This window comes from Pseudoalteromonas fenneropenaei (assembly GCF_042643375.1).
GTDB classification, from domain to species: Bacteria; Pseudomonadota; Gammaproteobacteria; order Enterobacterales; family Alteromonadaceae; genus Pseudoalteromonas; species Pseudoalteromonas fenneropenaei.
Map to the genome: position 1 here is coordinate 1 of NZ_JBHRSD010000028.1, position 57,671 is coordinate 57,671.

The 57,671-nt window shown below is 45.2% G+C and carries 47 protein-coding genes (1 of these 47 running past the window's edge); 19 read left to right on the forward strand and 28 right to left on the reverse strand.

Going from position 1 to position 57,671, the window contains the following annotated elements; translation table 11 throughout:
• Positions 1-103: 103 nt before the first annotated feature.
• On the reverse strand, positions 104-1,891 hold the full coding sequence (locus tag ACFOEE_RS14805) for a M61 family metallopeptidase (protein WP_377125847.1): 1,788 nt from the start codon (positions 1,889-1,891) through the stop codon (positions 104-106).
• A 357-nt stretch (positions 1,892-2,248) separates the two neighbouring features.
• On the opposite strand from ACFOEE_RS14805, the gene ACFOEE_RS14810 reads away from it, so the two are divergent.
• The 8 genes from ACFOEE_RS14810 (at position 2,249) to ilvN (ending at position 11,946) form a co-directional block, all read left to right on the forward strand.
• Positions 2,249-3,790: a GGDEF domain-containing protein gene (locus ACFOEE_RS14810; RefSeq protein WP_377125850.1), complete on the forward strand. Its 1,542-nt coding sequence runs from the start codon at positions 2,249-2,251 to the stop codon at positions 3,788-3,790.
• A 15-nt stretch (positions 3,791-3,805) separates the two neighbouring features.
• Positions 3,806-5,149: a nucleotide 5'-monophosphate nucleosidase PpnN gene (gene ppnN, locus ACFOEE_RS14815; RefSeq protein WP_377125853.1), complete on the forward strand. Its 1,344-nt coding sequence runs from the start codon at positions 3,806-3,808 to the stop codon at positions 5,147-5,149.
• Complete coding sequence (xni, locus tag ACFOEE_RS14820) at positions 5,142-5,933, forward strand: flap endonuclease Xni (RefSeq protein ID WP_377125856.1); 792 nt, start codon at positions 5,142-5,144, stop codon at positions 5,931-5,933. Before ppnN ends, xni begins: the two co-directional genes overlap by 8 nt.
• Positions 5,934-6,023: 90 nt before the next feature.
• Positions 6,024-6,416 (forward strand): DUF3192 domain-containing protein, encoded by a 393-nt coding sequence (locus tag ACFOEE_RS14825; protein ID WP_377125859.1) that lies wholly within the window; start codon positions 6,024-6,026, stop codon positions 6,414-6,416.
• Positions 6,413-8,104, forward strand: coding sequence for a hypothetical protein (locus ACFOEE_RS14830; protein WP_377125862.1), 1,692 nt, complete (start codon positions 6,413-6,415; stop codon positions 8,102-8,104). Before ACFOEE_RS14825 ends, ACFOEE_RS14830 begins: the two co-directional genes overlap by 4 nt.
• 255 nt (positions 8,105-8,359) lie before the next feature.
• The gene (locus tag ACFOEE_RS14835; protein ID WP_377125865.1) at positions 8,360-9,367 is read left to right on the forward strand and encodes an isocitrate dehydrogenase; all 1,008 of its coding nucleotides are present in this window, start codon (positions 8,360-8,362) and stop codon (positions 9,365-9,367) included.
• 360 nt (positions 9,368-9,727) lie between these two features.
• Positions 9,728-11,449, forward strand: coding sequence for an acetolactate synthase 3 large subunit (locus tag ACFOEE_RS14840; protein ID WP_377125868.1), 1,722 nt, complete (start codon positions 9,728-9,730; stop codon positions 11,447-11,449).
• Positions 11,449-11,946 (forward strand): acetolactate synthase small subunit, encoded by a 498-nt coding sequence (gene ilvN, locus ACFOEE_RS14845; RefSeq protein ID WP_377125871.1) that lies wholly within the window; start codon positions 11,449-11,451, stop codon positions 11,944-11,946. Before ACFOEE_RS14840 ends, ilvN begins: the two co-directional genes overlap by 1 nt.
• A gap of 48 nt (positions 11,947-11,994) precedes the next feature.
• Here the strand turns inward: ilvN and ACFOEE_RS14850 are convergent, their stop codons facing one another.
• From ACFOEE_RS14850 to ACFOEE_RS14910, 13 genes are all read right to left on the reverse strand, one after another.
• The gene (locus ACFOEE_RS14850) at positions 11,995-12,270 is read right to left on the reverse strand and encodes an HU family DNA-binding protein (protein ID WP_377125874.1); all 276 of its coding nucleotides are present in this window, start codon (positions 12,268-12,270) and stop codon (positions 11,995-11,997) included.
• 224 nt (positions 12,271-12,494) lie between these two features.
• A complete protein-coding gene (locus tag ACFOEE_RS14855) occupies positions 12,495-13,766 on the reverse strand; it encodes a class I SAM-dependent methyltransferase (protein WP_377125877.1) in 1,272 nt (423 codons plus the stop codon).
• 1 nt (position 13,767) lies between these two features.
• Complete coding sequence (locus ACFOEE_RS14860; RefSeq protein ID WP_377125880.1) at positions 13,768-14,490, reverse strand: DUF1365 domain-containing protein; 723 nt, start codon at positions 14,488-14,490, stop codon at positions 13,768-13,770.
• Positions 14,483-15,739, reverse strand: a complete 1,257-nt coding sequence (locus ACFOEE_RS14865) for an NAD(P)/FAD-dependent oxidoreductase (RefSeq protein WP_377125883.1) — start codon at positions 15,737-15,739, stop codon at positions 14,483-14,485. The genes ACFOEE_RS14860 and ACFOEE_RS14865 overlap by 8 nt, the downstream gene beginning before the upstream one ends.
• Complete coding sequence (locus tag ACFOEE_RS14870) at positions 15,736-16,434, reverse strand: SDR family NAD(P)-dependent oxidoreductase (RefSeq protein WP_377125886.1); 699 nt, start codon at positions 16,432-16,434, stop codon at positions 15,736-15,738. Before ACFOEE_RS14870 ends, ACFOEE_RS14865 begins: the two co-directional genes overlap by 4 nt.
• Positions 16,431-16,856 carry a nuclear transport factor 2 family protein gene (locus ACFOEE_RS14875; RefSeq protein ID WP_377125889.1) on the reverse strand — a complete coding sequence of 142 codons (426 nt, stop codon included), beginning with the start codon at positions 16,854-16,856 and terminating at the stop codon, positions 16,431-16,433. The genes ACFOEE_RS14870 and ACFOEE_RS14875 overlap by 4 nt, the downstream gene beginning before the upstream one ends.
• Positions 16,853-18,247 carry a deoxyribodipyrimidine photo-lyase gene (phrB, locus tag ACFOEE_RS14880; RefSeq protein WP_377125892.1) on the reverse strand — a complete coding sequence of 465 codons (1,395 nt, stop codon included), beginning with the start codon at positions 18,245-18,247 and terminating at the stop codon, positions 16,853-16,855. The genes ACFOEE_RS14875 and phrB overlap by 4 nt, the downstream gene beginning before the upstream one ends.
• Positions 18,248-19,192, reverse strand: coding sequence for a YbgA family protein (locus tag ACFOEE_RS14885; protein ID WP_377125895.1), 945 nt, complete (start codon positions 19,190-19,192; stop codon positions 18,248-18,250).
• A 162-nt stretch (positions 19,193-19,354) separates the two neighbouring features.
• Positions 19,355-20,023 (reverse strand): ChrR family anti-sigma-E factor, encoded by a 669-nt coding sequence (locus tag ACFOEE_RS14890; protein ID WP_377125898.1) that lies wholly within the window; start codon positions 20,021-20,023, stop codon positions 19,355-19,357.
• The gene (locus tag ACFOEE_RS14895; RefSeq protein ID WP_377126061.1) at positions 20,016-20,588 is read right to left on the reverse strand and encodes a sigma-70 family RNA polymerase sigma factor; all 573 of its coding nucleotides are present in this window, start codon (positions 20,586-20,588) and stop codon (positions 20,016-20,018) included. The genes ACFOEE_RS14890 and ACFOEE_RS14895 overlap by 8 nt, the downstream gene beginning before the upstream one ends.
• 106 nt (positions 20,589-20,694) lie before the next feature.
• Positions 20,695-21,282 carry an LON peptidase substrate-binding domain-containing protein gene (locus ACFOEE_RS14900; RefSeq protein ID WP_377125901.1) on the reverse strand — a complete coding sequence of 196 codons (588 nt, stop codon included), beginning with the start codon at positions 21,280-21,282 and terminating at the stop codon, positions 20,695-20,697.
• A 63-nt stretch (positions 21,283-21,345) separates the two neighbouring features.
• Positions 21,346-21,648, reverse strand: coding sequence for an MGMT family protein (locus ACFOEE_RS14905; RefSeq protein WP_377125904.1), 303 nt, complete (start codon positions 21,646-21,648; stop codon positions 21,346-21,348).
• Positions 21,632-22,528 (reverse strand): LysR family transcriptional regulator, encoded by an 897-nt coding sequence (locus ACFOEE_RS14910; protein WP_377125907.1) that lies wholly within the window; start codon positions 22,526-22,528, stop codon positions 21,632-21,634. Before ACFOEE_RS14910 ends, ACFOEE_RS14905 begins: the two co-directional genes overlap by 17 nt.
• Before the next feature lie 94 nt (positions 22,529-22,622).
• Between ACFOEE_RS14910 and ACFOEE_RS14915 the strand changes: the two genes are divergently transcribed.
• Together ACFOEE_RS14915 and ACFOEE_RS14920 are read left to right on the forward strand one after the other, a co-directional pair.
• Positions 22,623-23,705, forward strand: coding sequence for an efflux RND transporter periplasmic adaptor subunit (locus tag ACFOEE_RS14915; protein ID WP_377125910.1), 1,083 nt, complete (start codon positions 22,623-22,625; stop codon positions 23,703-23,705).
• Position 23,706: 1 nt separating this feature from the next.
• Positions 23,707-26,760, forward strand: a complete 3,054-nt coding sequence (locus tag ACFOEE_RS14920; protein ID WP_377125913.1) for an efflux RND transporter permease subunit — start codon at positions 23,707-23,709, stop codon at positions 26,758-26,760.
• A 752-nt stretch (positions 26,761-27,512) separates the two neighbouring features.
• On the opposite strand, the gene rluF is transcribed toward ACFOEE_RS14920, so the two are convergent.
• The 10 genes from rluF to ACFOEE_RS14970 form a co-directional block, all read right to left on the reverse strand.
• On the reverse strand, positions 27,513-28,658 hold the full coding sequence (gene rluF / locus ACFOEE_RS14925; protein ID WP_377125916.1) for a 23S rRNA pseudouridine(2604) synthase RluF: 1,146 nt from the start codon (positions 28,656-28,658) through the stop codon (positions 27,513-27,515).
• A 67-nt stretch (positions 28,659-28,725) separates the two neighbouring features.
• Entirely contained in the window at positions 28,726-29,829 is a 1,104-nt protein-coding gene (locus tag ACFOEE_RS14930) for a DUF418 domain-containing protein (RefSeq protein WP_377125919.1), read from the reverse strand.
• A gap of 6 nt (positions 29,830-29,835) precedes the next feature.
• Positions 29,836-31,050 (reverse strand): EAL and HDOD domain-containing protein, encoded by a 1,215-nt coding sequence (locus ACFOEE_RS14935; protein ID WP_377125921.1) that lies wholly within the window; start codon positions 31,048-31,050, stop codon positions 29,836-29,838.
• Positions 31,051-31,327: 277 nt separating this feature from the next.
• On the reverse strand, positions 31,328-32,866 hold the full coding sequence (locus ACFOEE_RS14940; protein WP_377125924.1) for a glycogen synthase: 1,539 nt from the start codon (positions 32,864-32,866) through the stop codon (positions 31,328-31,330).
• 162 nt (positions 32,867-33,028) lie between these two features.
• The gene (gene glgC, locus ACFOEE_RS14945) at positions 33,029-34,300 is read right to left on the reverse strand and encodes a glucose-1-phosphate adenylyltransferase (RefSeq protein WP_377125927.1); all 1,272 of its coding nucleotides are present in this window, start codon (positions 34,298-34,300) and stop codon (positions 33,029-33,031) included.
• Between the two features lie 33 nt (positions 34,301-34,333).
• Positions 34,334-36,841: a glycogen/starch/alpha-glucan phosphorylase gene (locus ACFOEE_RS14950; protein ID WP_377125930.1), complete on the reverse strand. Its 2,508-nt coding sequence runs from the start codon at positions 36,839-36,841 to the stop codon at positions 34,334-34,336.
• The gene (gene glgX, locus ACFOEE_RS14955) at positions 36,838-38,898 is read right to left on the reverse strand and encodes a glycogen debranching protein GlgX (RefSeq protein WP_377125933.1); all 2,061 of its coding nucleotides are present in this window, start codon (positions 38,896-38,898) and stop codon (positions 36,838-36,840) included. The genes ACFOEE_RS14950 and glgX overlap by 4 nt, the downstream gene beginning before the upstream one ends.
• A gap of 4 nt (positions 38,899-38,902) precedes the next feature.
• Positions 38,903-41,134 (reverse strand): 1,4-alpha-glucan branching protein GlgB, encoded by a 2,232-nt coding sequence (gene glgB / locus ACFOEE_RS14960; protein WP_377125936.1) that lies wholly within the window; start codon positions 41,132-41,134, stop codon positions 38,903-38,905.
• Positions 41,127-43,121 (reverse strand): 4-alpha-glucanotransferase, encoded by a 1,995-nt coding sequence (malQ, locus tag ACFOEE_RS14965; RefSeq protein ID WP_377125939.1) that lies wholly within the window; start codon positions 43,119-43,121, stop codon positions 41,127-41,129. The genes glgB and malQ overlap by 8 nt, the downstream gene beginning before the upstream one ends.
• Positions 43,122-43,132: 11 nt before the next feature.
• The gene (locus ACFOEE_RS14970; RefSeq protein ID WP_377125942.1) at positions 43,133-43,435 is read right to left on the reverse strand and encodes an isoamylase early set domain-containing protein; all 303 of its coding nucleotides are present in this window, start codon (positions 43,433-43,435) and stop codon (positions 43,133-43,135) included.
• Positions 43,436-44,146: 711 nt separating this feature from the next.
• Here ACFOEE_RS14970 and ACFOEE_RS14975 point away from each other — a divergent pair.
• Complete coding sequence (locus tag ACFOEE_RS14975) at positions 44,147-46,066, forward strand: putative bifunctional diguanylate cyclase/phosphodiesterase (protein WP_377125945.1); 1,920 nt, start codon at positions 44,147-44,149, stop codon at positions 46,064-46,066.
• On the opposite strand, the gene ACFOEE_RS14980 is transcribed toward ACFOEE_RS14975, so the two are convergent.
• Positions 46,063-46,491 carry an Lrp/AsnC family transcriptional regulator gene (locus tag ACFOEE_RS14980; protein ID WP_377125948.1) on the reverse strand — a complete coding sequence of 143 codons (429 nt, stop codon included), beginning with the start codon at positions 46,489-46,491 and terminating at the stop codon, positions 46,063-46,065. The two genes, ACFOEE_RS14975 and ACFOEE_RS14980, sit on opposite strands and share 4 nt — an antisense overlap.
• A 154-nt stretch (positions 46,492-46,645) precedes the next feature.
• Between ACFOEE_RS14980 and ACFOEE_RS14985 the strand changes: the two genes are divergently transcribed.
• The 5 genes from ACFOEE_RS14985 to ACFOEE_RS15005 all read left to right on the forward strand — a co-directional run bounded on the left by ACFOEE_RS14985 (position 46,646) and on the right by ACFOEE_RS15005 (position 52,137).
• Entirely contained in the window at positions 46,646-47,851 is a 1,206-nt protein-coding gene (locus ACFOEE_RS14985; protein WP_377125951.1) for an aspartate aminotransferase family protein, read from the forward strand.
• A gap of 48 nt (positions 47,852-47,899) precedes the next feature.
• Positions 47,900-48,922 (forward strand): arginine N-succinyltransferase, encoded by a 1,023-nt coding sequence (gene astA, locus ACFOEE_RS14990; protein WP_377126064.1) that lies wholly within the window; start codon positions 47,900-47,902, stop codon positions 48,920-48,922.
• Between the two features lie 74 nt (positions 48,923-48,996).
• Positions 48,997-49,800 (forward strand): DUF1338 domain-containing protein, encoded by an 804-nt coding sequence (locus ACFOEE_RS14995; protein ID WP_377125955.1) that lies wholly within the window; start codon positions 48,997-48,999, stop codon positions 49,798-49,800.
• Between the two features lie 193 nt (positions 49,801-49,993).
• On the forward strand, positions 49,994-50,818 hold the full coding sequence (locus ACFOEE_RS15000; protein ID WP_377126067.1) for a polyphosphate kinase 2 family protein: 825 nt from the start codon (positions 49,994-49,996) through the stop codon (positions 50,816-50,818).
• Positions 50,815-52,137: a DUF2252 family protein gene (locus ACFOEE_RS15005; protein WP_377125958.1), complete on the forward strand. Its 1,323-nt coding sequence runs from the start codon at positions 50,815-50,817 to the stop codon at positions 52,135-52,137. The genes ACFOEE_RS15000 and ACFOEE_RS15005 overlap by 4 nt, the downstream gene beginning before the upstream one ends.
• Here ACFOEE_RS15005 and ACFOEE_RS15010 read toward each other — a convergent pair.
• Positions 52,102-53,040 carry a ribonuclease Z gene (locus ACFOEE_RS15010; protein WP_377125961.1) on the reverse strand — a complete coding sequence of 313 codons (939 nt, stop codon included), beginning with the start codon at positions 53,038-53,040 and terminating at the stop codon, positions 52,102-52,104. The two genes, ACFOEE_RS15005 and ACFOEE_RS15010, sit on opposite strands and share 36 nt — an antisense overlap.
• A gap of 93 nt (positions 53,041-53,133) precedes the next feature.
• Between ACFOEE_RS15010 and ACFOEE_RS15015 the strand changes: the two genes are divergently transcribed.
• Both ACFOEE_RS15015 and ACFOEE_RS15020 read left to right on the forward strand, forming a co-directional pair.
• Positions 53,134-53,397 carry a DUF3081 family protein gene (locus ACFOEE_RS15015; protein WP_377125964.1) on the forward strand — a complete coding sequence of 88 codons (264 nt, stop codon included), beginning with the start codon at positions 53,134-53,136 and terminating at the stop codon, positions 53,395-53,397.
• A gap of 168 nt (positions 53,398-53,565) precedes the next feature.
• Positions 53,566-55,161 (forward strand): AbgT family transporter, encoded by a 1,596-nt coding sequence (locus ACFOEE_RS15020; protein WP_377125967.1) that lies wholly within the window; start codon positions 53,566-53,568, stop codon positions 55,159-55,161.
• A 41-nt stretch (positions 55,162-55,202) separates the two neighbouring features.
• On the opposite strand, the gene ACFOEE_RS15025 is transcribed toward ACFOEE_RS15020, so the two are convergent.
• Both ACFOEE_RS15025 and ACFOEE_RS15030 read right to left on the reverse strand, forming a co-directional pair.
• Entirely contained in the window at positions 55,203-55,622 is a 420-nt protein-coding gene (locus ACFOEE_RS15025; RefSeq protein ID WP_377125969.1) for a phosphate ABC transporter substrate-binding protein, read from the reverse strand.
• A 12-nt stretch (positions 55,623-55,634) separates the two neighbouring features.
• Entirely contained in the window at positions 55,635-56,708 is a 1,074-nt protein-coding gene (locus tag ACFOEE_RS15030) for a porin (protein WP_377125971.1), read from the reverse strand.
• A 223-nt stretch (positions 56,709-56,931) separates the two neighbouring features.
• Between ACFOEE_RS15030 and ACFOEE_RS15035 the strand changes: the two genes are divergently transcribed.
• On the forward strand, positions 56,932-57,671 hold the start of the coding sequence (locus ACFOEE_RS15035) for a methyl-accepting chemotaxis protein (protein ID WP_377125973.1). Its footprint extends 886 nt past the window's final position; only the first 740 of its 1,626 coding nucleotides appear in the window; it begins with the start codon at positions 56,932-56,934; the stop codon falls past the right edge of the window.

A 57,671-nucleotide genomic window follows, 5' to 3' on the forward strand; every position in this document is an offset into this window, starting at 1 on the left:
AGAAAAAACGACCTAACTATCGAAAAAATAAACCCCGCTTAAAAAAGCAGGGTTTATCATCAATCTGAGGCGACCTAAGTCGCCTTATCATTATCTATTAGCACTACTGTGCTTTGGCATTCGGGTGGGCAACGCCCATCCAAGCTTGATACAACATCGCCTGACGCTCGCTGGGCTGTTGCAGTGCTTTAACTTGTTTGTCTTTATCAAAGCCTGTAGCAAGAACCACCTTAGTGCTCATCAACGTATCGCGGCGAATAAAATCGATTACAACTTCTTGCCCTGCTTTAAAGCCTTCAAGACTGTTCGCTAGACTATCGCGCACGTGTTGCTTGTTGATTGCCACCAATTTATCGCCACTTGTGAGACCTGCTTGCCAAGCTTCACTGTCTTTAGCAACAAAGCTTAGCTCCAATAATTGCCCATTGGCTTTTGCCTCAACGTTAAGTTTTGCTACTGACTTGGCTTTATCTGGGTATACATATTCTAAGCCCACTTTATTAAGCAGGGTGTCAAAATCAAGTAACGCAGGTTCATCAACGTAAGTTTGCCACCACTGGCTGTAATCTTTGCCACTGAGTGACTTTAGAATGCCTTTTACATCCTCAGCATTAAAGCCTTTTGGCAATTTGAAATCACGATAAAGCGCTTTGTGCACATCGCGGTAACTGACTTTACCATCGCTCTCATCCAGTAACGTGATATCAAGGGCCATCGACACCAATTGTCCTTCTGAATAAATGTTGGTGGAGTAATTACGGCCATGATCACCGCCTTGGTTTATCCACTTATCAAAGCTGGTTTCAGCCACCGATTGGACCGCTCTGCCCGGCGTGTTCAAATGGCGGTTTAACGATTTGGTTAGGCCTTTGAAATATTCTTCATTGGTGCTAATACCAGCACTTAACAATAAAAAGTCTTCAAAATAGCTGGTAGAACCCTCGGAGATCCAAAGCAGATCTGAGTAGTTTGGATTGAGGTAGTCGTAGGGCACTAAGCCGTCGGGACGATAATTTTTCACATTCCAAGTATGAATAAACTCATGTGCAGCGGTGGCGATAAACGCGAGATAATCTTCACGACTCGCAAATTTATAACGTGGGCGCTGAATAATAGTCGAATTCAAATGTTCCGTAGCACCGCCCGCCCCACTGGTTGCATGCACCATAAATACGTAGCGCTCAAAAGGATAATCATGCCAAATTAGTGAACCTGTTTTCACTAATTTTTGTAGGTCTTGTAACATCAGCGCTTCGTCGTAGTTACCTTCACCCCAAATCACCAGTTCGTATTGCTTACCGTCAACGGCAAAACTATGTTGCTTATTTATTCCTGTTTCTATCGGTGAATCAATAAGTACATCATAATTGGGCGCCACAAACTGGTGCTTAGCAGTGCTTTCCATACCAGAAACCGAGCGCCAGCCTTTCGGCACATCGAGCTTAACTGTTACAGGTTCATCACGAAATTCGTCGCTAAACATAAAGAAACCAGATGCGTCAATAAAAGCATGAGAATCGTCAATGTGGCGAGCACGCAAAGCAAGCTCATTAGCATAAACTTGATAATTAACCGTAACTTGAGTCGGCTCAGTTAAGTTTACACGCCAAGTGCTTTTATCAATTTTTTGCCAAGTAAGCGCTTTACCTTGGCCGTCTTTAGCTTCAAAAAACCGCACACCGTTGGCTAAATCGAGGATTTCATAGCGACCTGTACGCCAGTCTGGAAATTTAACATCTATGCTGGCGTTGTTAATTCTTGGCAGGGTTACCGCAACGTCAGCAAGATGATGTGCAGGTTCTTTAATTTGTATGCTGTAGTTAACGTCGGCAAAAGCACTAAATTGAGCAGCTAACGCCATAAAAAGGCTGGTGTATTTTAAAGTTTTCATAATTTAAATGGCTGTCTTTTTCTTAAAGATAACAGAAAATTGTCGTTAGTCCGGAAATTTTCGGTGAAACGCTGATTTTTACGTTCATTTACGTTTGAGAAATGATGCGGGTTAACGATGTATCAGAACGTGCTGCGCGGCCATGATTTACGGCTAACTTGTAGAGATAAAAAGAAAAAGTGTTTAATAAAAAGTATATAAATTATGTTGTTCAATCAATGTATTAGGTACAATTTTAAGCAGTATCTTGCTGAATAATTTGTGATACCTCAAGTTCGCGATAAATTCTGCTACATCGCCATTTAAATTGTTGTAAACTTAAGCACAGAATGTAAAACCCAACTATGGTCGTTGTTAGTGTCTGAACCCCTATCGCAGTTAGAGAAAAAGTTAACTCAAGCAATCGCAGCCCGCATGTCGCTTGAAGATGCCAGAAAACAACAAGTTGATGTGCTCACACAATTTGCTGCTCGGCTCTCTGTTGGTTGCAAAGGACTAGATGTTTCTCTAGATAATTTGTTGGCAAAATTTCGCAGTAGCCTTGCCAAAGGTGTAGATTTTGAAACGTTATTACCGCTTATTGAGCAAATCACCGCCGCGATTAAATTGCAAGAAGTGGCAGTTGTTAATGCCGAGCGGGAATTAACCAGTAACATCATTGATGCTGGCAGGCAATTACAAAAAACCCGTGGTATGCCAGATGACGCGCGGCGTAAACTGCGCTTTTTACTCGACAGCGAAGTTGAAAGTGTTACAACAATTCGCGGTTTTATTCCAGTTATCAATAAGTTAGTAGAGATTTACCATCAAGCGCTGCAAGCCAAACTGACCCTTGCTGACGATTTAGCCGATGCCAAACAGCAACAGCCTGAAATTGCTAAGGAGTTATTAGCCCTTGCGAATGAACTGTTGTTCGACGAAGACGTTGCGGACGAAATAAAAGCGGTTAAGCATGGCTTGACGGAAACTGCGCATACAGATACTTTGCTTGATGCATCGGTTTCCATTATTCGCATTGTCGTTAAAAGTATCGCTCGCGAGCGCCAAACAGCGCAAAGTTTTCTGGTTTCGCTCAACCAGACCTTAGATGAGTTAAACCAGTCGATTGTTTCCACCAATGCCCAATCAAAGAATATTAATCAGGCACTTTGTTCACTAAACCAGCAAATAGAGAACAAAATAAAGAACTTAAACCTTGCAACTCAGTCTGCAACGTCTATTGTTGAATTAAAAGCGCTGGTTGATGAAGAGCTGCAATCGTTAAGTAAAGATCTCGTTGCACGTGAGCGTCTTGAACAAGAAGAAAAGGCCGCATTAATTGCCAGTTTCGAATATATCAATGACAGAGTAAGCCAGCTTGAATCCAAGGTTAACAGTTATAAAAAGCGTTTGACTGAGCAACGATTCCGCAGTTTGTTAGATGGCCTTACCAAACTACCCAATCGCAGTGCATTTGATGATAAGTACAATCACGAATTCCAGCAGTTCAATCTCAATAAAGCAGCTGTTACGCTTGTGGTCGTTGATGTTGACCATTTTAAGTCTATTAACGACAAATACGGTCACAGTGCCGGAGATAAAACGTTACAAGTGATTGCTCGTGCACTTAAAAAGTCGATACGCAAGACAGATTTTATTGCTCGATATGGCGGTGAAGAATTTGTCATTTTAATGCCGGGAATGCCGATTAAGGATGCCAGCGGACCACTTGAGAAGCTGCGCAAGACCATCAAGAGTATTCCGTTTAAGTTTAAGGATGAAGAGGTGGTGATCACCATTTCATTAGGGGCAACCCAATTTAAGGAGGGAGATACGCCACTGAGTGCTTTTGACAGAGCGGATGACGCTTTGTATGAAGCTAAAAACAGTGGTCGTGATCGTCTGTGCTTACGTGAATAGCTAAGGAGAATGCCTATGCATGTACAATTAAATCCAACAGGGGTGCTGAATCTACTTTCGCAATTAGAAGTAGATTTGTTACAGCAATCTTCTACCAGTGAACGTTATCGGCTATTTCGTAACTGTGCTTTGGCTGTCCTCAATGTGGGCAGCCATACTGACTCTAGCTCAGAAATTTACAATAAATATCAAGATTTTGATATCAAACTCATTGCGCGCGAGCGGGGCTTAAAAATTGAGCTCACCAACCCACCAGAAACCGCTTTTGTTGACGGACAGATTATCTTAGGTATTCACGAACATATTTTTTCGGTTATTCGCGATATTCTGTTTATTTGCCAAAAGTACGAACGTGAACTGACCGAAGCCAAAGAAATAACCCACATGGTGTTTGATATGCTGCGTAACGCCAACGCGCTACGAGTAAACTCAGACCCAAATATGGTGGTGTGCTGGGGTGGTCATTCTATTAACGAAATCGAATACAAATACACTAAACAAGTTGGTTACGAATTAGGTTTGCGTGGTTTAAACATTTGTACTGGTTGTGGTCCTGGCGCAATGAAAGGACCAATGAAAGGCGCAACCATAGGTCATGCTAAGCAACGTATTACCAATAACCGTTATTTAGGCCTTACTGAGCCGAGTATTATTGCAGCCGAGCCACCCAACCCTATCGTCAATGAATTGGTGATTTTACCTGACATTGAAAAACGACTAGAAGCTTTTGTGCGCACTGCCCATGCCATTATCATTTTCCCTGGTGGTGCAGGCACGGCTGAAGAGCTACTTTATCTTCTTGGGATTTTGTTACACCCAGAAAATGCTAAACAAGTGCTACCTGTCATTCTCACCGGCCCGAAAGAATCGCGTGCCTATTTTGACGAACTCGCTGCATTTGTTGAGAAAATCTTAGGTAAAGAAGCGCTTGATAAGTTTGAGATTATTGTCGATGACCCAAAGCGCGTTGCGCAAACATTAAAACAAGCGATGCCAAAAGTACGCGAATACCGTAAGCAGCAAGGCGATGCCTATTACTTCAACTGGACACTGCATGTTGATCATGATTTTCAGATGCCATTTGCACCCACACATGAAAATATGGCGGGGTTGGATCTACATCTAAATCAACCAAAACAAGCTTTAGCGGCAAACCTCAGACGGGCATTTTCAGGCATAGTTGCAGGTAATGTTAAAGATGAAGGGATCACTGCCATTAAACAATTCGGCGCGTATCAACTCAGTGGCGACTCAGATTTAATGCAGGAAATGGACAAGCTGCTACAAGCATTTGTTGCCCAAGGGCGGATGAAGTTACCAGGTAGCACCTATATCCCATGTTATAAGATCAATGCTTGAACACTCTCCCACCTTTAATGTACTTATCATAGATGCGCTGAATTTAATTCGGCGCATCTATGCCGTTGAAGAGAAACAACATTCACAAGCTGATGCGCTGATAGTCGCTTGTCGTGCTAGAATCAGCAATGCAGTAAAACGCTTGATGAAACTGCATGCATTTAGCCATGCGGTTGCGGTATTTGATGGCCGAGCTAGTTGGCGTTATGAATATTACCCGCTTTATAAAGCCACTCGCGCGCCAATGCCAGAATTACTACAACACAGGTTACACGAAGTAGCTGAAGGGTTTACGCAAGCGGGTGTATTCTGTTATCACCCCGAACAAGATGAGGCTGATGATATTATCGCCACCTTTGCGAGCAAAATTGTTGCCGCCAAAGGACATGCAGTGATTGTGTCTACAGACAAAGGCTTTTTACCGCTTATTTCAGCTGATTGCCAAATATATGATTATTTTCAGCAAAAATGGTTGGACGTTGATTTTGTGGTCGGTAAATTTCAAGTGGAACTTGCTCAACTACATGATTACTGGGCGCTTGTCGGTGACAAAAGCAATGATATCCCCGGCGTCAAAGGTATAGGAAAACAGACTGCAATTCAATTACTTAAAGACTATCCTGATGTACAAAGTGCGCTTAACAGTGCGACTTTAGCGCCAAATACACTGCAAAAGCTGCTGGCAGATTTAGATAGTTTTGTCCTAAGTAAAGTACTCGTTAGCCTACGTCAGGATATCTCGCTCGGTTTAAAACTAAGGGAAATACGCATAAATCCACATTAAAGCACATTCCACAATAGCTTAGTCGCAGATTTATGTGCACAATAAAGGTTAGTGATAATATATCCGTCCGGCTGTCATGCGAAACGTGCAATGATTAAAAAAGTTCTACAATACATAATTTTAGGTCTAGCTGTTTATGCAGCTATGGTTATGTTGGTCGTCAACTTTTACAAAGACGACCCCAGTGCGATGATCTGGCAAGACCGCGAAGCATTCAATAAGCGCTTTATTGAGAAACTCTCTGTCGACAGCGACGTTGAACTTGAAGAAGTGCTAGAGACGTTAGGTAGTCCAGATCTAACCTATGTTAAAAAGTCAGACGACGATGTGCTGCAAATTGTGTTTTATCGCACTCAACTGGTTAAACCTGATGGCATTACCACTCAAGACGAATGCACGGGGCTGCTGTTTGAAAACGGTAAATTGGTGATCTGGGGGCCAAGTGCCATTGTTGCGTATGAAAAAGGTAAAGGCTCATTATGAAGGCATTGGGCCAAGCCAATGCTTTACAAAAACTGATTGAACGTACCCATCAGTTGCTCCAGCTATATTACCACAAACAAAAGTGGCCTCATATTATTCCACTTATCAGTCAGCTTAGTGAAGCTTATTGGAAGCTGTATCAAAATGCACCTCACAGCTTACAAGCCCAACTCCAGCTCTATATTAAAAGCCACGGATACACCACTAACCTTGTCGTAAATCAACAAGTGTTGATCCTTGTCATTTGTACTCAACAAGGCTTTGGTCAGCAAATCATTGAAGAGTTGCTCGCAGCTGGTTTGGCAAATTATTTATGCGTAACAAATGAAAACAATGCGCTAGCACGTGGTGAAAAGCTTAACCCGCAGGCGCAAAAACAGTGGCAGTTCCGCCATCATTTAGCGATTAAGTTACTCTCGACCACGCACCAGCCGAGCATTAACCTAAAACATATTTTGGCACGTCTGCAAAAATATACACTCGCATTGGAACAGCAAGTACCGCTAAATCTTTACGACCAAAAAACCTTAATTGTTGCCCTAGCAGAGCTAATTGCGCGAAAAATTACGCCGTCAAGCGCCGCTGGCTGTTCTTTGCAGCAAGCTTTAGCGCAGACGTATCTTGAGAGTAAGCAAAGCAAAGCACAGACGCTAATTCGCAGTATAGTGTCGGTGCTCTCTTTCCCATTTCCCGGTCAGTTAACCAAATATAAGCAGTACCATGCCTTTTGTCTCCATCATCAAGATGGACAAACTCGGCTGTGTGTATTTAACGACAAAAAGCAATTTCAGTTAGTTACCACCAATACGCCTCTGCAATTTAAGAGTTTACCTGTCACTTTAGCCGACCCTATTCTTTGCTATGGTATTTGGTTTGCAGATAAAACCGAGCCGCAAGTAGAGTCAGACAATGCAGATACACAGCTTACTCAACTGCAGCAAGCCATTTTGGCATTAGGCCAGCATGAATTTGTGCGATATCAGCACATTGAAAAAACTTTAGACGATCATCCGCAGATCATTTCTCGTTTGCAAATTGCCGCCAGTCAATACAATAAGCAACAGCAAAAGGCGGCGAATCTGCGCCATAGTCTCACTATGGTTGGGTTAGATAACGCTGCTTTGTTGTGCCAACGAGTGTTACTTGAAAGCGCGCTTGAACATTTTAGTCACCCTTTAATGGCGGAGCTACAAGCGCGATATAGTAGTACGCTAAAGGTCATTACAGTTTATGCCAAAGCGCACACTCAGCATCACTTTGAGCAGCTAGCGTCGCCTTTTACCGCGTTTTTACTGTTTATTTTATCGCACTATAATGCGCAGCTACGCTGGCAAATACCGTTAACCGATGGTCAGCACAGCGAGCTGCCGGTGAGTTACGGTTTAATTTACGGTATCCAAAGTTATGACAAGCAGACCTTAACTAAACTCTTCCACTCTTGGTTTACGAAAAGTGCGAACCATAATGCGTTTTTGGTCTCGGAGTTAGATAATAAAAGTGCAGTGAAAGGTCTAGCGGCAAGCTTAGTGTTTATCAAATTAGCGACCTATAAATTACTGATGCCAGAAGCTGAGCTATCTGCATGGCAAACAGCACTAATTCAGCAACAACTAAAAGAACTCATGCTGCCAAGTTTTGAGCATTTTCAAGAACAAGTGCTAGCCCTTGGCCCTTACAATCCAATTTAAACGCATTATACCGTCACACACATTACCCAGTTATCGCCATATTCTGACGAACATTTACGCAATAGATAGCAAGAATTACTAATATAAATGCTATTTATGGCGTTTAACCATGCCAAACTGGAATAAGCGCGAAGAAATTGCTATAAAACGCGCTTAATTTTTCAAGCGAACCCCCGCCCTGCATAGGTCATGCTAAACTGGAACGATACTTTCACGCAAAGTGACCTCGGGCACATTATTGATAAAGGAAAAACTATGGCTAAGCAAACCATTACGGTTATCAAAGGCGACGGCATCGGCCCAAGCATCATTGATTCAGCTATCGAAATTTTAAATGCAGCCGGCTGCGAATTCGACTATGAGTATGTTGACGCAGGTCTTGCAGCGCTAGAAAAAACCGGTGAATTACTACCACAAGCGACGCTTGAAGCAATTGATCGCAATAAGATCACCCTAAAAGGCCCGCTTACAACGCCGGTTGGCGAAGGTTTTACTTCTATCAACGTAACGCTACGTAAGCAATTCAATCTGTATGCTAACGTCCGCCCAGTTAAGTCTTTTGAAGGTACCAAAGCGCGTTACAGTGACATCGACATCATCACGGTACGTGAAAACACCCAAGGTATGTATTCAGGTCTTGGCCAAATCGTTTCACCAGACGGACAAGAAGCAGAAGCAAAATCACGTATCACTCGTGATGGCGCCGAAAAAATTGTGACTTTTGCTTACGAACTAGCTCGTCGCGAAGGCCGCAAAAAAGTAACGACAGTTCACAAAGCCAATATTCTTAAATCAACTTCAGGGTTATTTTTAAAAGTAGCGCGTGAAGTTGCTGCTCGTTACCCAGATATTGAATCTGCAGAAATGATTGTTGATGCTGCGTGTATGAAGTTGGTGATGACACCAGATGAGTTCGACGTTATCGTCACAACTAACCTTTTTGGTGATATTTTATCTGATCTATGTGCAGGTCTTGTTGGTGGTTTAGGTATGGCACCAGGTGCAAACATTGGCGAAGGCGCAGCGATTTTCGAAGCAGTACACGGTAGTGCACCAGACATCGCAGGTAAAAACCTTGCTAACCCAACTTCGGTTATCTTAGCCTCAATCCAAATGTTGGATTACCTAGGTATGCAAGACAAAGCTGAAAAGATCCGCGCTGCAGTTGCTGATGTGATTAAATCTGGCGACAGAACAACGCGTGACCTTGGCGGTACGCACGGCACAACTGATTTCACTCAAGCCGTTATTGAACGTCTATAATTCAGTTGAATGTTAGAAAAGCCAGCGATTATTCGCTGGCTTTTCTATTAAAGCATAAATAATCCAATTAAACCTAACCCCCATTTAAAATTCACAACAACCACTCAAAAAACCATAACTATTAAAAAGTTTATGCAACTTGATAAATTTATGGTTGACATCAAGAGCTAAAAACAATACAAATAAGTTATTACATCAACAGAAGAATTTGTCGCCAAAATGCAAAATGTATTCGCTATCGTCAACGTCCTAGTACTGGTCTTAGTCTTAAGTCCAGCGGGGTCGTATTAGGTAGCATTTGGCTAAACAACCCCGCAAATTTGCGGGGTTTTTTTTTATATAACCAACTGAGGAATGAGGATGAACGAGCAATTTAACGGCTCTCAATTGGTAGTTAAGGCGCTACAGGCATTGCAGGTACGCTATATTTTTGGCTACCCAGGTGGATCTGTGTTGGATCTTTATGATGCGCTATTTCAGCAAGATGGAATTGAGCATATTCTCGTGCGCCATGAACAAGCAGCAACCCACATGGCGGACGGTTATTCGCGTGCGACTGGCGAAGTTGGTGTGGTACTTGCCACCTCAGGCCCAGGCGCCACTAACTGTATCACAGGTATTGCTACAGCCTATATGGACTCCATTCCTATGGTGGTGTTATCAGGTCAGGTGCCGTCAAACCTTATCGGCGACGATGCCTTTCAAGAAACCGATATCGTAGGTTGCTCACGCCCTATCGTTAAGCATAGTTTTAATTGCCGCAGTGCTGAAGAGATCCCTGCTATCCTTGCCAAAGCCTTTTACATTGCAAAAACAGGTCGCCCAGGTCCTGTTGTGGTTGAATTACCTAAAGACATCCTCAACCCTGAGCACAAATTTGATTACAAAATGCCAACGCAAATCGATATGCGTACCTACAACCCAAGCGTGAAAGGCCACCCAAAACAAATCAAAAAGGCGGTGAGCGCAATTCTCGGTGCCAAACGCCTAGTGGTGTATTCCGGTGGTGGTGTTGTGCTTTCCAATACCTCGGCGCAATTGACACAATTAGTTGAGTCACTCAATGCCCCTTGCACCAATACATTAATGGGTTTAGGTGGCCTAAGTGGCACTCATCCAAATTTTCTTGGTATGTTGGGTATGCATGGCACGCTTGAAGCGAACAAAGCCATGGCTAATGCCGATGTCATTTTGGCGCTTGGCGCACGTTTTGATGACCGAGTAACCAATAACGTTAAAAAATTCTGCCCTAACGCAACTATTGTTCATGTTGACGTAGACCCAACCTCTATCTCCAAAACAGTAAAAGCGCATATTCCGGTAGTGGGCTGCTTAGCTACCGTTTTAACCCAATTGCAAGACGCTATTGATGCTTCAAGCGATCGTATTGACCGTAGTGCACAGGAAGATTGGTGGCATCAAATCACCAAATGGCGTGAGCAGCAGTGTCTGTCTTTTACCCCTGAGGGTGATAAAATCAAACCTCAAGAAGTGATCCGTAAGGTTTATGAACTTACCAATGGCGATGCTTACGTTTGTTCAGACGTAGGTCAACACCAAATGTTTGCAGCCCAGCATTATCCATTTAAGCGCCCACGCCAATGGATCAACTCAGGTGGCCTTGGCACCATGGGCTTTGGTTTACCAGCCGCAATGGGGGTCAAAATTGCCTTCCCACAAGCTGAAGTGCTATGTGTAACCGGTGATGGCTCCATCCAAATGAACATTCAAGAGCTATCAACCTGCTTACAGTACGGTTTAAATGTGAAAATAGTGTCTCTCAATAATCGTTCACTTGGCATGGTAAGACAATGGCAAGACATGATGTACGGTGGCCGCCACTCGAGTTCTTATATGGAGTCGTTACCTGATTTTGTGGCGCTTGCAGAGGCTTACGGCCATGTTGGGATCCGAGTTAACCATCGCCATGAGCTAGACGAAGCGCTCGCAAAAGCATTCGCGATTAAAGATAGATTGGTATTCCTTGATATCCGTGTTGACGAACATGAGCACGTATATCCAATGCAAATTAAGTTTGGTGGCGTTGACGAGATGTGGATCAGAAAAGGAGAGCAAGCATAATGAAACGTATTTTAGCCATATTGCTTGAGAACGAGCCGGGTGCATTGTCACGTATAACTGGACTATTTTCACAACGGGCGTACAACATAGATAGTTTAACTGTAGGTACGACCGACGACCAAACCCTGTCTCGCATCACCATTACCACACATGGTGACGACAGGGTCGTTGAGCAGATCACCAAACAAGTTAATAAATTGGTCGATGTACTTAAAGTGCTCGACTTAACTGAAATGCCACATATTGAGCGTGAGTTGCTGCTGGTCAAAGTCTATGCACGAGAAGAAACCTGCAGAGCTGCGGTAACACGAATTTGCGACGTGTTTCAAGCCAGTATCATAGATATGGGCAAGCAGAGTTACACGTTGCAAATGGTATCCGGTAAAGAAAAGATCGAATCCTTCTTGGATATGTTAAGGCATGAAACCGACTTAATAGAAGTGGTGCGCTCTGGCACAGTAGGGATTGGGCGCGGCGACAAAGCGCTAAGAACCTAAAACAAATAAGGAGGGCAATGCCCTCCTTATTCTTTATATGGTCAGCGCTTATGGATTTACGCTGTCTTTTAAACCTTTCCCAGGTTTGAAAGAAGGAATGTTCGCCGCTGCGATTTGGATTTCCGCACCAGTTTGTGGATTACGGCCTGTACGAGCAGCACGCTCTTTTACAGTGAAAGTACCAAAACCAACCAGCGCAACAGAGTTACCATCTTTTAGCGACTTAGTTACAGCACCAGTGAACGCGTCTAATGCACGAGCAGCTGCTGCTTTAGAAATTTCTGCGTCCGCCGCCATTTTTTCAACTAGTTGAGCTTTATTCATCGTTTTATTCCTATTCTTTATATTTTTTGCCTTAGCAGAACCTATACTTATGCATTTTCTCGGCGTTGGCAACTACAAAATGCGCACAATCATAGAATATCGTCAATTTTTGTATTTTGCGTCATAAAATTAGGTAATTGAATGACTACAAATGCCACTTTTAACGATATCTTCATCACTGTTCAAACTCAGACTGAGATGGCACTAAACGCCTATAAACTTACTTAACCTATCGTGTAATTACGCACAACTTCACAGCTTTTAGCGAAGTAAGCCGGTTTTCTCGCAACCAAATGCACTGTACTGGTTGCCCTTTGGCGAAATGCACCTTCACAATAACACAAATAAAATTCCCATAACCGGAAGAATTGTTGGTCGAACTGCATCTGGCTGATTTCGGGCCAAGCTGCATAAAAACGCTGACGCCAATGCGCTAGCGTTTGCGCATAATGCAGCCCAATATCGTGGAGCTCATGCATTACGCAGTCTGTCATTGTTGCAAGCTGAGTAGTTATCTCATTGATAGATGGCAGGCAACCGCCAGGGAAAATATACTGCTGAATAAAGTCAGACTTGCGTAAATAGTGCTGATAACGCTGATCAGCAATGGTGATTGCTTGCAGCAACATCGCGCCATTGGCTTTTAACAGCGCGTTACATTTGGCAAAAAAAGTAGGTAAGTAAGCATGGCCAACCGCTTCTATCATTTCAATCGACACGAGCTTGTCGTAGGTGCCAGTTAAATCACGATAATCTTGCTTGAGCAAAGTGATTTTGTCATTGAGGCCCAAGTCCGCTATCTTTGCCGAAACATAGGCATGTTGCTGCTCAGAAATCGTGGTGGTGGTTACGTGCACGCCATAATGCTGCGCCGCGTATATCGCTAGCGCCCCCCAGCCAGTACCAATCTCAACCAAAGTTTGACCGGGCTGTAAATCTAGACGTTCACAAATCAGTTTCATTTTATGCTGCTGAGCTTGTTCAAGGCTAGTTTCATTACTTTCAAATACAGCACTCGAATAGAGCATTTCTTCACTTAGAAACTTTTCGTACAGCGCATTACCAAGATCATAATGCGCAAGAATATTTTGTTTAGCCCGTGTCTTGCCATTACGCCGTTGCCAATGTTTAAAGCTGTGTGCAATGCCGCTGAACCAAGCATATTTACGTTCAACAGCATCAAGGACCGCTTGATTCACCACAAACAACTCTATAAGCCTAGTTAAATCATCGACTTGCCAACGCCCAGCGATGTAAGACTCGCCTGCCCCGACACTGCCGCCAAGCGCGAAATCGCGATACATAGCCATGTCATTCACGGTTAAGGTGACATCAAATGCGCCTCGCTCACCAAGCACGACCACATTGTTACCTTCCACTAAGGTAATAGCGCCCTGTTTTAGGTTTGCAAAGGCACCGTGCACTAACTTACGATAAAGTGCGGTAAGGCCAAAACTATGCGATACAGACTGTGAAGATTGAGTTACTTTTTCCATCTTATCTTTCCGGATGTGCGACAAATGGCACTTTTCGTAGCCACAACTTTAAGGCTTGCCAATAAATACCGCTGACAATGCGCCACGTCATAGCAGGAAACTGACGAAGCAGAGCTGTGACAGATGCCTTACTTAAAGTTGTACGTTTAAGTCTCAAGGTAGCATGAAAAACCTTTTCATCCCCTCGTTGGTTTGTGATTTGCACTAGGAGCTTGTCATCACTCACTTTAACTTGCCAGTGATAGTCCATGTTCAAATCCATAAAAGGTGATACGTGGAAGGCTTTCTTTAGGTTCACTTTTTTATCTAGCGGCACCAGATAAAGATGATTTTCCCGCCATGGCGTGTTCGACACCTCAGCGAGTAAGTCAGTGAACTCACCTTGGGCATTTTGATAAAAGTAAAAGTTAACCGGACTAAAATATAGTCCAAAACAGCGCCCTTGGCACAAACTAAACACCTTGCTGACACTCTTCGCACCACCTGCTGCTTGATATGCACTCAGCGCACGAGACTTTAAATCCCCCTCATAGTCCTTGAGATAATCTGCAGCAACAAACCGCAACAGATGGCGGCGTTTATCGCCCAAACAAGGGTGAATATCATTAATTTCGGTTAGCTCATCTAAGTCCAGCCACATCATGTAAAGCGGGTAGCGAAACTTGTGGTCGGTATGTTCAAATCTATGGTGATAGACATCACCAATTGCAAGTTGGCTATTCAAACTCAACTCCAAGTAACGCAGCAACATCCACTGCACTGCGCACACCGTCCTCATGGAAACCGTTATACCAATATGCACCACAAAAGAAGCTGCGCTCAACACCATTGATTTCACTACGGCGACGCTGCGCTTGCATAGACTGACGATTAAACACAGGGTGATGATAGGTAAAACGGCGCAATATTTTACTACTATCAAGCCGCTCTGTACCGTTTAAAGTTACACAAAAAGTGGTATGACTATCAAGTCCTTGTAGAATATTCATATTATACGTGACAGTGGCCGGCTTAGCTTTGTCGCCGTCTAAACGATAGTTCCAACTTGCCCACGCCGCTTTGCGCTTTGGTAAAATACTGCTGTCTGTGTGCAGTACCACTTCGTTTGGCGTGTAAGGGATGGCGCCCAGTACCGCTTGCTCATTAACTGAAGGCTCGGCGAGCAAAGCGAGCGCTTGATCTGAATGGCAAGCAAACACAACATAATCAAAGACCAGTCTCCGGCCATCAGCCATGACCAAAGTCACGTCTTCGGCAGTGCGCTCAACTGAGTTGATTTTGCAGTTTAGCTCAGCACTATCGGCCAGTTTGTCTAATAGTGGCGCAATATATTGTTTTGATCCACCGGGAATGACATACCACTGCGGGCGTCCGGTGATATCGAGTAAACCATGATGATAGAAAAAGCGTACGAAAAACGGTAATTCAAATTCCTTCATGCCCTGCAAGCTGGTTGACCAAATTGCGGCACCCATTGGCAAAATATAATGCTGTTGGAAAAACTCGTTAAAATGATAAGCTTCTAATAACTCACCTAAGGTATGAAAGCCCTGATAGTGTTCTGTTTGATACAAGCTTTTGCACAAGCGATTGAAGCGGGTAATGTCATACAACAAACGCCAAAATCTAGGCCGTAAGATATTGCGGCGCTGCGCAAACAAAGTACTTAAACTATGCCCGTTGTATTCAAAGCCGGTATTAACGTGATGGACGCTGAAACTCATCTCAGTCGCTTGTCGACCTACACCTATCGCCGCCAAGAGTTTTTCAAACAACGGATAAGTGCGGTCATTAAAGACAATAAAACCGGTATCAATTTGATAGGCTTTGCCTTCGATATTAACCTCAACCGTGGCCGTGTGACCACCAAGATAATCATTTTGTTCAAAGAGTTGCACTTGGTATTGGCGCGATAGCAAATGCGCACAAGTCATACCCGCAATCCCTGAACCGATAATCGCGATTTTTTTCATTTCGACATTCCTTGCGCCCAACGTCGCCACAACGAGAAAGGTAAAAGTTTAAGTAAATACATAGAGAAAATAAGTCGCTTTGGAAAGGCAATATGGCGCTTTCGCTTGCTGATCCCTGTTGCGATTCGCTGTGCCGCAGCATCAGCAGACATTAAAAACGGCATTTCAAAATGGTTTTTAGCGGTCAACGGAGTATCGACAAAACCCGGCGACACCAAAGAAACCTCAATATCGGGCAAAGTCAGCGCTAAAGTTTTAGTCAGATAACTCAACGCCGCTTTTGACGAACCATAGGCTTCGGCACGAGGCAACGGCAAAATTGCAGCACTGGAGCTCACTATCACCAATTGCGCTCCTTTAACCATTTTGGGTAAAAATGCTCCAAGGCAATACCCCACCGAGAGTAAATTTGTGGCTATTACGCGCTCGAATAAAGCGCTGTCAAAATGGGTTGCATCATCAATATATTCGCAGCTACCTGCGTTTAAAATCACGATGTCGATATCGTTTATCTGCTCAGCCGCTGCTTTAACTTGCTGCTCATCTGTGACGTCAAATTGCAGCGGGGTAATATTGCCACTAGCGTTCACCACATTGCGCCGGCTACAGGCAATCACTTGATGATGCTGAGCGTAATGCGTACAAAGTGCAGCACCGATACCTGAACTTGCCCCCGTAATTAAGACCTTTTTCATTGTGCCACCCGCGCTTTGAGTTTGCGCACCACACAACCGAGTAGTGGAAGGTGCTCGTAAAGCATACTACCCACATCAAAATAGTCACGGTGGTAACATACCTTGTCGCCAGCAAAGTAAAGCTGCGAATGGCCTTCGACCACAATTGGCTGACCACGGCGTAAGCGTTTATGACTAAACCGCATTTGCCAATATATGAAAGCTTTATCGCCCGCGTCAGTGCTATCATTCAAGGTAAATTGTACTGATTGGGTGTTTTCATACATAGCGCTGAAGTACTCATGCAGAGCATTGAGCCCTACTATGCGATGTAGCGGATCACGAAATTCAATGCTATCGCTATATATTTGTGCGAGTGTGGCTAAATTCTCACGATTCAATTGATTATAAAGCGTTACAAATCGCTCAACCCGTTCGCTCATATTGCACCTTTAAATGCCGCAAGCGCCCTTTCACGGGCCGCTTTATGCTCAACCAACGGCTGCGGGTAATCAATATCAGGTCGAAGCGCTAAGTAAGCTTCAGGCCAATGAATGTATTTGTCTGGTACCGCAGCCAGTTCTGGAACATATTTACGAATAAATTCCCCTTTGGGATCAAACTTTTCGCTTTGCGTGACCGGATTGAAAATACGAAAATAGGGCTGCGCGTCACATCCTGTGCTGGCAGCCCATTGCCAACCACCATTGTTACTGGCCAAATCACCATCGAGTAAATGCTGCATAAAAAACTGCTCGCCTTTACGCCAGTCTATTAATAAATGTTTAGTTAAAAAGCTCGCCACCACCATTCGTAAACGGTTGTGCATCCATCCAGTTTGCAATAGCTGACGCATGGCGGCATCGACCAACGGGTAACCTGTTTTGCCATTGCACCAAGCTTGGAACTGCGCTGCGTCATCTCGCCACGCCACATGATTATATTGGCTGTTAAAATTATGGTGTTTGCACAGTTTTGGAAATTCCACCAGCAAATGGCGGTAAAATTCGCGCCAGATCAGCTCATTGAGCCAGCTAAAGGCTGGATGACTTGGGCGCTCTAGAATATCTGGCACGCGCAGCTGCGTTTCGGCCAGCAGCTGCTTCACCGACACTATGCCCAAAGCTAGATATGGACTGAGGCCTGAAGTGCCTTTTATGGCAGGAAAATCGCGCTGTTCGCCATAGTGGACGAGTTTTTCATCCATAAAGCGCCCAACAATCTGCACTAGAGCGCTGTCGTCCACCGGCCACTTAGCAGAGCTACCATCACTTGCTAAACAGGCTGGCGGCGCCCAACTCCGTGGTTGCTCGCTCAATGGCCACTTTGGCAAGTGAGCTTGATAGCCGCTAAAATGAGCAAGCCACGCCTTTTTAAACGGGGTAAAAACTCTGAACATTTCCCCTTGTTTAGTGCGAATACTGCCTGGTGGTGCTATCACATCCCCATCAAATAATTGTATGGTTACTTGTGCCAGCGCCAACTGCGCAGTTAAGGTCTCGTCACGCTCTCGCTCGTTGACTTCATATTCTCGGTTGGCGAATACGGCACTGATATTATGTTGCTGGCAAAATGCCAGCAAAGCTTGCTGTTGGTCATTAAAATCAGGTGCCTCAATGACATGCAAATGAACACCAAAGCGCGCTAGTTGCTCACCTAACCAAGTAACGCGGCGCAGTGCAAAATCAACTTGAATAGCAGCTGCATCGTGCTGCTGCCACTGCTTTTTACTGACAAAGAATAGTGCATCGCGCGCACCTTGCGCTACGGCCGCAATGAGCGCCTCGTTGCCATAGATACGTAGATCACGGCGAAACCAGAACAGTGTGGTCATCTAAATCCCAAATCTTAGTCTTAATTCTGCTGGGTAAGGTGCGAAGTAAGCCTGCTGCTGAAGGTAAGCTACCGAAAATTTGCGCACGTGGTGCTGCACCAAAGTCAGTGGCACGTAGAGTGGTACTAAGCCTTTGCGGTACTGTTCGATTGCCTCGGACATTTCTTGCTTCTCTTCACGGCTAAGCAGCTTTTTAAAGTAGCCTTGCAAATGCATAAGTGTATTGGCTTGCCCTTTGCGCGAGGCCGGTTTAGACAAAGCTTGCATTAAACCATGGATATAGTCGCTGGCAACTTGCTCTAAATCATCCCCCTTAGCCTCGCCCAATAACTTTCCTAGCTCACGATAGGCCTGATAGCGATGACTCATCAGCAGATACTTATATTTGCTGTGGAATTGCGTCAAAGCATGAAGGCTAAGCGGTTGTTGTCGAAGCGTTTGCCACGCATGATAAACATACACACGCAGGATAAAGTTCTCACGTAGGTAGGGGTCGTTTAAGCGGCCATTTTCTTCAATCGGCAATAACGGATTATGCTTCATCAGTTGTGCAGTAAAAACGCCAACGCCTTCGGAGCTATTACCCGTCCCAGCCTCGTTGTACACCTTAACCCTTTCCATACCGCAACTGGGGCTTTTGGCACACACCACAAACCCGCTGAGTTGATGAGCTTGTTCAGTTGCCACCTTTTCACCGTAGGCAGCAAGCGCAGGCCCAACATCGCCACTGCCATCCGGCCGTGCAACTTTAATGATGTCGCCAACCCTGATTTGACGAATCGTCGGCCTTGGAATACTCAACCCCACGGCCACCTCAGGGCAATATGGCACATACTCAACATGCGCCGCCAATTCATCCATACAAAACTGATTACGTTTATGACCGCTGTCAAATCTAACTTTTTGGCCTGCCAAGCAAGCGCTGATACCAATTTTTATGCTCATAAATACCTGTACAAACACAAAGTTGATTAAGAAACCTAAAATTCGGATAACGAATTACTCGCTGGCCGCTAGTGTTAGCGCAAACTGCACTGGCTAGACCAAGAGGACAGAAAGAGAACTTAAAACTCAATCAGTTACCCTAGCCGACATCCGAATCTCAAGCTAATAAATTAAATCACCGATTGGATTAAGTAATTTACTTAACCCTTTATTGAAGTGAAGCGCACTATTCACCACTGTCAAACACAAACAGCCATTTTCGGTGCGAGGCGTATGGTGATGCTCCCCATCAAGAAGAATAAAATCTCCTGCAACGTAATGGCCAAATTCATCACTAAACTCGCCATCCAACAGTAGCGTGAGTTCTTGGCCTGTATGAGTATGATTGGGGATCTCTCCCCCAGGGGCAATGTGCAGCAAACTGGTGCGCCAGTTGTCATCCTCAAGCGTAAAGCGTGCGCGAGCAATTTTACCAAGCTGCATAAACTCGCTACGTGGTAAATGGGCTAACACTTTAGGCAAATGAACTTGACGGTTTTGGTAGTGCAAGGATGTTGCTGGCACTAACACAACCTCGTCTCTGCTTTCATCACTGGTGATGGTGTCCAACACATCGCCAAACTCGTCTTCCCAAGCATCAAAGCTTGTATTTACGCTGTTTGCCTCGGCTCCCAGTTCAAATTCAGCATGCATTTGTTCAAACTGCTTTACTGTACTTTGACAACATGGACAAAGCTCCACGTGTGCCGCTACTGCAACCGCTAAACTGGCATGTAGCTCGCCTCTAGCAAATTGGCCTAAAATTATAAGTGAGGGATGATGTTTAATCATGATCAGCCTCCAAAGCCTGACGCAGTTTTTCCAGCGCTAGACGCAAGCGGGATTTCACTGTACCTAAAGGTAGATTTAAATGTTCGGCCAACTGCTCTTGGGTGAGATCTTGAAAGTAAACGCCCCACAACACTTCTCGCTGGGCAGCCGGTAGCCGTTCGATAAAACGTTTCACGCGGTTATCTTGTAGATGATCGTTTGCATCAAAATGCGCAGCATGCTCTTGCTCAATAATCGGCCATAGCTCGTCGCTAAGGTGTTCTTCTTTATGCGTTTTCATCTTCCGTAAGGTGTCAAAGGAGGCGTTTCGCATCACAGTGTAGACCCAAGTAGTTGCGGCACCTTTATCGCGTTGGTACAAGTGCGCCTTACGCCAAACAGAAGTCATGGTGTCTTGCACCAACTCGAGTGCTAGCGCTTCGCTACCAAATTGCTTTAAGCCAAAGCGTTTGATTTTTGGCGCAAAGTGACGAAACAAAGTCGCAAAAGCACGCTTGTCACGATGCCGTGCAACTGCATCTAACGCGTCAGACAATTCTGGACTTGCGGTTTGCGAAAAGGTCATTGAAGGTTTGTCCTGCAATATGTCTAAACTGACGACCTGCTCAGCGTGCATGATATGCTCCACAACGTTAATTTAAGAAGCAATACGGGCTAAGAACCCAAACAGATCAACCTGATTTAAACAAAGTATGCAGGAAATCGACTACTTGTTCAAAATAAGGTAATGACAATAAAGCGGATTTTTGATTTGCGCTAAGTGGCACTAATTCTAACCAGCGCGAAATTAGCCAGCGACTATCATTAAACTGTGGCTGTGGGTAGAGGTTGGCAAGCTCAGGATTGGCCGCAAACACTTGCTGCAATGCCAAGCTAAGCTGTTCAAGCTGAGCTGCTGTTGAGTCATTGTCATGCGCTTGCGAAGTTTCGGGCCACAGAGCGTCGTTAGCACGCTTTATTCGACCATGGCGCACGTTCTCGCTATCAACCCACACTTCTTCGATTTGCACCCAATGCTCGCAATATACATCTATCAGGAGCTGCCCAGCCTTGTCTTGGTTAAAGTCGATAATCTTAACGTACCCAGCAAACTCAGGAACTTGATGCGCACGCTCCTCAGCATATTGGCACAGCACAAAACCAAGCTGATTCTTCATCACCTGCTTAACCATAGATAAGTAACGAGGCTCGAAGATCCGCAGCCGTGTTACACCACCGGGCAGAACTAACAAGGGTAACGGAAAAACAGCAGATATCATAACCTTAACAAAACCAATAACGTGTGCTCATGGTTTAGTTTACGTTACAAGCGGTAATGACGATCAACCCAAAAACTGGTTTATCTTCACTCGCCCATTTACCAGCAGCACCCCTTCACTGTGTAAAGCCTGTAATTGCCGTTGATAATCAACACTGTCTGCGGGAAAAGAGATCTTACGTTGACTATTAACCACTCGATACCAAGGAATTTCACTTCCACTTGGTAGATGCTTAAGTAAATAACCAACTGCTCTGGCATGTTTTGGTGCTCCAGCCAGTTTGGCAATATGCCCATAGCTCGCCACATGCCCTTCTGGTATGGCGCAGATCACGCTATACACCGCAGTTTTAAATTCGTTGTTCATAGGCTTCACTTAGTGCTTTAAAACCCTGCCACAGCGCCCGAGCAACGGGTCCATGATGTTTTGAGGTTTGTCGAAAGACATGGATTTTGGCATGAAACTCATCTTGTTTGTCACGCACACGCACTTGTTGCAAAACGCCATTTGCCAGCTCTTGTTGGCAATGTGTCAAGCTTCCCAGTGCCCAACCAACCCCGGCTAACATAAATGTTCGCAACATATCAATGTCATCCATTTTCATCAAGCTTGCACCTTTTGCATAAGCTAAGCGCTCGCTGTCAAAACTAAAATCACTTTCTAGCATGGCCAAGCAGGGATAATCAGAAAGCTCCTCATAACTCACTTCCTTTGGCATCATGCTCGGTTTGGACAATATGCCAAAGCTAATATCACCGATTGGCAAAGATTCAAAATCCCCAGTGGCATGAAATAAATCAAACCACGGGCCAATGCCTAAATCGGCGCTGCCCGAATTAACCTGCTCAAGGGCCGCAAAGCGTTTGCCATTACTGAGCGAAAATTCCGTGTTTGGAAAACGGCGAAATGTATCTGCAAGCACAGCTTGATATTCAGGGGCATTAAAAATCGGTTGATAGCATATCTTAATTTTTGGCTCGTTACCTTGTGCCAATTCTTTTGCCAGTAATTTTAAGTGGCTATGATTTTGCAATAACAAGCTCGCTTCACGCTGAAAGTGGCGTCCCTTTTCTGTTAAACACAGTCTATACTGAGTTCTGTCAAGGAGTTGAAATCCAAGTTCAGCCTCAAGCTTTTTCAGCGATTGGCTCAACGCAGGCTGGGTCTTATGCAGTTTATTGGCCGCCTCGGTCAAACTGGCAGATGTGGCAATCACATCGAGCATTTCTAAATGCGCTAACTTCATAAATTTTAATAATGATGTTTCTAACTTTTAATAATTTTTATTTTATATCGGTTTTGCGTATCCTTGCGCAACTAAATTCGACATGGAGCAACCAATGACAACAAAACACTGGATTTTCTTGCCAATATTCACTTTTTTAGTGGCCTGCCAAGACAATCATGCAGAACAAACCGCCGCCCCTGTTGTCCGTCCCGTTAAGTTGTTTACCGTTGACGGCCAAAGTAGCGAAAATGTGCGACATTTTCCTGCCGAAGTAGTCGCAAACCAAGGCTCCTATCTGGCGTTTCGCTTAAGTGGAGAATTACTCGAGTTTCCTGTGTTAGCAGGCCAACATGTGGATAAAGGCCAATTGCTTGCCAAACTCGACCCAAAAGATTTCCAGCTGCAGTTTGAAGAGCGCCAAGCACGTTTTGAGCTTGCACAATCACAACTCACGCGTATAAAAACCCTCAATGAGCGCGGTATTGCCAGTCAATCAGAATTAGATCAAGCCATTGCCAATAAAGAAGTGGCAGAATCGGCGCTGAAAATTGCCAAAACGAATCTTGAAAACACTGAGCTGCGCGCGCCATTTAGCGGCACAGTTGCCAAAGTTTTTGTCAAAAACTTTGAAAACGTGCAAGCCAAGCAAAATATCTTACGCCTCGAAACCCGCGATCTCATGGATGTGGTGATCCAAGTACCAGAAAAACTTGTTGCCCGTGTCGATAAAGATACAGATTACCAACCCACTGTGATGTTTGACGGTTTTCCTGATAAGTCGTACTCACTCACAGTGAAAGAGTGGGACACTCAAGCCGACCCTATCACTCTAACTTATAAAGTGGTGTTTTCACTGCCAGTGCCAGAAGATTTCAACTTATTAGCGGGCATGACTGGCCATGTCTACATTGACTTAAACAAAATCACCGCAGGCACCAATCGTGGCCATATCGTACCAATTGAATCGGTTTTTTCCGAACCTAATCAAGCACTTAAAGATAATTCCTTCGTTTGGCTTTACGACCAGAATAACCATACAGTACATAAACAAGCGGTTCAGGTAGGTTCACTACACCATCATGGTATTGCCGTAATTGCGGGCCTTGAAGAGGGGCAACAAATCGTTGCGGCTGGGGTACATCATCTTGAAGAAGGCGTTACCGTAAGACCATGGCAGAAAGAGCGAGGGCTGTAACATGAGCCTAGCAAAGTGGTCGATAGAAAATAAAGTGATCAGCTGGATGCTATCGCTGCTGCTATTAATTGGCGGCACGGTTGCCTACTTTGGCTTAGGCCAACTTGAAGATCCTGAATTTACATTAAAAAAAGCCATGATAGTAACGCTCTATCCTGGCGCTTCACCGCAACAGGTGGAAGAGGAAGTCACCTTCCCTATCGAAAATGCGATTCAGCAGTTACCGTATGTGGACTATGTCACGTCTATTTCTAGTCCGGGTAAGTCGCAAATTTCGGTAGAAATGAAAAGCAACTATCGTAAAAAAGACCTCCAGCAAATTTGGGATGAACTGCGCCGCAAAGTCAATGACTTAGCACCACGCCTTCCGCCTGGCGTTAAGCCAAGTAAAATCATTGATGATTTTGCTGACGTTTATGGTGTGCTATACGCAGTCACCGGCGATGGCTATTCTTATGATGAACTAAAAGACTACGTTGATTTTCTAAAGCGCGAGCTCGTGTTAGTTAACGGTGTTAGCAAAGTTACGGTCGCTGGCGAGCAGCAAGCCGAAGTGGTCGTTGAGATCTCAACGCAAAAATTAGCACAGCTTGGTATTTCTCCTAATACCATTTTCCAAATCCTCCAACAGCAGAATAGCGTTTCTAACGCTGGCAGTGTATTGGTTGGCAATGAATATATTCGCTTGCACCCTACAGGAGAATTTCAAGAAGTCAGTGAGCTGAAAAATTTACTTATCTCTAAGCCCGGCGCTAAAGAGCTTATATACCTAGGCGATGTCGCCACAGTAACCCGCGACTATGCTGAAGTACCAAGCCATATTACACGTTACGACCAAAAGCGTGCGCTGCTGGTAGGTGTATCATTCGCATCTGGCGTAAACGTAGTTGATGTAGGTGAGCGCATTAAAAATCATCTTGTTAACCTAGAATTTCAACGTCCACACGGCATGGAAATTAGCACAGTTTACAACCAACCGAACGAAGTACAAAAATCGGTTGATGGCTTTATTGTCAGCCTACTTGAAGCGGTTGCCATTGTTATTGTGGTGCTACTGATCTTTATGGGGGTAAAAAGCGGCATCTTGATTGGTGGTATTTTACTACTCACGGTGCTTGGTACTTTTATCTTTATGAAGTTGTTTCATATTGATTTGCAGCGTATTTCTCTCGGCGCGCTGATCATTGCGCTTGGCATGCTGGTTGATAATGCCATTGTCGTCACCGAAGGGATCTTAATCAATCTCAAACGCGGCATGAGCAAACTCGAAGCTTCTGTAAATATCGTAGCGCAAACTAAATGGCCGTTGCTCGGGGCGACTGTGATTGCTATCACAGCTTTTGCGCCAATCGGCTTAAGTTCTGATGCCAGTGGTGAGTTTGCGGGCAGCCTGTTTTGGGTGCTGATGATAAGTCTATTGCTAAGCTGGGTCACGGCAATTACCTTAACCCCGTTTTTTGCCAGCCTTATGTTTAAGGAAAGTAAACCAGAAGCAGGCCAAGAAGTTGACCCATACCAAGGTCTACTCTTTAACGGTTACAAAGCCTTACTGCGCTTTTCGATGCGTCATGGTTGGCTGACCATGCTACTGATGGTAGTGTTACTAGTAGCATCAGTAATTGGCTTTAAGTCGGTCAAGCAGTCGTTTTTCCCATCGTCTAACACCCCGATGTTTTATGTTGATTATTGGCATTACCAAGGCGCTGACATTCGTGATACTGCAAAGCATATTGCCGAGCTTGAAAACTTCTTGCTTGAAGACCCTCTGGTTGAAGAAGTTACCTCGACAATCGGCCAAGGCGCGCCACGTTTTATGCTGACTTATTCGCCGGAAAAACAATATTCAGCGTATGGGCAACTGATCATTCGGGTGGTCGACCGTGACGCCGTAGCAACTATGATTGCCAAAGTCAGAGAGTATGAGCAAACACATGTGTTTAGCGCCAAGCTGAAGATCAAACGCATGGAGATTGGCCCCTCTACCGATGCTAAAATCGAAGCGCGTTTCTCAGGCCCTGATCCTGTCGTACTACGTCAGTTGGCATCACAAGCCAAAGCAATTTTGGAGCAAGACCCAAAAGCCCATAATATTCAGGATAACTGGCGCCAACGTACCAAAGTGATCCGCCCGCAGTTTAATGAGCAAAAAGCCCGTCGTTTGGGGATCTCAAAATCCGATCTCGACAATCTGCTACTTACCAGCATGTCGGGCAAAACGGTGGGATTATATCGCGATGGTACTCAGCTATTACCTATTATCGCGCGCTCACCGGAAGAAGAGCGGATGAATGTGGAAAATCTCCCAGATCTACAAATTTTCAGCCCAGTCTACGGGGTATTTGTACCTGTAACTCAAGTTGTTGATGACTTTGTAGTTGAATGGGAAGACCCAATCATTATGCGTCGCGACCGTAAGCGCACCATTACAGTAATGGCCGACCATGACGTGATTGGCGACGAAACACCAGCTAAATTGTTTGCGCGCGTACGTGCCGACATTGAAGCAATTCCGTTACCGCACGGCTATGAAATGCAGTGGGGTGGTGAGTTTGAATCATCAAGCAAAGCGCAAAAAGCCATTTTTGGTTCATTGCCACTTGGCTATTTGGCGATGTTTATGATCACCGTCTTGTTGTTTAACTCTGTAAAACAACCTTTGGTTATTTGGGCCACTGTACCTTTGGCAATTATCGGTGTATCTACAGGCTTACTTGCTATGAATGCGCCATTTAGCTTTATGGCACTACTTGGCTTACTGAGCCTTTCAGGCATGCTTATCAAAAACGGCATTGTGTTAATGGATCAGATTAATCTTGAGCTATCTTCAGGTAAAGATCCTTACCAAGCGGTGTTTGATTCTGGGGTAAGCCGCGTCCGCCCTGTTGCAATGGCCGCTATCACCACCATTCTTGGTATGATCCCGCTGCTCTTTGATGTGTTCTTCCAATCTATGGCCGTGACGATTATGTTTGGTTTAGGCTTTGCCACCATTCTCACTTTGGTTGTTGTACCTGTACTCTATGCCTTAGTGTTTAAGATTAAACCTCGGCAATAAGCGCTTTTAACCATAAGCCAGTTATAACAAAGCTCCAACTAGGGGCTTTGTTATAAACTGCGTTTTAATTGGGAAGATTATCAATAGACCTCTGTATAGCCTCCACACCATAATGACTTGCACTTATGCTGCGCCTGAAACTAACTGGTTTTATACCTAGCTCATTGACAATGAGATAAGGGAACCCCGATATGTGTTCTTTATAGTCCCTCATTTAGTAACCTCAATAGCAGACAAAGCAGGCTACTTTGCTAACGAACAAATTACTTTTTACCGAGTCTATGGAATGTCTCGGTTGTTAAAACAACTTGACAGCACAGTACATTAACAATAATTTAATTTTACTTTCGAATGAAAGTAACAATACAACTAAAGGATTTAGCTATGCTATTAAAACTAAACAAAAAGAACATCAAAACGTTATCCGAAGACAAAAACTCAATCCCACACGCACAAACACCTGCAATCGCAGGGGGTGATTTGTCGGCCATGCCTTGTCTAACATACTCCCATGGAGGTTGTTGCGGTACAGTGGCTCCTACTATCCACGATTGCAGTGCTGGTATAACTTGCCAGCCATAGTCTGAAATTGCAGCTTGGGCTTTGCAAGCCCAAGCTTTTAGTCTTAATGATCACAAAGCTTTAAGGTTAATTGGCTAGCACAAGGTCAAATATAATGAGGCTCGAACTCCTAACGGCCTAGCTCAGAAGCGCTAAACCGTCTCAATAAGAGTTCAAAATGGTGTAAGCTTTTATTTATTGAGCTTTAAAGTGCCGCCAATGCGCTTGCCACTAGTCGGTTTATCGCCAGCTGGTTTACGATTATTTGGCTTGCGGCCATCTGGTTTGGTAGTTGCTGGCTTTTTAGCATTGCTATGCGGCGGACGTGACGGCTTGCCTTGCTCGTCGTCGCGCTTTCTATTATGCGAGGGGCGAGAATTTTTTTGCTGCTCATCATCACGTTTGTTATTACGCGGCCAGCTATTGCCTTCTTTATTGTCTGAATACGATTTAGCCGCTGCGGGTTCACGACGAGGGCCCCGCTCATTATAACGGTCGCGCTCTTGACCGCGATTATGTTGGTGCTCCGCATCGTGGCGTACATCAGGCGTGTCTTTTTCTTCATTGTTGGATTTATAACGTTGCCAATCACTGCGTTTATTCGGATCAACTGATCCCTCTTCGGTTTTTTGCGAATCAGCAATGGCCGCGTCAATCACCTTTAGTTCAGATTCGCTAAGCAAACGCCACTCACCCACTGGCAGACCTTTTAAATCGATATTCATGATCCGCACGCGTTTTAGCGTCACGACTTCATAATTGAGGTATTCGCACATACGGCGAATTTGGCGGTTTAAGCCCTGGGTTAGCACTATGGTAAAACGGCTGTCACCGGTTTGTTTTACTACGCAAGGTTTAGTAACTGTACCTAGAATTGGAATACCGCTCGACATACGCTTGATAAATTGACGGTCAATCGGTTTATCCACCGTCACCACATACTCTTTTTCGTGGTTATTGCCTGCACGAAGGATTTTATTGACTATATCCCCTTCGTTAGTCAAAAAGATCAACCCTTCTGACGGGCGGTCTAAGCGACCAATAGGGAAAATGCGTTCATGATAATTCACCGCTCGAATAATATTGCTACGGATCTTACTTTCGGTGGTACAAGTCACGCCAACTGGCTTATTGTACGCCAGAATAACGCGTTTTGGTTTGGCTCTTAAGCTATTGCCATCCACTAACACAGTGTCATTGGCAGTAACTTTGGTCCCCATCACCGCAACTTCACCGTTTACGGTAACACGGCCCGCTTCAATGATAGCGTCCGCTTCACGGCGAGAACAATACCCAGTTTCACTGATAAATTTATTGAGACGAATGGTGTCAGACATAAAGGAGACTCAAGACCTAGCAAAACCACTATTGTAAACCAGATTCCTGCTGAGCTCACCGCGTTTTTTATTTTTCCGCTACGTTAGCCTGCTTAAGCCAGCGCGCCAATAACCATTCGCAAGGACCTTGACGGAAATAACTAAGATAGAGATGCGCAACTAACACCTGAGTAGTCACAACTACAGCGGAAAATAGGTAGTAGTCGATATAATCGAAGGTTAATACCCAATGCGGGAAAAACACTCGAAAGCACAGTACCCCAATCACACTTTGAGTTAGATAACAGGTGAGCGCAACCCGACCAACGGGCGCCAAGATCTGAGCAAACAAGTGCTGAGTGCGGGCAAGATAAAGTAATAATTGCACCACAGGCACAGCAAAAAACAGTGCGCTTAGCCAGTTAAGTGCTTCGCTCAACGCTTTATAAAGCGCCACACCTGAAAAAGCCAAAGCCAATGTCAGCGCAGTAAACAGCAACGCAAGCACACTACCAATAATAAATACCCGAGTAGGTAAAAGGCTATGAAACCAGCCGAGTTGCCAAGCCCCAAGCCCAATTCGCATCACCGCAAAGGTGTACCAAAGCGTGAGAAAAGGTACCAATAGGGTCATAAAGAATGCGTTTTTGAGATTGTCGAGATACAAGGACGTTAAAGAGGCGTAAATTCGCGCATAGTCATTTTGGAAAGTTTCGCTGCTACGTGTTAGCTCTAAAGGCGGCTCAATTGCGACGGCAAGGCCCAATACCCCTGATATTGCAAAAAGTAGCCCTAAACCTCGGCGGAGATTACGCTCGCCAGTATGCTCAACACAATTGGCCAATAACAATCCAGCGCAACCATAAACAAAGAGGATATCGCCTGCCCAAATTAAAAAACCGTGGATTAAACCTAGGGCGATAAGCGCATGGTTGCGTGCTTGTACCCTTGCAAGCCCATTTATTTTGCTGGCTTGAATAGCTACTGCAACGCCAAATAACAAGCAAAATAGGGTTCTAAATCGGCCATCAACCGCTGCTAAAGTAAAGGCATGAAGATAAGTATCTAACCAGTGGGTTGGAACGGCTGATACATAACCATGCTCGAATAAGCCAAAAAATGGCGCATTCATCACCAGCAGCCCCAGCACCGCAAATCCGCGGATCACGTCCAGCTGTGTTAATCTTTGCATTGTATGTTAAATTCTGTCCTTGTACATGTCAGCCCAACGCACCGATGCTTGGTGGAAATCGGGTAAACAATCATCGTCTAAATTAATGAGGCCACACGCTTCTTGTAGTCCCCACCAACTGCCTTTTTCGTAGGCACGTACCACATTGAGGATATAGTAAAGCATATTTGCTTTCCCAAGCAAAGCTTCATGGATTAAATCTGGGAACGGTAATTTATTTACCACCAGATCCATAGGTTTATCTAAAATCGCATCGAGCAAAGAGAACAAACCTGTAAGAAATGCAAGATTTGCTAAGGTAGGTTGGATCTTACGGCAGATAAGTTCACAAAACCTTGAGCGCACTATGCTGAGGCGGGTTAATTCGGTTGGCTTAGTTTCCGCAACATAAGCGGTCATAATGAGGCCAACGAATTTTTTCACCCTTTCATCACCAAGATACACCAACGCTTGTTTAAGCGATTCAATCCGACTTTTAATCGGAAACACACCTGAGTTGATAAGACGCAATAACTTGTATGCCAGTGCAGTATCCTGCGCAAACAGCTCAGCGATACGGTTGATGTTCATATTAGGGCGCAGCACTTCGCCATAAATAAGCAGCGCGATGGCATAATTGATCTCAATATCGTTTTGCTCAATCATGCGCGGCTTAGCAAAGAAGTAACCTTGAAAAAAATGAAACCCCATGGCTTTGGCTTGTTCAAACTCTTCCAGTGTTTCCACTTTCTCTGCCAGCAACTTGAGATTTTTGCGTTGTCTTAAGTCGTCAACCACTTCACTAATGTCGTTGAGAGGTGTTTGCATGATGTCGAATTTAATCAATCGCATCAGCTTTAAAAAAGGCTCCCACTGTTCACAATACTGAAAGTCATCTAGCGCCAGGCGATAGTCGTTATGGAATAAGCCACGTACCAGTTGATAGTTTTCATTGGTGGGCGTTATGGATTCCAATAACTCAAGGATCACATCTTTCTGCGGCAAAAAATAGCTCAATTCTTGCCGGAGGGAGTCAGGGCCAATGTTAATTAGCGCCTTTTTACCAGAGGTTAGGTAACGTGTACCTAAGTTAAGTTGATTGTCCATAATCAGCCTAGCCGTTGCTTTGTCGTCGGAAATATTTGGAAAGCTATTACTTTGCCCGTCTCTAAACAACAATTCATAAGCAACTACTTGTTGCTTTCTGTTAAATATCGGCTGACGCGCGACAAACACCTTCAAGTTTGGCTCCTCATAGAGCAATCCGACAAATTCCACTCAAGCATAGTCTAAACATGCTAGAAAAGTGTTATTTATCCGTAAATGCAATACTTTAGTCTGTAACTAACAGATATTTTAAACCTAAAAGCGTAAATATGAAACTAACTCATTAACTTCACTTGCTTTTTGATGATATTTCAGTATTTGGTATGAGAGTGAGCAATAAATAAACAACCACCACTTTTACCTAGAATGGAACCATATAAGCAAGGCTTTCTTTGCTTATATGGCAACAATCTCAACGATATAGTCGGTCAACATATTGTTCGGCAACACTTTGCCAACTAAAGCGTTGTCCTTTCGCCTGAGCACAAATGTTGTGATAAGTTTCTGGCGCATGCTGAAGCATATTAAGCGCCTCGTCACAGCAGCTAATTAACTCGCTAACTTGCTCTGTAAGATTCTCACCGCTGAACGTGAAGCCCGTTACGCCGTGCTGCACGGTATCATTCAAACCACCAACTTGATGCACTAAACATGGCTGCCCTGCTCGCATCGCCAGCATTTGACTAATTCCACAAGGCTCAAAAGAACTTGGCATCAAAAATAAATCACCAAGGTCATACAAAGCCTCGCCAATGCCATGGCCATAGCCATTCAAAAAGAGTACGTTGGGATTTCTTGCCATCACTTGCGTGAATAGATACTCAAGATAGCCATCACCCGAACCTAAAATAACCACTCGGCCTTTTGCTGCTGCAACACGTTTAGCGATTGCATCCAACACTAAATGACGCTCGAATGGCTGGCGTAGAAGCAGCGCTTTTTGATCCGTTAAACGCCCCACCATAGTCACCACAGGGCCTGCTATCGCTTGCTGGCGCCACTGCAAAATTCTTTGGTGGGCAAGGTAGTAGGCGGTTTTTAACTCACCAAATTTCGCCATCCAATTAAATAGTTGCGCTTCGGCATCGTTAAAAAACCGCGTCCAATTGGCAGCTTCCGGCGCAGAATCAGGATAATTACAGCCATTCAGCACCCCAATTAAACGCCCGTGACGCTCGGCGTCTATCATATCTAGCTCAAGCCGTTCACCACCAAAAAAGCCAAACTCAGGTACGCTTGGCCTTAATACTTCGCGCGCATAGGTCGGCGAAACCACATGCACTTTATCCGCTAACACTATCCCTGCACGCATTGGGTTATAACAGTGTGGGTAACCATGGTCACAAATACGTTGGCCATCATAACTTAAGGTTGGAAACCAAGCCTCTAGACTTGAATCATCGCCTTTGAATGGCCGCACTCCTTGCAATGCAAGATTGTGCACCGTGTAAATGGTGCGGAAGTGGTTTATCTTACTAAATCGACCACTAAAACGCGCCAACACAGCAACCGTTGCGGCATGCCAATCATGTAAATGCAGTAAATCCACTGCAGCCACAAAGTCATGCTCTAATGCTTCACACACCGCTGCAGAGAAAAATGCAAATTTGCTGGCGTCGGTAGCAAATGGCCGCTCACCTGTATCATTACAATAAATTTCCCCACCGTGTTCGCTAAATAGCGAATGGCTTATCACATACTGAGCAACTCGGTTGTCAGCTACCTCGACACGCCACAAAGTGGCGGTTTCAAGGTGCTGGCGAAAAGGCACGGCGATATCTGCAACAAAGTGTCGCTGCAACTGGTGCTGGCCGTAATCGGGCACGATGACACTCACCTGATGCCCCAACTCGGTTAGAGCATAAGGTACGTCACGGATCACATCCGCAACGCCACCCACTTTACAATTTGGCAACGCATCATTTTCCGCTGCCACCATCACTATATGCATACTGCGCCTTATTCTAATTATTGTACCCTTGTTACTTGAAGTTGCAGCGCTGTTGGCTGCACAGCTCGCCCCAAACACATAGTAAATCTGTATTTTTGGAACTTTTCACTGTTCGCCTTCCGACACTGCAACGCAAAGTAAACTGGGTATATTGCTAAACCATTAACGAGACTTTTGCTGTAGCGCGTTTAACATGTCGCGCGTGACCAGCACAATGCCCTTTTTAGTGACTCTAAAACCATTTCTCTTGTCTTCTTCCTCATCATAGCCAATTCGCATGCCTTCTGGAATATGGCAGCTGCGGTCAATAATGGCTTTGCGGATACGACAATGGCGTTCAATTACCGCTCCGGGTAACACTACAGATTGTTCGATTTCACAATATGAGTGCACATGGACGTTAGAAAATAGCAATGAACGACGCACCAAAGAGCCGGAAATAATACAGCCGCCGGATACGGTTGAGTCTACTGCCATACCACGTCTATCATCATCATCAAAAATAAACTTAGCCGGTGGCAATTGCTCTTGATAAGTCCAGATTGGCCAACTTGGATCATATAAATCCAGTTGCGGCTCTGGCATTACCAGCTCCATATTGGCTTCCCAGAAAGAATCCAATGTCCCTACGTCACGCCAATACGGTTGACCTTCATGACTAGGATCGCGAAACGGAAACGCAAACACATTATGTTCTTCAATAATAGCGGGAATAATATCGTGACCAAAATCGCGGCCTGAACCTTCTTTTTCCGCGTCTCGGCGTAACTGTTCAAACAAAAACTCGGTGTTGAACACATAGTTGCCCATTGAAGCTAAACACATGCCAGGCTTACCTGGAATGGCTGAAGGTTCAGCTGGTTTTTCGTCAAAACGACGTACGCGCTTGTTTTCGTCAACCGTCATCACACCAAAGGTGTTTGCCGCTTCTTCGCAGGCTACTTCGATACAACATACTGTCATATCGGCGCCCGTTTCAACGTGCTTTGCCAATAAGCCGCCATAATCCATGCGATAAACATGGTCACCAGAAAGGATCATCACGTATTTTGGCAGTTCGTGACGAATAATGTCCATATTTTGGAATACTGCATCTGCCGTTCCGCAATACCATTCATCACCATAACGCTGTGACGCAGGTAAGATCTCAACTGATTCACCCAGTTCTTTCTTGAAATGACCCCACGCGCGACTCACATGACGGATCAAAGAGTGTGATTTATATTGGGTTGCAATCCCTACACGGCGGATCCCTGAATTGATGCAATTCGATAGTGGGAAGTCAATAATACGGTGTTTACCACCAAAATAGACGGCCGGTTTAGCACGCCAATTGGTGAGTTCATGTAATCTCGAACCACGTCCCCCTGCCAGAATTAAAGCGTAGGTCTCGCGAGTTAAATTACTGATATATCGATTTGCATAGTTTGGCATTTATTATCTCCATAATCCTGTTGAGAACTCGCACTACATCGGGGTTAACCGCCAGATCTCATCACTATACTGTTGAATGGTTCTATCACTGGAAAATATGCCGCTTGCTGCGGTGTTTAATATACTCATCCGTGTCCAAGCGTCCTGGTCATGGTAGAGCAGCGCTGCGTGTTGCTGTTGCTGCACGTAGCTTGGAAAATCGTAGGCAACCAGCCACGGATCATTTGGGCTGCGAATTGCAGCAATGATGTCGTCAAATAAGTGAGGCTCAAACAGGTTAAAGTGGCCGCACTCAAGTAGTGCCATAACCCGTGCTAAATCTTCATCGGCAGCGATAAGCTGACTCGGATTGTAGTGCCGTTTGATTTCCTCAACCTGCTCGGCTTTGGCGCCAAATAAGAAGAAGTTTTCGGCGCCAACGGCATCACGGATCTCAATATTGGCGCCGTCTAAAGTCCCTATGGTAATGGCACCATTCATCATAAACTTCATATTGCCGGTACCCGATGCCTCTTTACCCGCAGTTGAAATTTGCTCGGATAAGTCGGTAGCAGGGCAAATCACTTCCATTGCCGATACATTGTAGTTAGGCACAAATGCGACCTTAAGCAACTGCTCGCAGCGAGGATCTTTGTTGATGACATCTGCCACATTATTGATGAGCTTGATGATTTTTTTCGCCATGTAATAACCGGGCGCAGCTTTGCCACCAAATAACACACATCTTGGGACAAATTGCTCGACATCACCGCGCACGATACGGTCATAGAGGTGAATAACGTGCAGTACATTGAGTAACTGCCGCTTATATTCATGGATACGTTTAACTTGCACGTCAAACAGCATACCGACATCAAATTCAACGCCAGTTCTCGCTTTGACAAACGCAGCCAAACGCTGTTTGTTGGCTTGTTTCACTTCGCGCCACTGTTGTTGGAAAGCTTTATCTCCGGCAAGATCACGCAATTTGCTGATTTGACTGAAGTCAGCTACCCAATTAGCACCGATTTTACTGCCAATCAACTGGCTTAAACCTGGGTTACAGTGTGCTAACCAACGCCGTGGTGTCACGCCATTGGTTTTATTGTTGAATTTTTGCGGCCACAACTGGTAAAAATCATTGAACAAACCTTGTTTCAAGAGTTCGGTATGAAGCGCCGCAACTCCGTTCACCGAGAACGAACCGACAATCGCCAAATAGGCCATACGCACATGTTGCACAGGGCCTTCTTCAATAATCGACAGCTGACGTTGCTTGTCGTGGTCGCCTGGCCAATGTAAAGCAACTTCGGCCAAGAATCTGGCGTTGATCTCGTAAATGATTTCAAGCAGTCTTGGTAATAGTTTGGCAAATAGTGGCACTGACCAACGCTCTAAGGCTTCTGGCAACAAAGTATGATTAGTGTACGCCATCGTCGTGCTGGTGATTTGCCAAGCAGCGTCCCAATCGAGCTCATATTCATCCAATAACAGCCGCATTAATTCAGCAACCGCAATGCTTGGGTGAGTGTCGTTAAGTTGAAAGACATGGTACTGAGCAAAATCACTAAAATCTTCACCGTAACGGCTTACCCAAGTTCGCAAAATATCTTGAAGGCTAGCGCTAGAGAGAAAATATTGCTGACGCAAGCGCAGCTCTTTGCCGTTTTCACTGGCATCATTGGGGTAAAGCACCATAGTGATCTGCTCAGCGAGGTTCTTTCTTGCTACCGCTTCTGAATAACTACCCGCGTTAAACTCTGAGAGGTCAAATTCATCTGTGGCTTCTGACTTCCACAGCCTTAACGTATTGACCACCTCGTTACGATACCCAGGCACTGGCACATCGTAAGGCACCGCCAGTACATCTTGAGTGCCAACCCAAGCGCGATGCTCTCGGCCATTTTTATCTTTATAGATTTCTACATGACCAAAGAATTTGATCCGCACCGCTTGCTCAGGTGCACTTAATTCCCACGGATGACCTTCGCGCAGCCAATTATCAGGCTGCTCAATTTGATGACCATTGTCGATAGACTGGTTAAACATGCCGTATTCATAGCGGATCCCGTAGCCCATTACCGGTAAGCCTAAACTTGCGCAGCTATCTAAAAAGCAAGCTGCTAAGCGCCCAAGGCCACCATTACCTAAACCAGCGTCATGCTCAGCCTCAGCTACACGCTCTAGTGAGGTACAGTATTCGCTAAGTGCTGCGCGGCTACTATCGGTCATGTCCAAATTCAATAGCGCATTACCAAGTGCCCGCCCCATCAAAAACTCCAACGACAGATAAGCCGCTTGACGGGTCTTTTGTTTATGTAAATGTTGTCTTGTTGCACGGCAGCGCGCCACCAAACGGTCGCGAATAGTCAGCGCCAATGCGTTATAAAGATAGAGATGGGACTCGCCTACTTTATCGCGGCCAAGGGTATAGTAAAAATGGCGTGTTAAATCGTCCGCGAGAGTATTTTCGTCAATTTTTGGCGCATCAAGCCAGTGTTTTACAATGCACACTGCGCCCGCTTCAATCGTCTCGTCCGTTGTACTATTTGCCTTTGTCATTGCTTATCCCCTGAAATACTGGCTTGTTTAGTTGCGGTAAATAACCAACTGCTTTTTTCGCACATTAAAAATTTTGTTGCTGTCATACTACCCTCGTGCCGAATACTGCTGGTCAGTGCCAATTGCCACGGTGAAGGTACAGGCGGCGCGGGTAATGTTACGTTCACTGCGCGGTCACTGGCATTGAGTATTAAAAGTACGGATTGCTGTAATTTTTTATCAACCAGCGCACATGATAACCACTTGCGTTCTGGCTCATGCCAGTGATGTTCTTGCATTACCTCACCTTGTTCGGTGTACCACTGCACTGCAAACCGCACATCGTCTTTGTGAACATAAAAAGGATTAGAAAACAGCGAAAACTGGCGACGAACTCGAATCACATCATGAATAAAATGACTCAAAGCATGATGTTTTTGAGTGCCTTTCCACGCCAGCCAACTGGTGACATTGTCTTGGCAATAGGCATTGTTATTGCCACTTTGTGAATGACCGAACTCACTACCAGCGCTGAGCATCGGCACGCCTTTGGCTACCAGTAGGGTCATTAAGGCATTTTTCTGCATTTTGAGACGCAGCGCTGAGATATCTGCCGCCGTGGTAAACCCTTCAACCCCGCAGTTGAAAGAAAAATTCTCACTGTGGCCGTCGCGATTTTGCTCACCGTTCACGTCGTTGTGTTTACGCTCGTAACTCACCCAATCAGCAAGCGTAAAACCATCATGACTGGTAATAAAATTAATGCTGTTCAACGGGCCGCGGATATTGTGCTCAAACACATCGTGAGAACCATGAATACGTTTGGCAAGCTCAGGCAATACACCTTGATCGCCGCGCCAAAAGCGTCTTACGGTGTCGCGAAATTTATCGTTCCACTCTCGCCAAGGCGCAGGAAACGCGCCGAGCTGATAACCACCGGGGCCTATATCCCAAGGCTCTGCGATAAGCTTCACTTTCTGTAAAATCGGGTCTTGCGCTAAGGTCTGTAAAAAGGTGTGAGCGCTGTTATAGCCACCTGAGTTGCGGGCAAGAATGGTCGCTAAGTCAAAACGAAAGCCATCAACGCCCATCACTTCGACCCAGTAACGCAAACTGTCGGTGATTAACTGTAGCACTACCGGATGGTCAATATTGATGGTATTACCACAGCCTGTGTCGTTGATATACGCATCGGGTTTACCGGGTACAGTGCGATAATATGCAAGATTATCGAACCCTTTGAACGACAACGTTGGCCCGTCCATCCCAGCTTCAGCGGTATGGTTATAAACCACATCCAACAACACTTCGATACCTGCCGCGTGCAGAGTCTTAACCATTTGCTGGAATTCACGAATATCGCCTTTACACAAGTAGGCTTTATGAGGAATAAAAAACCCGAGCGTATTGTAGCCCCAGTAATTTTGCAGCCCTTTCATGGTCAAGAACTGCTCACTGATAAACGCCTGGCTGGGTAACAGCTCAAGCGCAGTAACACCTAAATGTTTGATATGATCAATAAAGGCTGGGTCACATAAACCCAAAAATTTACCGCGTTTGTCCGCAGCTATGTCTTGATTACGAATGGTCGCGCCTTTGACATGGCATTCGTAGACTAAAGTCTTCGCCCAAGGATGGTTAGGACGTTTGCCATCATATTTTGCCGGCCACACGACTTTGCATTTAGGCATATCAATGGCGTTGTCTGACAGGCTGAGGGTGCCTTTAGGCAAATGGCAAAAGTGACGTTCGCTCCACGTAAACTCGCCGTGCAGGTCCTTAGCATAGGGGTCAAGCAGCAATTTATTGCGATTAAATAATAAACCACGTTCTGGCTCATACGGCCCATCGACACGATAACCGTAAAGCGCGCCTTCAGCCAGCGGTGTGACCTTAATGCTCCAAAAGCCCCCTTCATGACGAACACAAGGGATCTGTGCAATTTCGCTATGGCCGCTGGCATCAAACAAGCATAACGTTACTGAAGTTGCTTTAGGGGCAAAAACCGCAAAATTGACTCCATCCTCAATCTGAGTGGCGCCCAGTGGTCGTGGTACGCCGCGCACTGAACTCATCATAATGTTAACCAGCCAACTTTCTAAAATACACGGTACACAAAGGTCCTATGGTGATTTCGATACTGTTCGCAAAACCATGTGCGGCGATAGGCTGACTTTGTAACAACCCTTGAGGATGCGCAACGGGTGAAGTACCCGAACCATATAGCTCACTGCTATCTGAGTTAAATACCACCTCATAATGGCCCGCCTCTGGCACCCCTAAACGATACTGGTGATACACTTCAGGGGTAAAATGTGCAACCACAACCACTAAATCGCGCTTGTTCTTACCAAAGCGCGCAAAGCTGATAATACTTTGCTCACTGTTATGGCAGTCTATCCACTGAAATCCCGCTGGTCGGGTGTCATTTTCATAAAGTGCAGGGGTGTGACGATAGACATGGTTTAATGCCCGAATGGTGTCTGACACCGCGCGATGTGGCGTGCTATCAAGTAACGACCAATTCAAGCCAAGGTTGTGGTTCCATTCCTCGCGTGGCGCCAGTTCACTGCCCATAAACAGTAACTTTTTACCCGGATGCGCAAACATAAACGCATAGTAAGCGCGCAAATTGGCAAACTGCTGCCAATCATCGCCCGGCATTTTTGACAATAACGCGCCTTTACCATGCACTACTTCGTCATGACTCAGCGGCAGAATGTAGTTTTCGCTGTAGGCGTAAGCCATGGAAAAGGTGATCTCATGATGATGGAACTTACGATGCACTGGATCACGGTGCATATAAGAGAGCGTGTCATTCATCCAGCCCATATTCCATTTATAACCAAAACCAAGGCCATTGTGTTCCGTAGAGCCTGTTACGCTTGGCCATGCGGTAGATTCTTCGGCAACCATCATGATGTGTTTGTTACGACCGTAGCTGCGAGCATTAACTTTCTTCAAGCAAGCAATGGCACCTAAGTTTTCGCGACCACCATAACAATTGGGCACCCATTCTCCATCTTTGCGGCTGTAGTCGAGGTAGAGCATTGAAGCCACCGCATCCACCCGTAACCCATCGAGTTTAAACTCCTGCAGCCAGTACATTGCATTGCCAAGCAAGAATGACTGCACTTCTGGGCGGTCGTAGTTGTAGATATAGGTATTCCAATCTGGATGAAAGCCTTGTCGCTTATCGGCATGCTCGTACAAATGCGTACCATCAAACAAATGCAAACCATGTGGATCGGATGGAAAATGCCCCGGCACCCAGTCAATTAACAGACCTAGCTCTGCATCTTGGCAAGCTTCAACGAAGTAGATAAAGTCCGCATAACTGCCAAAGCGACTGGTTGGCGCAAACATGCCGACGGGCTGATATCCCCAAGAGCCATCAAATGGATATTCGCTGATAGGCATCAATTGAATGTGCGTAAACCCTAAAGCCTTCACATAACCGACTAAATCATCAGCCAATTCGCGATAGGTCAAGTAGCGATTGCCTTCTTCAGTGAGGCGTTTCCACGAGCCTAGGTGGACTTCATAAATACTAATAGGAGCGTCAACATGATTAGCGTTTGCACGTGCTTGTAACCATTTATCATCGCGAGCTTTAACGCTAAGCTGCGGTTGTAACAGGCTGGCACTGCCCGGAGCCTGTTGCATTTTGAAGGCATAAGGGTCAGCTTTATCACTACGCGCCCCATCGTGGCGCAAAATCGAAAATTTATAGGCTTGATCTGCCTTAAGCGCTGGAATAAATAGCTCCCAAATACCACTCGCAGGATGCAAACGCATCGGATGCTGGGTGTAATTCCAACCATTAAATTCACCAATCACGGCGACGCATTTGGCATTCGGAGCCCATACACAAAAGCGCACCCCAGCAACCCCTTGTTGAGTGACAAAATGTGCACCCAAATGGCGATAACTGTATTCAAGATTACCCTCGTTAAATAAATAAGCCGCATCGTTATCTAAAGCAGCGCTAAAACGATATGGGTCGAGCTGTAAAAACTCCTGTTCATCGTAAACCACGCCTAGCGTATAGTCTGGTGTGTAATCAGCAAGCGGCACATCCGCACAAAAAAATGCGGGCTGATTAGTCACACGATTCATGCTAAAACTGTTTTTGTCGCAATACAAAGTCGCAGCTTGTGCGGTTGGTAAATAAGCGCGCACTTGCATAGATTGGGCATCAATTTGATGCGCTCCCAGCACCGCAAACGGATCACGGCATTGTCCATGCGCTAGCGCATCGGCTTGGGCTGATAAAAATGATAACAAAGATTTCTCAACTACTGAGTTAGGCATGGCCTTTCCTTAACTGCATTACGTTGGCAAGCAAGTGCTGATTGCGACTAAAAATATCAGCAACCGTTCCATTTAAACGACGCCGCCAATTAGGGAATTCTTTATCCGTCCCAGGAATGTTCACTGGAATAGTCGCACCATCGAGGTCGTCGAGTTGAATAGTGAGCAATTTGCTTTGTGATGCTGCTAATGTTTCTAATAAGCTGGCATAAACTGCCGTTGGGGCACTGTCCAAAGCCACCTCATCGCGACCATAGGCTTTTAACCAATCGACTAATTTTGCTTTTTCGGTGTCGCGCTCAACACGTAATGATGCCGCTTTCTCTGTGCTGATCAGACCGTAGGTGTGACGAATGTCGATGTCTTGCTGTTGCCACCAACCAACAAAAGGCGGCACATCGTGATTGGCTATCATCAATAACGCATCGTCACGATAATGTTCATGCCCTAAAAAGCGGCCGTCATGATCTTTTTCAAAATAAAACAGAATGTTGGAGAATATTCCTGACGCTCTTAAAGCACTTTTTACCTCAGGCGGCACCACCCCTAAGTCTTCACCAATCACCATATTTTGATATTGGTGCGATTCAATTTTTAATATCGCTAAGAGTTGCTCAAACGGATAGTAAACATAACAGCCCGATTTCTGCCCATCTTCAAGCGTAAAACACCACCACAATCGTCTTAATGCCATCACATGGTCGATACGCAATGCGCCAACGCTTTGCATATTGGCTTTAATCAACTGGCGATAATAAGCAAAATTCTGAGCGGCCAATTGCTGCGGATTTAAAGCGGGTAGCCCCCAATCTTGCCCAGCTTCAGCCCATGGGTCGGGTGGTGCGCCTACGTGCGCACCTTGCGCGAAAAGCGATTTATTCGCTTGATATTCTGCGCTTCTTTCCCCACATCCAACAGCTAAGTCGTTCACCAAACCAATGCTCATACCGAATGCTTTAGCCGCTTGTTGGCATTCGTTTAACTGCTGCTCACAAAGCCATTGCAAGAAGGCGGTAAAGTCCGTGTCAGTTGTTTTTAACTCTTGTAGCAACTTCGTATTGTCGTGTTTGAAACGTGTGAATGGTTCACTTTCACCCTGTTCCACAAAACAACGGAAAATCGCTTTTAGCATAGCTAACTTGGTGGTGCTCACTTGGCTATAATCAATAAACTGCTCAGTCTTATGCGAAGCTTGTTGCGCTTCACTAAGCTGCGCATTAAAAATCGCTTGCTGAGTATCTTGCAGCAGGGCTATTGCCCCTTCCAAAGCAATGTAGAGCGGATTTTGCCAACAGCGGTGTTCTGGGCTATACGGGCTCGCGATTTCGGGTTCATCGACAAACAACAAATGTAGCGGATTTAACAACACATATTGTAAGCCCGCCTTGGCTGCATGTTCGATGCAATCACGCAAATCATAGTAATCACCAATACCAAGATTACGGTCACTACGCAGGGTATATAGCTGCAGAGACAAACCTGCGACACGGCCAAGTTGTTTTGGCTGATAGCAGGTAGCAGGGACACACCAAAGCTCAGTTTCTGTGACTATGTCACCTAATTGCAGTTTCGCAGGATAATATCCGGCAGGCAACACTGGCAAGGCAACAGCAAGCTCCAAAAAGTAGCTATCTTCAAAGCGGTAATTCCCTGTTTCCTTGGCAGTCGCTAAATCGAACTCAGCCTGATAATCAAGCACACTGATAGTAATAGTTAACGGTTTAGACACTAGCTGGCTGGCCACTCTGACATGCAGCAAATTATCCGGCGCCGTCACTAAGGTAACGGCACCAACTAACTTGGTCCAAGGCTCAATATCTAACTGAAAATTCCGAACCGCTAAATCATCAAGATCATCACAGTTAATACCAAAGCAGCTTAACGCTTTGCGCCTCACCTCGGGCGCAAATACCACATATTCACCGGTGTATTTGGTGAACTCATAACCAATACCATGAAGATAAAAGGCTTGCGAAAGTGTATCCATTCAGGCTCCAGCTAATCGCAACGGGCGGTATTAACTAAACTATTATCACCACCCAAGCCATTTGGTACGTATGCATCTGCGGCATGATCGTTTTGCCACAATTCACCATCTAGTAAATACTTGTAGCTAAATTGCTGATCTACTGGCAAACGTTGTTTAACTTTATACACACCCTCTTTTTTCGAAAATTTCATTTCCACTGGTTGCCAATCAGTAAAATCACCAACTAAGGCAACGCTGCTAGCATCGGGAAAGGCATGTTCAAAGGTTACTTCGGCTTCATCTTTGGTTTTAAAGAAACGTTTTGTCAACATCGCTGGCTCCAATCAAACTTTATCAGTCTATTACCTGCCACAGTGCCGTAAACTACTTCTATACCAGTAGGTTGGATTTAATTTCAGGCGCGACTTTAACTGCCGATGCCCAACCACTCACGTCTAAAAAAGAGCAGCAAGAAGTCCAAATTAAATTCACTAAATGGTAAAACGGGAGCTGTGATCTCCTAACTGCAGTAAATCAAAAGATTATTTACGCATTATGACAGTGCAAATATCACCCGATGGCGCACTATATTGGTGCATCAATAGGGTCAGGTGAGTAATTTACTCATTTTTCACTGTGTCCTTTGAACGAGAGCAATTGTTAGACCAAGATGTGAGAGAGACGTTAAATAAGCTAGTTCAGCAAACACTGACTGTAAAGTGAATTTAACTAAATGTTGATGTAAATCAGTAACTGACATGTGCCCTGCTCTGTTTGTGAGTTAGATTAGTATTGAGTCATTGAATTCAACACATAAAGGGTGTAAAAAGGTAAAACTTTCGTGTGATGTCATCTTGAAGTCTGTCTACGTCATCCAAACGACCTGAAGCCGTCTGGAACTGGTATACATGCTATCCTCTGTTAAGTAAATAAACTTAGTTTGGCAAGGGTTGCTTTAATATGTCCTTCAGTTTTGGTCATTGCAAAGGACTGTACACAGCTTAATAAACTGTCACACCTGCTGTTTTAACGGAACGGATCAGATGCCCAATCGCCGCCTCTATTTCACTGCTATTTTATTGCTGATATTAGGCAGCAGTGCGGCCTTTTGGTTATTGCTGATGCTAGTAATCAGCCGCGCTGGTTTGCCGATTAATCATGATGTGTTAGTTGCCATTGAACTAAATCAACCCATTGAAACCTACGCATGGCTAACCACACTCTTTGGTGGTAATACGGTTTTTAGTGCAGATCAGCATCTATATTTAGAAGTGTCTAGCAACGCCTTACAGATCAATGCCATTACGCTAACGAGTTTGATCTTACAAGTATTTGAGTACACATCGTTTTGGTTAATTATTGCAGTTAATTTTATGCTGGCTTGGTTGTGGCGCACTCATATGCAGCAAAATTGGCAAGAGCAGCCCCTCGTTGCAGCGCTGCTACAACAGGTGCAGCAAATTGTTTTTAAGCTTGGCGGACGCAGCCCAATCGCAGTAAAAACCACCGCTTTTGCTGCACTCGAAGACAATGTAGTGCTACTTAAAGAGCACGCTGAACAGTTACAACATTGTCAGGCGCTGTCGGTGTATCAAGACAAACTGACTCAACTTATCGACAGGCATGCTTATATCAAACACCTTGAACAGCAATTGCGTATTGCTGAGGCCAACCACAGCAGTTGTGCCCTGCTGTTTATCGATCTGGATGGTTTTAAGCAAGTCAACGACTCCTTTGGCCATAGTTTCGGTGATGAAGTCTTAATTCAAGTCGCAGCAAGGTTACTCCATTTAGTGTCGGTTTATGATTTAAGCTCAGCGGCCAGCCAAAACTTCCCACAGCAGTTAGAATGCAACTTAGCACGTCTTGGCGGTGATGAGTTTTCATTGTTTATTGCCAATGCCGACGACAGCGATTTTTGTATTCAAGTTGCGCAGAATATTCTCAACGACATCGAAAAAGATTTTGTGCTTGGCAACAAACTGGTCAAAATCAGCGCCAGTATTGGTATCGCGGTTTACCCAGACTCGGCAGCCAACCCACAAGCTCTGCTGCAAATGGCCGATGTTGCGATGTACCGTGCCAAAGCCGATGGCCGTGGTATTTTCCGCGTTTACTCACCGGAAATGGGTAGCAAGTTGAGGCGCTATCATTATCTGTTGGAAGAATTACGGTTAGCGATTGCAGCGCAGAGTTTTTATCTTAGCTTTCAGCCGATTGTACATGTTGAAGATTGTGCGATAGATTATTTTGAAGCCTTGATCCGCTGGCAGCACCCAATCGAAGGGGCAATTCCCCCCAGTGAATTTATCCCTATTGCCGAAGAAACCAATCTAATTTTAAGCCTTGGCGATTGGATCATAGAAGAATCATGTCGACAAATGGCAGCTTGGCATAAAGCTGGGATGAAAAAAGTCAAAGTCTCGGTCAATGTCTCTGGCGTACAACTTAAGCATCGCGAAATTTTTACTTGGGTGCAGGCTGCACTACACACTACGTCTTTACCAGCGAGCGCTTTGATGCTGGAAATTACCGAATCAACTCTAATCACGGCAAGCAAGCAAATCATCGAAGAATTGGAGCGCTGTCGGCAGATTGGTGTCACTATTGCTATTGACGATTTTGGGACCGGATTTAGTTCGTTGAGCACCTTAGCAGATCTGCCCATCGATGTGATTAAAATTGATAAACAATTTATTGCGCAGGCCAGAGACAACCCCAAATATCATAAAATCCTAAACTCTATCAGTGAGCTAGGAAAGCAACTTGGGCTTAAAATTGTCGCCGAAGGGGTTGAGCGTATTGACCAGTTTGAGCTGGTTAAAAACATCGGTATCAGTTGTGTGCAAGGCTATTTGGTTAGTCGTCCTCAATCACCCAGTAAGGTGGGGCACAAAGTGCTTAATGGCAACGTCAACCATATCGCCAGTACGGGCACGAGTGTGTGGTTACCGCAAAGCTAGCGTTCGAATTTAGTCTCTAAGATAACGGATGAGGTCGTTCGCTCAACGCCATCTAAGTTGCCTATTTCATCTAGCAAATGACTAAGCTGTTCTAAATTTTGTGCTGACACTACTGCAATCAAGTCATATTCACCGCTAATGGCATAAAGTGCCGAAATATTGCGCATTTGCTTAAGCGCCAAGTTGGTTTTTGTGGTGAGTTTTTGTCGTACTTTTATCGATACATGGGCTGAGACCAAGGCATTGGCGTAGTGTCCACCAAATTCTACCCGATAGCCTTTAATAACCCCAGTTTGTTGTAGCCGCGTGATACGATTTTGCACCGTTGCCCGCGATACATTAAGCTGTTTGGCAAGATCAGTAATGCTCATTCTTGCATCAGCGCGCAGCAGTCCTAATAACCTTTCGTCTTGTTCACTTATCATTTTGACACCAAAACCTATCAATTTGGCATTTTATTATAGCATATTTTACAATTTAACACTGCAATTTTATCTAAAACGGCTTGATAATGAAGTTAATTCGCTGAGCTAACAAAATTAACATACTCAGCCCGTTCAAAATTATGAGGAAGTCGTCATGCAAGTAAACCGCGAATTGTTCAATAGCGTTATGGTCCCTAACTATAATCCATCTGAGGTGATCCCAGTTAAAGGTCAAGGGTCGCGCATTTGGGATCAAAACGGTGAAGAGTATATCGACTTCGCCGGCGGTATCGCAGTTAACTGCTTAGGTCATTGTCACCCAGCACTGGTTAATGCGTTAAAAACGCAAGGTGAGAAACTGTGGCACTTGTCTAACGTGATGACTAACGAACCGGCTTTACGTCTTGCGAAAAAACTGACCGACAGCACCTTTGCCGACAAAGTGTATTTTGCCAACTCTGGCGCCGAAGCAAACGAAGCGGCATTAAAATTGGCGCGTCGCTACGCTATCGAGAAATTCTCTAGTAGCAAAACACAAATCATCTCTTTTACGAAAAGCTTCCACGGTCGTACTTTCTTCACCGTAACTGTTGGCGGTCAAGCAGCTTACTCAGATGGTTTTGGACCAAAACCACAAGACGTGGTGCATTGTGATTTTAACGATATCGAAGCGTTTAAAGCGCTGATCAACGACAATACGTGCGCTGTAATGATGGAGCCGATTCAAGGCGAAGGCGGTATTTTACCGGCAACGCAGGAATTTGCTCAAACCGTTCGCGAACTGTGTGATAAACACAATGCACTGTTGATTTTTGATGAAGTACAAACGGGTGTTGGTCGTACTGGTCACTTATATGCTTACCAAAGTTTAGGTGTTACGCCGGATATCCTCTCTACTGCCAAAGCTTTAGGGGGTGGTTTCCCAATCGGTGCGATGTTGACGACAACTGAAATTGCCAGCTACCTAAAAGTAGGCACCCACGGTTCAACTTACGGTGGTAACCCACTCGCTTGTGCAGTAGCAGAAGCGGCTTTTGATACCGTTAATACTCCAGCTGTGCTTGATGGCGTTAAAGCCAAATCGGAACTCTTCCGTAGTGGTTTGCAAGCTATCAATGACAAGTACCACGCTTTTAGCGAAATTCGCGGTGAAGGCCTCTTACTCGGCGCCGTGATGAGCCAAGCATTTGAAGGCCGTGCGCGTGATTTCCTGTTGGCTGCAGCAAAGCACAAACTCATGGTATTAGTTGCGGGCACCAATGTCGTGCGCTTTACCCCGTCCCTGGTGATCCCAGACGAAGACATTAAAGCGGGCCTTGCCCTGTTTGAGAAAGCCGTTGCCGATGTGGTTAATGGTTAATACCCTATTCTCATCAAGTGGAGCCAAGCGCTCCGTTTGGAGTTGATGATGAAAGTATTAAGACCGATAACACAACAAGATTTCGCCTCGTTACGTATGATTGCTGAGGAGTCTGGACCGGGCTTTACTTCTTTACCGGTTGATGACAATAAACTCAGCAACAAAATTACGCGCTCGATGCAAAGTTTCGAAAAGTCCGTGGTTCGCCCTCACGATGAAGGCTACTTATTTGTATTAGAAGATCACGAAAACAAAACCATTCTTGGCACCACAGCAATTGAAGCTGCGGTAGGAATGGACGTGCCTTTGTATCATTACTACAAAAGCAAATCAGTGCATCATTCACCAACGCTAAACGTTTACAACACAGTTGAAGTATTGACTATGTGTAACGACTACACCGGCGCCACGGAGATCTGCACCTTATTTTTACGTCCCGATCACCGTAAAGGCTTAGCGGGTCGCTTTTTGTCACGTTCGCGCTTTTTGTTTATGGCCGATCACAGTGACCGTTTTTCTGAGCGCGTTATCGCAGAAATGCGTGGCGTAAATGATGAGCAAGGCCATTCGCCATTTTGGGAATGGTTACAAGCGCACTTTTTCAGTATCGATTTTCCAGTTGCAGATCACTTAGTGGGTCTTGGCAACAAGGTCTTCATTGCTGAGCTAATGCCTAAGCACCCGATTTATGTCAACTTGCTCAGTGAAGAGGCGCAAGCGGTAATAGGTCAAGTACACGAAAAAACCATTCCAGCGCTGCGCTTGTTGGAAAAAGAAGGTTTTGAGCATCGTGGTTACGTCGACTTATTTGATGCAGGCCCAACAGTCGAAGCTAAACTGCATAACATTCGCAGTGTGCGTGAGTCTGTACAGTGCCCAATTGAAATTGTCGATGGCATTGAAGGCAACACCACCTTAGCAATTAGTAATCGCAAGCTTGTGGATTTTCGTGCCACTTATACCAATTGGGCACGTTATGATGAAGCGCGGCACTGCCTGCAAGTACGTAGTGAAGTTGCAGATGCACTGCAACTTAGCGCAAGCGACTCAGTGCGGTTTTTTGAGTTATAACCCTTCTCGCGTCGTGCTTATAGATAAACGCGAGTAACAGTGCGGAAAAGCCGCCGAGTATTAGGATAAACATTATGCACAACAACGTAGACGTACTATTTAAAAACCTTTGGGACAACTATCTGGCAGTTACACCTTCAGCAGTGAAGGTGCATGAACTGTTAGGTTCAACACAGCAAGACGACGTGATCAATGACCACATTGCACTACGTACTTTCAACCACCCAAAAGTCGGATTAGAAAAACTAGCAGCGCACTTTTTGGCCGTTGGCTATCGTGAATGCGGCGAATACCACTTTGAAGCAAAAAAACTGTATGCAAAACATTTTGAGCATCAAGACCCAACCAAACCTAAAGTATTCATTTCTGAATTACTGTTGGAGAAATGCTCACCTGCGTTGCAAGACACAGTTAACAGCATGATTGCAGAAATTGATGCTGATGCGGTCACAGCAGATAACTTTTTGTATTCCGGTACGCACTGGCAAGTAAGCCATGAAACTTACAAAACGTTACTACAAGAAAGCGAGTATGCTGCTTGGATGGCTGCGTGGGGCTATCGCGCCAATCACTTTACTGTCAGCATCAACCATTTGGCTAACTTCACCAGCATTGAAGCGGTGAATCAGGCGCTTAAAGATGCTGGCTTCCCTCTTAACACCTCAGGTGGCGAAATCAAAGGCTCACCTGAGGTACTACTTGAGCAGTCATCAACTTTAGCTGACGACTTTAGCGTAAAATTTAGCGATGGCGAATTCGCAATCCCAAGTTGCTTTTATGAATTCGCTCTTCGCTACCCTATGGCCAATGGCGAGCTGTACACCGGCTTCGTAGCTGCCTCTGCGGATAAAATTTTTGAGAGCACTAACGCTCGCTAATTGTTTCGATACTCTTGTTTAGCTATCACCTTAGGGTGAGCCCCAAAGCGACTGTTTAGTCGCTTTTTTCTTTTCTGCTTGTCACAAATTTGACTTAACTTTGATCTACTGTGGAGTTACGCGGTTGCCTTTATGTAAGTTCCTTGTAACTATGCTTCAAGCAGCAAGGAATTGAGGAGAACTTGTGACTACCGTGAGCGAAATTGTCAAACTGGAGCGAGGTTTAACCATCGCCAGTTTTACCAAAACACACCCCGCACTTGATGATACCAAGAGCTATCGCCAAGCCTTAAAATACTGGCAAAACGAGTTGCTGCACGTACAGCAAGCTTATTATCATCAAAAACGTCGGGCCGTGATTGTTTTTGAAGGCTGGGACGCTGCTGGCAAAGGCGGGGCCATTCGGCGTATTACCGAGAAGCTCGACCCCCGTGGTTATCAAGTTTACCCCATTAGCGCCCCTGGAATTGAAGAACAAAGTAAGCATTACTTGTATCGCTTTTTTAACAAGCTACCGGCCGCAGGTTCATTGGCCATTTTTGACCGCTCTTATTACGGCCGCGTGCTAGTGGAACGCATTGAAGGCTTTGCAAGCAACCCACAATGGCAAAGAGCGTATCAGGAAATTAATGAGTTTGAACGACTATTGTGTGATGACGACGTAAAAGTGATCAAATTATTCTTGCATATTAGTGCGGATGAGCAACTAAAACGCTTTAGTGAACGTTTGGACAATCCATTTAAACGCTGGAAACTCACCGAAGAAGATTTACGCAATCGAGCAAAACGGGAAGATTACATTACAGCTTATGACGACATGTTTGCCCAAACTGATACGCAAGCAGCACCTTGGCACATTATATTAGCCGAGCATAAATGGTATGCCCGCGTGAAAGTACTCGAAACGTTAGTTACTGAACTCAGCCAAGGCGTAGATATTACGCCCCCACCAGTCGATACAACGTTGGTCGAGCGCGCCAAACAGCAATTAGGGATTAACAGGGAGAAACCAATATGACCCGAGTGGCATGGTTACAACAACAATTGCAAACGGTAGATGCTAGCTGTCCAAGTGAAGCAAGCAATAAGCACAGCAAAATGGCGATTAGCCCCTTTTACTTTTTCCGCGGTAGCGCGGGGGTTTATTATGCCGACCTCGCTGAAGGTGTTATCACTCTGCCTGAGGCACTGTTAACGCTACCATTGACCACAGTGATGGGCGATTGCCATATCAGCAATTTTGGCTTTTTCAGTGAAGAAGGCGCTCATGGTGAAACCTTGATATTTGCGCCCAATGATTTTGATGATGCCTGTATGGGCCATGCAGTGTGGGACTTACTGCGGTTTTTGGTGAGCCTGCCATTGGCGCAACAAGAAGGTGTGCGCCTTAAACAACTGGCAATAAATGACCAATCGCCAGAGCGCGATAAGGCGATAGTGAGTGCTGAGCAAGTAAAAGCGGCAATGAAAGCCTTTTTAACCGCGTACATTGCCTATAATCAAAACTCGCTTACAGGCCACATCACCAGCCAATCGGCCTTGTTGGCATTTAGTGAAAAGCACATCCTCTACAAACGCTGGCAAAAAGGTCTGCAACGACTAAGTAGCGGCGTGGCATTCTTAACTAAAAGTACATTAGCTAAAGAAGTCGATTGCAGCCAGTTGCCACTGCGTTTTAAAGAAGACGAAACCCGTTTTGTACGTTTACCTGAAAATGAACGGCAAGCACTTTGCCATCATTTTGCCCCGTATTTGCAAGATGAGATTTTAGACTGTGTTGAACGCATTGATGCCGGCACAGGTTCTAATAATATGCGGCGCTATTATTTGCTGGTTGGCCCTCAAGACATGACGCTAAACGACCTGCCACTGTGCTATTTAGTTGAAATAAAACAGCAGCGCGTTGCGGCGCCACTTGCTTATTTTGCCGACGTTCACCCAAGTAATAGGTTAAATGCGGCACATCTCACGGTACATTGTCAAAGACGCATGCAGCGCCGCCCAGATCTCATCTTAGATGACGCGCTGTGGCAAGGTGAGCATTATTTGATCCGCTCACGTCACCATGCGCGTGTTGGTATCGACCCCGAGCACATCACATTTGGCAAACGCGCCGCCAGCAAAGACGGCTTTAGCCAATATGCCCAAGCGTGCGGTGAAGCGCTGGCGCTGGCACACATGCGAGGCGATCGCCGTTCATTGTTATTCCAACGCGCTGCGGTAGATACGCTGCCGCAGCATATTGATGTATTGGTTGAAACGGCGTTAAATTACACTGAGCAAGTAATAAGTGACCATCAATCACTTTGTCAGCTGCTTGGCGATAGGCAAAATTAGGCCATCCTCTGCCAACGTCAATTGCCCTTGGAAACTGCGTTGGGCCTCTCGCTTGAGCGGCTCAAGCATGCCTTCGGCATGATAGCGCACGGAAAAGTGAAACAGCACTAAATGCGGCAATTGGTATTTGTGTGCAAATTCAGCGATACGTTTGGCATCACTGTGTCCTGTATGATAACCCACCTTATGCAGATCCGCATGGGTAAAGGTCGCTTCATGTACCAACACATCAACACCAGCTAAATGATTTGCCAATAATTCTGGCTTTTCATTGTCGCCGCAAATAATCACACAGCGTGGTTGCCAGCTAAAGTAGCTGTATTCGGCGCTACGCAAACGTGCGTCTTGATAGTCGACATCGAAACCACGTTGCAATTGGTTGTAATGTGGCCCACTTGTTATGCCATGTGCCTTTAACAATTCGAGGTGCAGTTTTCTTGGGATCAATGTTTCGGTGATTTTAAATGCCACGCTTGGTACGCGATGACGTAAAGCGATGACATCAAGCTGACAAAATTCCAGCCTCAAACTCAACTGTAGTTCTTCTAATGCATGAGTGCGCAAATCAAAAGGTAACACCAGCTCTGTCAGTGATAAGGTGCTATGAACGAAGGCGATGACCGCTTTAGGCGCGATAAAGTCAACTGGCTCTTTACGCCCAGAGACCATCATCGCCGCCAACAATCCAGGCAGCCCGTAACAATGGTCACCATGCAAATGGGTAATGCAAATCGCAGCTAAATGATAAGGACTAAGCTGGCTTTTCATTATCTGATGCTGAGTTCCCTCTCCACAGTCCACCAAAAGCCAAGCTTTACTGCGTTCGAAACTCACCGCTGTCGCCGCCACATTACGACTGCGCGATGGGCTGCCTGACGAAGTGCCAAGAAAATGAAGCTCCATGTTGCTCATCACTACTAAATTACATTAAGCTGATCTTAAACTTAGCTCCGCAAAGATGTATATCGTTTTTGCTCTTTTCTCAGGGATGCCAATATGAAAAATGAACTTGATAGCAAAACTTTATTAAAAGTATACGAATATATTCAGCAACATGGTGAGGAACACGAAGAAGGCAAATATTGTCAGGGATTAACCGCTTTCTCTGACTTTGATGGCTACAACATTTATCTCAAGGGTAATGGTGTGCTACTGAGATTTGGTTTTCATAATACCTATCACTTAGACTACGAGCACGACAAACTAAAAGACGCCTTCTTAGCCAAAGTAGCCGAGCTTGCAACGCTCGCTGCAAAATAAGCTGTGCTTTACCTCAATAACACTGTGCTTATTTACGCACGTATGCGAGGAAAGTGGCTATAAATCTGGGCACTCGTCTCTAAAAACGCACATTCTATCTCAAGATTTACTAGGTTAGCGCAGAACTTTGGTATTCTGCGGACCTTTTTTGTGTCACCGAGGAAAGCCATGTCAAACGCGATTGACTCACCCAACGCAAACGAACCAGCAAAAGGCGGCCTGTTCAACCGCTTCTTAGCTACCGTTGAGTACTTAGGCAACTTATTACCCCACCCCATTACACTCTTCGCACTATTCGCCGTTGGCGTGGTGCTAGTCAGCGGTGTTGCAGATTGGATGGGACTAAGCGCATTAGACCCAAGACCAGAAGGCGCGAAAGGTCGCGACCCTGATGGTGTCATCGAAGTAGTCAGTCTGATGACAGCGGAAGGTCTACAAAAAATTGTCACTGGTCTTGTGACAAACTTTACTAATTTTGCTCCTCTTGGCACGGTTTTAGTTGCATTACTTGGCGTGAGTATCGCAGAACACTCAGGCCTGCTCTCAGCGGCAATGCGCGGTATGGTTATGGGCGCTTCAAAACGTTTAGTGACGTTTATGATAGTGCTGGCGGCGATTCTATCTAACACCGCGTCAGAACTTGGCTATGTCGTGCTTATTCCACTCGCTGCGATGATTTTCCATAGTCTTGGTCGTCATCCACTAGCCGGCCTTGCTGCAGCCTTTGCCGGTGTTTCTGGCGGGTATAGCGCAAACTTATTGCTTGGCACTATAGATCCGCTCCTGGCTGGGATCACCACACCGGCAGCAAGAATGATTGACCCAAGCTATGAAGTTGGTCCAGAAGCTAACTGGTATTTTATGTCAATCTCGGTGTTCCTGATTGCCATTCTCGGTACTTGGGTAACAGAAAAAATTGTCGAGCCACGCCTTGGTAAATATGACGAGCGCGATGCAAGTCCAGACTTGCCCGCTAATACCATTGAGCCACTAAGTGCTCTCGAAAAATCAGGCTTACGCTGGGCGGGTGTTGCAGTCCTAGCGGTGTGCGTACTGCTTTCTCTAACTATTATTCCGGCCGACGGCATCTTGCGTCATCCACAGACTGGTGAAATTTCCGGCTCACCATTTTTGAAGGGCATCGTAGTGTTTATTTTTGTGACCTTTGCGATTCCAGGTTTTGTCTACGGCAAAGTGGTCGGCACCATGAAAAACGACAAGGACGTGATCAATGCCATGAGTAAAAGCATGAGCTCAATGGGCATGTATATTGTACTGGTATTTTTTGCCGCACAGTTTGTGGCGTTTTTCTCTTGGACTAATCTAGGTACCATTCTTGCGATTAAAGGCGCAGCAATGCTCCAGATCCTAAATTTGACTGGGCCCGAGGTGTTTGTACTGTTTATTTTAATGTGTGCGGTTGTAAACCTGAGTTTGGGCTCTTCTTCAGCGCAATGGGCTGTAACTGCTCCTATCTTTGTCCCTATGCTAATGTTGATTGGTTATGCACCAGAAACCATTCAAGCGGCTTACCGTATCGGTGACTCTGTCACTAACCTCATCACTCCGATGATGAGCTACTTTGGTTTAATTTTGGCCGTTGCGACCAAATATAAAAAGGATATGGGCATAGGTACATTAGTTGCGACTATGTTGCCTTACAGCATGTGCTTCTTTGTCGGCTGGGTACTGCTATTTTACGTATGGGTATTCGGCTTTGGTTTACCTGTTGGCCCGAACGCGCCAATTTACTACCAGCCTTAGCAAGTTCAGCAAAATGATTTAGGGGGCAACGCCCCCTAAGTTTAGAACTCTTGAATCACTTTTACCGAGCCATCCACGGCGCTCGACGAAACATAGCCTATCGTGTCTGGATTTGCTGCAACTAACTTAATGACTTCTGCGTCATTCGACACCTCTTTTGGCGGTGTACCTTTGCCTGTAAATACGAGCTTAGACCAATACGCCTTAAGCTGAGCCGCAGTTTTGTTCAGTACTTTTTCGTTGAATTCATCGGTAGCCGGACTGGTTGCTTCCTGTCCAATCGGAATAACCTTATTACCATTAGTGAACGCCTTTTCCTTACCGGTAAAAATCCGATTGATAGCTGCGACGTCCAGAGCGCTGTCGTTACTAGGGTGAACAATTACCGCAACTCCAGCTTGTGCTGATGCGCTAAGCAAAGCCGTCAATAATGCCAATATAGATAATGAATGTTTTAACATGACTTGGCTCCCTTAAAATACAACGTCGATGCCGAAGGTAATTGACTCACTATCACCTGCCACAGCAAGGTCAAACGAATCATCTTCAACTTTATCGTACTGCACTTTAAATGCCGCAGAGGCGTGGAAATCCCAGCGTACGCCTACTGCCCGAGTGTTATGTTTCTCAGGGTCATCCCCGTCATCTTGATTAAAATCCGAGAACATCACATAAGGGGTCACATTGCCAATCCGATAACCTGCGCTCACCATGTAAGTGTCAAGATTACCCCCTAAGTCGAGGCGATTAAATTCAGTTAGAACAAAGAAGTTGCCAAAATCTGCGTTCGCAGCAATGCCATAAAACTTACCATCTCGGCTGTCTTTGCCATCCCACAGTTCCGGCACCCCATTTTTGAACCGTTTGTTGGTGTATTGCATGTGGGTAAAGCGCAGCTCCAGCCAATCATGGCTTAGAGATACCACGCCGCCAATAATATCTTCCCAAATCTCACGCGTAGGGGTTTGGAAGAAAAATTCAGACAGCAGTTTATTGTCACTGTCATCCTCACGACCCGTATAAATATTACCGGATAATGCCCAGTCCCCTATCGAGCCGTTATAAAGCAGGTTTACGCCTTGGTAGTTAAAGATTTGCCAAGTGTAGTTGTCTGCTGGCGGTCGCATCCAAACATAGGCGTAACCCACATCGTAGAAATCCGAGTAATAAAATAGCGGTAAGCGCTTTTTACCCGCTTGAAAAGTCCAGTTTTCGTTAATTTCATACGACACGTATGCCCATTCAAATTCCGCATCAAAGTCGTTGGCACCACGGGCAACAACTTGCCCAATCACGCTCAAGCCTTCACCTAAATCGGCATTAACTTGTAGACCTATCAGCGATTCAGGTTCGAACGACCAATCTTTGGTATAGGCAGACACTATTGGATAATCTGCGAGAAAAGTCGGTTCAAGTCCAAATTGCGGCACACCACTTCCGCTTAATACTTTACCAGCATTGACGCTGGCAAAGCCGGTGATGTTCACATCGGCATAAGAGAGTTGGGATGTGAGCGCGACTGCTAAGAGAGTAAGTTTCAATTTCATTGATTGGCCCCCAATCGTTGTCCTGCGTTTGCACAGCTAAGTATAGTTAACTTGCAGAAAAAGAAAGTTTTTATTGATTAAAGCTAAATTCTGTCTACATTTTATAGAGAAAATATAGATTGGCGCTGGGCTTAGGTTAACATTGAGTTGACATACCCCTCGGACGCTGGCTAATCTGATTTACAAACAGTATGGTTCCAGTAACCTCTTGAAAAGGTAAGCTATGTCTCAATCTTCGTGGTCTTTTCGCCATCTCAGCATCACCAAGAAAATCCATGCTATCACCATAGTCGCTGTGACAGCGTTTGTGGTTTTGGTCATGATTAACTACAACTCTTTGCTGGCAAACCAAAAATCCCTCGGTGAACTAGAAACGCAAACCTATAAATTGCTGATCCTCACCTCCAACAACCTCACTGCGTTTCAAAATCTCGATGAAATTTATACCCAAGCCGTGACCTTTGGTGACAGTGACTTACTCGATAAAGCCGTGCAGGCGAAAAAGGCTCTGCTTGATAATTTAGCCAAGTTACCTGAGCTGAGTAGTGCATTTCCGACTCAACAGACACAAAACCAACTGGAGCAATACGCCAAGTTAGCCTTGGATATTGCCAGTAGCATGATTGATGGCAGTGCAGATATGGCGGTGATACAACAGCAAGCAAAACAAAAAAGTGCGTTATATGATGAAGTGTTGGCAACCTTAAAGTCCGATGAAAAACGCGCTGATTCACGCTTCTTTGAATTAATTGATGACACCAAATCCAGTTCCGATAGCGCCTTATCTATGATGTTTGTCGTTGCTATTGTTTCTTTGCTGATCCTTGTTGCCCTTGCCATTGTTATCGCTCGTGGCATAGGTAAAGCAGCCAGTGAAGCTGCCAATAACTTAAAACTGCTCGCAGACGGACAAGGCTCTCTGAGTTCTCAGTTGGATGTCAATTCAGATGATGAAATCGGTCA

Coding starts and splice junctions, on each gene's coding strand:
- ACFOEE_RS14805 (WP_377125847.1), bottom strand. CDS start 1,891: ATGAAAACTTTAAAATACACCAGCCTTTTTATGGCGTTAGCTGCTCAA.
- ppnN (WP_377125853.1), top strand. CDS start 3,806: ATGCATGTACAATTAAATCCAACAGGGGTGCTGAATCTACTTTCGCAA.
- xni (WP_377125856.1), top strand. CDS start 5,142: ATGCTTGAACACTCTCCCACCTTTAATGTACTTATCATAGATGCGCTG.
- ACFOEE_RS14825 (WP_377125859.1), top strand. CDS start 6,024: ATGATTAAAAAAGTTCTACAATACATAATTTTAGGTCTAGCTGTTTAT.
- ACFOEE_RS14830 (WP_377125862.1), top strand. CDS start 6,413: ATGAAGGCATTGGGCCAAGCCAATGCTTTACAAAAACTGATTGAACGT.
- ACFOEE_RS14835 (WP_377125865.1), top strand. CDS start 8,360: ATGGCTAAGCAAACCATTACGGTTATCAAAGGCGACGGCATCGGCCCA.
- ACFOEE_RS14840 (WP_377125868.1), top strand. CDS start 9,728: ATGAACGAGCAATTTAACGGCTCTCAATTGGTAGTTAAGGCGCTACAG.
- ilvN (WP_377125871.1), top strand. CDS start 11,449: ATGAAACGTATTTTAGCCATATTGCTTGAGAACGAGCCGGGTGCATTG.
- ACFOEE_RS14850 (WP_377125874.1), bottom strand. CDS start 12,270: ATGAATAAAGCTCAACTAGTTGAAAAAATGGCGGCGGACGCAGAAATT.
- ACFOEE_RS14855 (WP_377125877.1), bottom strand. CDS start 13,766: ATGGAAAAAGTAACTCAATCTTCACAGTCTGTATCGCATAGTTTTGGC.
- ACFOEE_RS14865 (WP_377125883.1), bottom strand. CDS start 15,739: ATGAAAAAAATCGCGATTATCGGTTCAGGGATTGCGGGTATGACTTGT.
- ACFOEE_RS14870 (WP_377125886.1), bottom strand. CDS start 16,434: ATGAAAAAGGTCTTAATTACGGGGGCAAGTTCAGGTATCGGTGCTGCA.
- ACFOEE_RS14875 (WP_377125889.1), bottom strand. CDS start 16,856: ATGAGCGAACGGGTTGAGCGATTTGTAACGCTTTATAATCAATTGAAT.
- phrB (WP_377125892.1), bottom strand. CDS start 18,247: ATGACCACACTGTTCTGGTTTCGCCGTGATCTACGTATCTATGGCAAC.
- ACFOEE_RS14885 (WP_377125895.1), bottom strand. CDS start 19,192: ATGAGCATAAAAATTGGTATCAGCGCTTGCTTGGCAGGCCAAAAAGTT.
- ACFOEE_RS14890 (WP_377125898.1), bottom strand. CDS start 20,023: ATGATTAAACATCATCCCTCACTTATAATTTTAGGCCAATTTGCTAGA.
- ACFOEE_RS14895 (WP_377126061.1), bottom strand. CDS start 20,588: ATGACCTTTTCGCAAACCGCAAGTCCAGAATTGTCTGACGCGTTAGAT.
- ACFOEE_RS14900 (WP_377125901.1), bottom strand. CDS start 21,282: ATGATATCTGCTGTTTTTCCGTTACCCTTGTTAGTTCTGCCCGGTGGT.
- ACFOEE_RS14905 (WP_377125904.1), bottom strand. CDS start 21,648: ATGAACAACGAATTTAAAACTGCGGTGTATAGCGTGATCTGCGCCATA.
- ACFOEE_RS14910 (WP_377125907.1), bottom strand. CDS start 22,528: ATGAAGTTAGCGCATTTAGAAATGCTCGATGTGATTGCCACATCTGCC.
- ACFOEE_RS14915 (WP_377125910.1), top strand. CDS start 22,623: ATGACAACAAAACACTGGATTTTCTTGCCAATATTCACTTTTTTAGTG.
- ACFOEE_RS14920 (WP_377125913.1), top strand. CDS start 23,707: ATGAGCCTAGCAAAGTGGTCGATAGAAAATAAAGTGATCAGCTGGATG.
- rluF (WP_377125916.1), bottom strand. CDS start 28,658: ATGTCTGACACCATTCGTCTCAATAAATTTATCAGTGAAACTGGGTAT.
- ACFOEE_RS14930 (WP_377125919.1), bottom strand. CDS start 29,829: ATGCAAAGATTAACACAGCTGGACGTGATCCGCGGATTTGCGGTGCTG.
- ACFOEE_RS14940 (WP_377125924.1), bottom strand. CDS start 32,866: ATGCATATAGTGATGGTGGCAGCGGAAAATGATGCGTTGCCAAATTGT.
- glgC (WP_377125927.1), bottom strand. CDS start 34,300: ATGCCAAACTATGCAAATCGATATATCAGTAATTTAACTCGCGAGACC.
- ACFOEE_RS14950 (WP_377125930.1), bottom strand. CDS start 36,841: ATGACAAAGGCAAATAGTACAACGGACGAGACGATTGAAGCGGGCGCA.
- glgX (WP_377125933.1), bottom strand. CDS start 38,898: ATGATGAGTTCAGTGCGCGGCGTACCACGACCACTGGGCGCCACTCAG.
- glgB (WP_377125936.1), bottom strand. CDS start 41,134: ATGCCTAACTCAGTAGTTGAGAAATCTTTGTTATCATTTTTATCAGCC.
- malQ (WP_377125939.1), bottom strand. CDS start 43,121: ATGGATACACTTTCGCAAGCCTTTTATCTTCATGGTATTGGTTATGAG.
- ACFOEE_RS14970 (WP_377125942.1), bottom strand. CDS start 43,435: ATGTTGACAAAACGTTTCTTTAAAACCAAAGATGAAGCCGAAGTAACC.
- ACFOEE_RS14975 (WP_377125945.1), top strand. CDS start 44,147: ATGCCCAATCGCCGCCTCTATTTCACTGCTATTTTATTGCTGATATTA.
- ACFOEE_RS14980 (WP_377125948.1), bottom strand. CDS start 46,491: ATGATAAGTGAACAAGACGAAAGGTTATTAGGACTGCTGCGCGCTGAT.
- ACFOEE_RS14985 (WP_377125951.1), top strand. CDS start 46,646: ATGCAAGTAAACCGCGAATTGTTCAATAGCGTTATGGTCCCTAACTAT.
- astA (WP_377126064.1), top strand. CDS start 47,900: ATGAAAGTATTAAGACCGATAACACAACAAGATTTCGCCTCGTTACGT.
- ACFOEE_RS14995 (WP_377125955.1), top strand. CDS start 48,997: ATGCACAACAACGTAGACGTACTATTTAAAAACCTTTGGGACAACTAT.
- ACFOEE_RS15005 (WP_377125958.1), top strand. CDS start 50,815: ATGACCCGAGTGGCATGGTTACAACAACAATTGCAAACGGTAGATGCT.
- ACFOEE_RS15010 (WP_377125961.1), bottom strand. CDS start 53,040: ATGGAGCTTCATTTTCTTGGCACTTCGTCAGGCAGCCCATCGCGCAGT.
- ACFOEE_RS15015 (WP_377125964.1), top strand. CDS start 53,134: ATGAAAAATGAACTTGATAGCAAAACTTTATTAAAAGTATACGAATAT.
- ACFOEE_RS15020 (WP_377125967.1), top strand. CDS start 53,566: ATGTCAAACGCGATTGACTCACCCAACGCAAACGAACCAGCAAAAGGC.
- ACFOEE_RS15025 (WP_377125969.1), bottom strand. CDS start 55,622: ATGTTAAAACATTCATTATCTATATTGGCATTATTGACGGCTTTGCTT.
- ACFOEE_RS15030 (WP_377125971.1), bottom strand. CDS start 56,708: ATGAAATTGAAACTTACTCTCTTAGCAGTCGCGCTCACATCCCAACTC.